At 71.9% G+C, this 57,671-nt stretch carries 38 protein-coding genes (1 of these 38 running past the window's edge); 21 read left to right on the top strand and 17 right to left on the bottom strand.

The window, feature by feature from the left end; genetic code table 11:
* The 5 genes from AB0C46_RS35615 to AB0C46_RS35595 form a co-directional block, all read left to right on the top strand.
* On the top strand, positions 1 to 1,359 hold the end of the coding sequence (locus tag AB0C46_RS35615) for an FtsK/SpoIIIE domain-containing protein (protein WP_362833102.1). The gene continues 2,076 nt to the left of window position 1, outside the view; 1,359 of the gene's 3,435 nt are visible here — the last part of the coding sequence; its start codon lies off the left edge, out of view; its stop codon occupies positions 1,357 to 1,359.
* 691 nt (positions 1,360 to 2,050) lie between these two features.
* Positions 2,051 to 3,418, top strand: coding sequence for an ABC transporter substrate-binding protein (locus AB0C46_RS35610; RefSeq protein WP_362833094.1), 1,368 nt, complete (start codon positions 2,051 to 2,053; stop codon positions 3,416 to 3,418).
* 36 nt (positions 3,419 to 3,454) lie between these two features.
* The gene (locus AB0C46_RS35605) at positions 3,455 to 4,846 is read left to right on the top strand and encodes a sugar ABC transporter permease (RefSeq protein WP_362833093.1); all 1,392 of its coding nucleotides are present in this window, start codon (positions 3,455 to 3,457) and stop codon (positions 4,844 to 4,846) included.
* Positions 4,843 to 5,766, top strand: a complete 924-nt coding sequence (locus AB0C46_RS35600; RefSeq protein ID WP_362833092.1) for a carbohydrate ABC transporter permease — start codon at positions 4,843 to 4,845, stop codon at positions 5,764 to 5,766. The genes AB0C46_RS35605 and AB0C46_RS35600 overlap by 4 nt, the downstream gene beginning before the upstream one ends.
* Positions 5,767 to 6,269: 503 nt before the next feature.
* Positions 6,270 to 7,226, top strand: coding sequence for a class I SAM-dependent methyltransferase (locus tag AB0C46_RS35595; RefSeq protein WP_362833090.1), 957 nt, complete (start codon positions 6,270 to 6,272; stop codon positions 7,224 to 7,226).
* 88 nt (positions 7,227 to 7,314) lie between these two features.
* Here the strand turns inward: AB0C46_RS35595 and AB0C46_RS35590 are convergent, their stop codons facing one another.
* Complete coding sequence (locus AB0C46_RS35590) at positions 7,315 to 8,001, bottom strand: class I SAM-dependent methyltransferase (protein ID WP_362833089.1); 687 nt, start codon at positions 7,999 to 8,001, stop codon at positions 7,315 to 7,317.
* A 250-nt stretch (positions 8,002 to 8,251) separates the two neighbouring features.
* Here AB0C46_RS35590 and AB0C46_RS35585 point away from each other — a divergent pair, with 250 nt between their 5' ends.
* The 3 genes from AB0C46_RS35585 to galE all read left to right on the top strand — a co-directional run bounded on the left by AB0C46_RS35585 (position 8,252) and on the right by galE (position 14,828).
* The gene (locus AB0C46_RS35585) at positions 8,252 to 11,878 is read left to right on the top strand and encodes a bifunctional glycosyltransferase family 2 protein/CDP-glycerol:glycerophosphate glycerophosphotransferase (protein WP_362833088.1); all 3,627 of its coding nucleotides are present in this window, start codon (positions 8,252 to 8,254) and stop codon (positions 11,876 to 11,878) included.
* A gap of 265 nt (positions 11,879 to 12,143) precedes the next feature.
* Positions 12,144 to 13,796 carry a glycosyltransferase family 2 protein gene (locus tag AB0C46_RS35580; RefSeq protein WP_362833087.1) on the top strand — a complete coding sequence of 551 codons (1,653 nt, stop codon included), beginning with the start codon at positions 12,144 to 12,146 and terminating at the stop codon, positions 13,794 to 13,796.
* A gap of 54 nt (positions 13,797 to 13,850) precedes the next feature.
* Positions 13,851 to 14,828 carry a UDP-glucose 4-epimerase GalE gene (gene galE / locus AB0C46_RS35575; protein WP_362833086.1) on the top strand — a complete coding sequence of 326 codons (978 nt, stop codon included), beginning with the start codon at positions 13,851 to 13,853 and terminating at the stop codon, positions 14,826 to 14,828.
* Positions 14,829 to 14,992: 164 nt separating this feature from the next.
* Here galE and AB0C46_RS35570 read toward each other — a convergent pair whose 3' ends face one another.
* The 3 genes from AB0C46_RS35570 to AB0C46_RS35560 all read right to left on the bottom strand — a co-directional run bounded on the left by AB0C46_RS35570 (position 14,993) and on the right by AB0C46_RS35560 (position 17,912).
* On the bottom strand, positions 14,993 to 15,265 hold the full coding sequence (locus AB0C46_RS35570) for a DUF1876 domain-containing protein (protein WP_362833085.1): 273 nt from the start codon (positions 15,263 to 15,265) through the stop codon (positions 14,993 to 14,995).
* A gap of 123 nt (positions 15,266 to 15,388) precedes the next feature.
* Complete coding sequence (locus AB0C46_RS35565) at positions 15,389 to 15,769, bottom strand: hypothetical protein (RefSeq protein WP_362833084.1); 381 nt, start codon at positions 15,767 to 15,769, stop codon at positions 15,389 to 15,391.
* 187 nt (positions 15,770 to 15,956) lie between these two features.
* The gene (locus AB0C46_RS35560; protein ID WP_362833082.1) at positions 15,957 to 17,912 is read right to left on the bottom strand and encodes a glycosyltransferase; all 1,956 of its coding nucleotides are present in this window, start codon (positions 17,910 to 17,912) and stop codon (positions 15,957 to 15,959) included.
* Positions 17,913 to 18,027: 115 nt separating this feature from the next.
* Here AB0C46_RS35560 and AB0C46_RS35555 point away from each other — a divergent pair, with 115 nt between their 5' ends.
* On the top strand, positions 18,028 to 20,637 hold the full coding sequence (locus AB0C46_RS35555; RefSeq protein WP_362833081.1) for a YfhO family protein: 2,610 nt from the start codon (positions 18,028 to 18,030) through the stop codon (positions 20,635 to 20,637).
* A 78-nt stretch (positions 20,638 to 20,715) separates the two neighbouring features.
* Positions 20,716 to 21,714: a glycosyltransferase family 2 protein gene (locus tag AB0C46_RS35550; protein WP_362833079.1), complete on the top strand. Its 999-nt coding sequence runs from the start codon at positions 20,716 to 20,718 to the stop codon at positions 21,712 to 21,714.
* Between the two features lie 106 nt (positions 21,715 to 21,820).
* Here AB0C46_RS35550 and AB0C46_RS35545 read toward each other — a convergent pair whose 3' ends face one another.
* On the bottom strand, positions 21,821 to 24,025 hold the full coding sequence (locus AB0C46_RS35545; RefSeq protein WP_362833078.1) for a PIG-L family deacetylase: 2,205 nt from the start codon (positions 24,023 to 24,025) through the stop codon (positions 21,821 to 21,823).
* Positions 24,026 to 24,227: 202 nt separating this feature from the next.
* Between AB0C46_RS35545 and AB0C46_RS35540 the strand changes: the two genes are divergently transcribed.
* Positions 24,228 to 26,639, top strand: a complete 2,412-nt coding sequence (locus tag AB0C46_RS35540; RefSeq protein ID WP_362833077.1) for a CDP-glycerol glycerophosphotransferase family protein — start codon at positions 24,228 to 24,230, stop codon at positions 26,637 to 26,639.
* 293 nt (positions 26,640 to 26,932) lie between these two features.
* On the opposite strand, the gene AB0C46_RS35535 is transcribed toward AB0C46_RS35540, so the two are convergent.
* Complete coding sequence (locus tag AB0C46_RS35535; RefSeq protein WP_362833076.1) at positions 26,933 to 27,568, bottom strand: TetR/AcrR family transcriptional regulator; 636 nt, start codon at positions 27,566 to 27,568, stop codon at positions 26,933 to 26,935.
* A 136-nt stretch (positions 27,569 to 27,704) separates the two neighbouring features.
* Between AB0C46_RS35535 and AB0C46_RS35530 the strand changes: the two genes are divergently transcribed.
* Entirely contained in the window at positions 27,705 to 28,640 is a 936-nt protein-coding gene (locus AB0C46_RS35530) for an ABC transporter permease (protein ID WP_362833075.1), read from the top strand.
* The gene (locus tag AB0C46_RS35525; RefSeq protein WP_362833074.1) at positions 28,633 to 29,433 is read left to right on the top strand and encodes an ABC transporter ATP-binding protein; all 801 of its coding nucleotides are present in this window, start codon (positions 28,633 to 28,635) and stop codon (positions 29,431 to 29,433) included. Before AB0C46_RS35530 ends, AB0C46_RS35525 begins: the two co-directional genes overlap by 8 nt.
* A 90-nt stretch (positions 29,434 to 29,523) precedes the next feature.
* On the opposite strand, the gene AB0C46_RS35520 is transcribed toward AB0C46_RS35525, so the two are convergent.
* From AB0C46_RS35520 to AB0C46_RS35510, 3 genes are all read right to left on the bottom strand, one after another.
* Positions 29,524 to 34,485, bottom strand: coding sequence for an NAD-glutamate dehydrogenase (locus AB0C46_RS35520; RefSeq protein WP_362833073.1), 4,962 nt, complete (start codon positions 34,483 to 34,485; stop codon positions 29,524 to 29,526).
* A 465-nt stretch (positions 34,486 to 34,950) separates the two neighbouring features.
* Positions 34,951 to 35,613: an HAD family hydrolase gene (locus tag AB0C46_RS35515; protein ID WP_362833101.1), complete on the bottom strand. Its 663-nt coding sequence runs from the start codon at positions 35,611 to 35,613 to the stop codon at positions 34,951 to 34,953.
* A 94-nt stretch (positions 35,614 to 35,707) separates the two neighbouring features.
* Complete coding sequence (locus tag AB0C46_RS35510) at positions 35,708 to 36,214, bottom strand: hypothetical protein (protein ID WP_362833071.1); 507 nt, start codon at positions 36,212 to 36,214, stop codon at positions 35,708 to 35,710.
* 297 nt (positions 36,215 to 36,511) lie between these two features.
* Between AB0C46_RS35510 and AB0C46_RS35505 the strand changes: the two genes are divergently transcribed.
* Positions 36,512 to 37,354, top strand: coding sequence for an Rv3235 family protein (locus tag AB0C46_RS35505; protein WP_362833069.1), 843 nt, complete (start codon positions 36,512 to 36,514; stop codon positions 37,352 to 37,354).
* A gap of 95 nt (positions 37,355 to 37,449) precedes the next feature.
* On the opposite strand, the gene secA is transcribed toward AB0C46_RS35505, so the two are convergent.
* Positions 37,450 to 40,281 (bottom strand): preprotein translocase subunit SecA, encoded by a 2,832-nt coding sequence (gene secA, locus AB0C46_RS35500; RefSeq protein ID WP_362833067.1) that lies wholly within the window; start codon positions 40,279 to 40,281, stop codon positions 37,450 to 37,452.
* 251 nt (positions 40,282 to 40,532) lie between these two features.
* Between secA and AB0C46_RS35495 the strand changes: the two genes are divergently transcribed.
* The gene (locus AB0C46_RS35495) at positions 40,533 to 41,156 is read left to right on the top strand and encodes a GNAT family N-acetyltransferase (protein WP_362833066.1); all 624 of its coding nucleotides are present in this window, start codon (positions 40,533 to 40,535) and stop codon (positions 41,154 to 41,156) included.
* A gap of 130 nt (positions 41,157 to 41,286) precedes the next feature.
* Positions 41,287 to 42,513: a crosslink repair DNA glycosylase YcaQ family protein gene (locus AB0C46_RS35490; RefSeq protein ID WP_362833065.1), complete on the top strand. Its 1,227-nt coding sequence runs from the start codon at positions 41,287 to 41,289 to the stop codon at positions 42,511 to 42,513.
* A gap of 101 nt (positions 42,514 to 42,614) precedes the next feature.
* Here the strand turns inward: AB0C46_RS35490 and AB0C46_RS35485 are convergent, their stop codons facing one another.
* From AB0C46_RS35485 to mtnA, 7 genes are all read right to left on the bottom strand, one after another.
* A complete protein-coding gene (locus AB0C46_RS35485) occupies positions 42,615 to 43,376 on the bottom strand; it encodes a response regulator transcription factor (RefSeq protein WP_362833064.1) in 762 nt (253 codons plus the stop codon).
* A gap of 233 nt (positions 43,377 to 43,609) precedes the next feature.
* The gene (gene raiA, locus AB0C46_RS35480; protein ID WP_109890130.1) at positions 43,610 to 44,296 is read right to left on the bottom strand and encodes a ribosome-associated translation inhibitor RaiA; all 687 of its coding nucleotides are present in this window, start codon (positions 44,294 to 44,296) and stop codon (positions 43,610 to 43,612) included.
* A 294-nt stretch (positions 44,297 to 44,590) separates the two neighbouring features.
* A complete protein-coding gene (locus AB0C46_RS35475; RefSeq protein WP_362833062.1) occupies positions 44,591 to 45,322 on the bottom strand; it encodes a phosphoribosyltransferase family protein in 732 nt (243 codons plus the stop codon).
* Between the two features lie 170 nt (positions 45,323 to 45,492).
* Positions 45,493 to 47,373: an LpqB family beta-propeller domain-containing protein gene (locus tag AB0C46_RS35470; protein ID WP_362833061.1), complete on the bottom strand. Its 1,881-nt coding sequence runs from the start codon at positions 47,371 to 47,373 to the stop codon at positions 45,493 to 45,495.
* Positions 47,363 to 49,405 carry an MtrAB system histidine kinase MtrB gene (gene mtrB / locus AB0C46_RS35465; protein WP_362833060.1) on the bottom strand — a complete coding sequence of 681 codons (2,043 nt, stop codon included), beginning with the start codon at positions 49,403 to 49,405 and terminating at the stop codon, positions 47,363 to 47,365. Before mtrB ends, AB0C46_RS35470 begins: the two co-directional genes overlap by 11 nt.
* 64 nt (positions 49,406 to 49,469) lie before the next feature.
* Positions 49,470 to 50,147 (bottom strand): two-component system response regulator MtrA, encoded by a 678-nt coding sequence (gene mtrA / locus AB0C46_RS35460; RefSeq protein WP_006605255.1) that lies wholly within the window; start codon positions 50,145 to 50,147, stop codon positions 49,470 to 49,472.
* Positions 50,144 to 51,313: an S-methyl-5-thioribose-1-phosphate isomerase gene (gene mtnA / locus AB0C46_RS35455; RefSeq protein ID WP_362833059.1), complete on the bottom strand. Its 1,170-nt coding sequence runs from the start codon at positions 51,311 to 51,313 to the stop codon at positions 50,144 to 50,146. The genes mtrA and mtnA overlap by 4 nt, the downstream gene beginning before the upstream one ends.
* Before the next feature lie 152 nt (positions 51,314 to 51,465).
* Between mtnA and AB0C46_RS35450 the strand changes: the two genes are divergently transcribed.
* The 5 genes from AB0C46_RS35450 to AB0C46_RS35430 are packed head-to-tail and all read left to right on the top strand — an operon-like array spanning position 51,466 to position 57,244.
* Positions 51,466 to 53,055: a hypothetical protein gene (locus AB0C46_RS35450; RefSeq protein ID WP_362833058.1), complete on the top strand. Its 1,590-nt coding sequence runs from the start codon at positions 51,466 to 51,468 to the stop codon at positions 53,053 to 53,055.
* A gap of 4 nt (positions 53,056 to 53,059) precedes the next feature.
* A complete protein-coding gene (locus AB0C46_RS35445; protein ID WP_362833057.1) occupies positions 53,060 to 53,752 on the top strand; it encodes a DUF4129 domain-containing protein in 693 nt (230 codons plus the stop codon).
* Positions 53,749 to 54,978 (top strand): DUF4350 domain-containing protein, encoded by a 1,230-nt coding sequence (locus AB0C46_RS35440; protein WP_362833056.1) that lies wholly within the window; start codon positions 53,749 to 53,751, stop codon positions 54,976 to 54,978. The genes AB0C46_RS35445 and AB0C46_RS35440 overlap by 4 nt, the downstream gene beginning before the upstream one ends.
* Positions 54,959 to 55,924 carry a MoxR family ATPase gene (locus AB0C46_RS35435; RefSeq protein WP_362833055.1) on the top strand — a complete coding sequence of 322 codons (966 nt, stop codon included), beginning with the start codon at positions 54,959 to 54,961 and terminating at the stop codon, positions 55,922 to 55,924. Before AB0C46_RS35440 ends, AB0C46_RS35435 begins: the two co-directional genes overlap by 20 nt.
* A 9-nt stretch (positions 55,925 to 55,933) precedes the next feature.
* Complete coding sequence (locus AB0C46_RS35430) at positions 55,934 to 57,244, top strand: DUF58 domain-containing protein (protein WP_362833053.1); 1,311 nt, start codon at positions 55,934 to 55,936, stop codon at positions 57,242 to 57,244.
* The last annotated feature ends 427 nt before the right edge of the window (positions 57,245 to 57,671 follow it).

The raw sequence follows: 57,671 nt of genomic DNA, 5'->3' as shown, positions 1-57,671 counted from the left end.
GCCACGGCACTGCGCGTCGTCCAGCCGGGCTCGGGGCCCAACGGCACGGTCGCGACGGTGGACGCGGTCTCCGGCGCCTGGGCCGAGCGGTTCGCCCGGGCGCTCGCGCCGCTGCGCGAGACCGATGCGACGGCCACGGCCGGCGGTGGCGCGGCGATGCGGACGGCCGTCCCGCTGCCCGATGCGGCGCGGCTGCTGGACGAGTTGGGGCTGGCCCGCGCCACCCCGGCGTCCCTGATGGCCCGTTGGGCCGCCGCCCTGGACACCGACCGGCCCGGCGCCGCCGCGGTGCTCGGCGCCGGACCGCACGGCCCGCTGTGCGCCGACCTCGCCGCCGACGGCTCGCATCTCCTCCTGGAGGGCGCCGCGGCCACCGGCAAGACCGAGCTGCTGCGTTCGCTGGCCGCCTCGCTGGCCGCCGCCGACCGCCCGGATCTGCTGTCGCTGGTGCTGGTGGACGGCGGTGGCAGCGAGCGCGGCGAGGGGCTGCGGGTGTGTACGGACCTGCCGCATGTCACGACGTATCTCGGCGCCTCGGACCCGGTCCGGATGCGGGAGTTCGCCCAGGCGCTGTCCTCGGAACTGAAGCGCCGGGCGGAGATACTCGCCGGCACCCCGTTCGCCGAATGGCGCAGCAAGCATCTGCCGGCGCCGCGGATAGCCGCACCGCGGCGTTCGGCCGAGGGCGGTGACGGAGAGCAGGAACCAATCACTCTCCGTAATCGTTGCCGGAACAAGGAGGAGGGAGGCGGCACTCCGGCAGACCCGTCAACGACCGGCACCCTCCGCCTCCGCGCCCGCAGCGGGGCACCCGCCGAGGACACCGCACAGCAGCCCGCGGTGCCGATGCCGCGGCTGTTCGTGCTGGTCGACGACTTCGACGCGCTGGTGGCGCCGGCACTGGGCAGCACGGGCCGGCCGTCCGCCGGGTCCGTGGTGCGCGCCCTGGAGGCGGTGGCCCGGGACGGGGTGGCGCTCGGCGTGCACCTGATAGCCGCGACCGGCCATCCGGACCGTACGGCGGAGACCGCGACCAGCGAACGGGCCGGTCTGCGCGTCCAGTTGGGCGCGGCCACCGATGCGTCCGAGCCGGTACCCACGGGCCGCGGGCGGCTGCACCGCGCCGCGGACGGCTCGTCGACACCGTTCCAGGCGGGCCGGGTCACGGGCCGGATACCCCGTACATCCACCCTCCGGCCGACCGTCGTCCCGCTGGAGTGGCAGCGGATGGGCGACCCGCCGGCCCGGCGCCCGCTGCGCGAGCTGGGCAACGGCCCGACGGATCTGGCCCTGCTCGCCAGCGCGCTGCAGCGGGCCGCGCAGTCCTCGGGTGCGGCGGCCGCCCCACCCCTGCTGTGAGCCGCATCCGGCGCCCATAACAGCCCTGTCACGCCCATAACAGCCCCGTCACGAAAGGCCGGTTGACGGGGAAGGCGGTATTGCGGACCCCGTGGGCAGGGCGTAGGACTGTCGCACACGGCACCATTGCGTCGCCGCACCACTGCGCCACCGCACCGCCGCACCACTGCGTCGCCGCACCACTGCGTCGCCGCACCATTGCGCCACTGCAGGGCGCAGGACGCCGCACCGCTCACGGAACACCGCACTGCGATGCGCCGCAGCGCATCGAACGCCACACCGCGAAGCGCCGCACCCGCGACGCACTCGCGCCGCGCACCGCAGCGCACCACGCGGCGGCAGCACCACTCGGCACGAGGCAGCACGCAGCGGCACCGCCCCTCGGCACGCCGCAGCGCGCAGCGCGCGGCGGCACCACGGCTCAGCACCACGGCTCAGCACCACCGCTCAGCACCACCGCTCAGCACCACCGCCCAGCACCACGGCTCAGCACCACCGCCCAGCAGCACCGCCCAGCACCACCGCCCAGCACCACGGCTCAGCACCACCGCCCAGCAGCACCGCCCAGCACCACCGCCCAGCAGGGCACGAACGGCACGGCACGAACGGCACGGCAGGGACGCCGCGGTACGACGTGAGACGGCTTCCTTCGCACCCGGCACGGCAGGCGCAGCGATAAGGGGCTACGGGGATGCGCAGACGACTCGACCGTACGGCTGGACGCGCCACGACCGCGGTGGCGGCGACCGCGGCACTCGCCCTGGCGCTGGCCGCCTGCGGCGGCGGCACGAAGGACGAGGGAGGCGGCGGGGGCACGGGCGGCAGCACCGCCCCCACGGTGCAACTCCCCTCGCTCAAGGGCCAGAAGCTGCAGGTCACCGCCGTGTGGACGGGGCCTGAGCGGGAGAACTTCGTGAAGGTGCTGGATGAGTTCGAGAAGCGCACCGGCGCCACCGTCGACTTCGTGCCCAGTGGCGACGACATGGCCGGCTTCATCGGCTCCAAGATCGCCGGTGGCGGCCCGCCGGACATCGCGATGCTCCAACAGGTCGGCGTGCTCAACGAGTTCGCCCAGAAGGGCTGGCTCAAGCCGCTCGGTGCGAGCGCCAAGGCGCAGCTCACCAAGAACTACGCGAAGGGCTGGCGGGATCTCGGCGCCCACAAGGGCACCCCGTACGGCGTGTACTTCAAGGCCAGCAACAAGTCGTTGGTCTGGTACAACGCCCGGGCGTTCGACAACGCCGGTGCCAAGGAGCCGAAGACCTGGCCGGACTTCGTCAAGGCGGCGGAGATCATCGCCGAGTCGGGTGTCGAGCCGGTCTCGGTGGGCGGTGCGGACGGCTGGACGCTGACCGACTGGTTCGAGAACATCTATCTCTCGCAGGCGGGCCCGGAGAAGTACGACCAGCTGGCGCAGCACAAGATCAAGTGGACCGACCCGACGGTCAAGCAGGCGCTCAACACACTCGGGCAGCTCTTCGGCCGAAAGGATCTGCTCGCGGGCGGCAACTCCGGTGCGCTGCAGACGGACTTCCCGGCGTCGGTGACCCAGACCTTCAGCGGCGGTGACACCCCCAAGGCCGCGATGGTCTCCTCGGCCGACTTCGCCGCCGCCACCATCGCCCAGACCAAGGCGAAGGTCGGCACGGACGCCAAGGTCTTCCCGTTCCCGGCGGTGGGCGCGCGGTCCCCGGTGGTGACGGGCGGCGATGTGGCGGTGGCCCTCAAGGACACCAAGGCCGCGCAGGCGCTGCTGACGTTCCTGGCGTCGACGGACGCCGCCAAGATCTGGGCGCAGGCCGGCGGGTTCATCTCGCCCAACAAGGAGCTCGACCGGGCGGCGTACGCCGACGGGGTGATGCGCGAGATCGCCGGGGCGCTGGTCGCGGCGGGCGACGGCTTCCGCTTCGACATGTCCGACCAGGCGCCCGCCTCCTTCGGCGGCAAGCCGGGCCAGGGCGAGTGGAAGGACCTGCAGGACTTTCTGAAGAACCCCAAGGACATCGCGGGTACGCAGGCGCAGCTGGAGAAGGACGCGGCCGCGTCGCTCGGGCGCTGACGCCGACCGCCTCGACCGGGACCGGGGGCCGTCACCATGAGCGACGTACAGGTCAGCAGGGCCGGCGCGGGGCGCCGCGGGAGGACCGGAGGCGGCGGCGCGGGCCGAGGGAGGACCGGAGGCGGCGGCGCGGGCCGCGGGCGTGTTCTGGGGACCCGTTCCTGGCTCGCCGCGGTGTTCCTGCTGCCGGCGCTGCTGCTGCTCGGTGCGCTGGTCGTCTACCCGATCGTCTTCTCCGTGTACCGCAGTCTGTTCGACGCGTCCGGCGACGGCTTCGTGGGGCTGGACAACTACGGTGCGCTGTTCTCGGACGACGGTATCCGCACGGCGCTGCGGAACAACGTCATCTGGGTCGTGGTGGCGCCGGCGGTCTCGACCGCGCTGGGGCTGATCTTTGCGGTGCTGACCGAGCGGATCCGCTGGGGCACCGCCTTCAAGCTGATCGTGTTCATGCCGATGGCGATCTCGATGCTGGCGGCCGGGATCATCTTCCGGCTGGTCTACGACCAAGCCCCGGAGCGCGGGGTCGCCAACGCGGTGTGGGTGGGCGTCCATGACACCTTCGCCGATCCGGCACCGTTCCCCGGCGCCAAGCCGCGGCCGCGCGGCGCCCTGAAGCCGTCCGGGGGCGGCGCCTTCACCACCGGGTCGGCCGTCCGGGCGGGGTCGCCCGTGCTGCTGCCGCTGGTCGCCGTCCAGCCGGGCGATCTGCGCGGGGCGCGGCCGGCCGCCGCGGCCCGGCCGCAGCCGGGCAGGGTCACCGGCACCGTATGGCTGGACTTCACCCGGGGCGGCGGGGGCCGGCCCCACGTCATCGACGGCAACGAGAAGGCGCTGGCCGGTCTGCGGATCGAGGCGGTCAGGGGCGGCAGCGTGGTCGCCTCGGCCACGACGGCGGCCGACGGCAGCTTTGCGCTGCCCGCGGGCCGGGCCGACGGTGCCCGGCTGCGGCTGCCCGCGGCGAATTTCGCCGAGGCCTACCGCGGCGTCGACTGGCTCGGCCCGGCGCTGGTCACCCCGGCCATCATCGGCTCCTACGTCTGGATGTGGGCCGGTTTCGCGATGGTGCTGATCGCGGCGGGTCTGGCGGGGGTTCCGCGGGAGCTGCTGGAGGCCGCGCGGGTGGACGGCGCGGGCGAGTGGCAGGTCTTCCGCCGGATCACGGTGCCGCTGCTGGCGCCGGTGCTGGTTGTCGTGCTGGTGACCCTCATGATCAATGTGCTGAAGATCTTCGATCTGGTCTACATCATCGCGCCGGGCTCCAGCATCCGGTCCGCGAATGTGCTGGCGCTCCAGCTCTTCCAGTCGTCGTTCGGCACGGATGTCGACGAGGGCCTGGGCAGCGCGATCGCCGTGTTCCTGCTGCTGCTCGTGCTGCCGGTGATGTACGTCAATCTCCGGCGCCTACGGAAGGAGCGTCGCCGATGACGACCGTGGAGCGTGTCGTACCGGCGGGGCGCCCGGGTGCCGCCGGTGCCGCCGGTGGCGTACGGGCCCGGCGGCCGCTCGCCGCGCGGATCGCGGCGCGGACCGGTGGCGGCGCGATGCGGGTCTTCCTGGTCCTCGTCGCGCTGTTCTGGCTGATGCCCTCGGTGGGGCTGTTGCTGTCCTCGCTGCGCAGCCCGCAGCAGATCGCCGGGTCCGGCTGGTGGCAGGTCTTCAGTGAGCCGGCCCAGATCACCTGGGACAACTACAGCCGGCTGCTGTCGAACGACAAGGTGCTGGGCTCGCTGCTGACCACGGCGGCGATCACGGTGCCGGCGACGGTACTGGTCGTCGTCGTGGGTTCGCTGGCCGGCTATGCGTTCGCCTGGATGGACTTCCCCGGCCGGGACGGGTGGTTCCTGGGCGTCGTCGGGCTGCTGGTGGTGCCCGTGCAGGTGGCGCTGATCCCGGTGGCCAAGCTGTTCGGGGCGGTGGGGCTCTTCGAGACGACGGCCGGGGTGGTCCTTTTCCATACGGCGTTCGGGCTGCCGTTCGCGGTGTTCCTGCTGCGGAACTTCTTCGCCGAGATCCCACGCGAGCTGCTGGAGGCGGCGCGGCTGGACGGGGCGGGCGAGCTGCGGCTGTTCACCCGGGTCGTGCTGCCGCTGGGCGGTCCGGCGATCGCCTCACTGGGGATCTTCCAATTCCTGTGGGTGTGGAACGACATGCTGATCGCGCTGATCTTCGCGGACAGCGGCAATCCGCCGGTCACCGTCGCCCTGCAGCAGGAGGTGCGCCAATTCGGCAACAACATCGATGTGCTGGCGCCCGGCGCCTTTCTGTCGATGGTGGTGCCATTGATCGTCTTCTTCGCCTTCCAGCGCCAGTTCGTCTCCGGTGTGATGGCCGGTGCGGTGAAGTGATCTCCCCGCGGCCCGGTGCCGCCGGGCTCCACGCCATCTCCCGTTCACTTTCCTCCGCCTACGATGCCGTCACTGCCGTGCCGCGCATGGTGCGACCGGGCTTCGCCATGGCGACTGCCTGAGCGGCGCCCGCACGTCTCGTGGACCGGGGCGTGGTGCCCCGGCCCCTGCCGGGCCGCCCCTGCGTCGCGGTCGTGGCGCCGGGCGCGCCCATAACTGCACAGATGCACAACAGCAGACAGTGGACAGCAGACATTTCCACGGAATCGACGGACTAAAGGGATTCGGCGGACTCCACGGAATCGACGGACTCCAGGGAATCGTCGGAATCCAGGGAGCCCGTGGATTCCACAGGCTCCGTGGAATCCGTGGAATCCGTGGAATCCACGGAAACCCTGCACCCCCGTACATCCACGGCAGACAGCGCCGGCACATACCGCACCTCCCCCACGCACGTGTCGTCTTACGCCCTACGTTCCCGACCGTCTGGAGACGGACCGCACATGACTGCCCCCATCGCAGACCAGAGTGCCGAACAACTCCCGCGCCCCACCCGGCTGTCCGAGGTCAAAGGCTGGTTCTTCACCGCTGATCAGCTGCTCTTCGACTGGTTCCTGAAGCGCCAGCAGGACCGTGCGGAGCCTGGTGATCTGCTCGAACTGGGTGCGTACATGGGCAAGAGCGCCATCTTCCTCGGGGCGCGGCGGCGCGCCGGTGAGCGCTTCACGGTCTGCGATCTCTTCGACTCGCCCGCCGAGGACGCCTCCAACTCCCAGGAGATGAAGAAGTCGTACGCGACGCTGACGCGCCGTGCCTTCGAGGCGAACTACCTGGCGTTCCATGAGGAGTTGCCGACCATCGTCCAGGGCCTCAGTTCGATCGTCGGCGACCATGTCGACGAGGACTCGGTGCGCTTCGCCCATATCGACGCCTCGCATCTGTACGAGCATGTGCACGGCGACATCCTGGCGGTGCGCAAGCTGCTCACCGACGACGGCGTCGTGGTGATGGACGACTACCGCGCCGAGCACTGTCCGGGGGTGGCCGCCGCCACCTGGCAGGCCGTCGCGAACGAGGGGCTGCGCCCCATCTGCATCACCGGCACCAAGTTCTACGGGACCTGGGGCGATCCCGAGCCGCTCCAGAAGGCGCTGGTGGAATGGATCACGGCGCGCGGCGACATCTGGCACGAGGTGCAGTTCGTCAACGACGCCCCGCTGGTCCGGCTGAGCGCCAAGGGCGCCAAGGAGCCCGCCCAGCCGGTCTCGCGGTACGTGTCCTCGGGTGCCCGCGGTGCGCAGCGGCCGGCGACTCAGGCGCCGAAGGCCTCCGCGGCCCGTCCGGGGCCGCGCCCGTCGGCCCCGGCCCGCAGCACTCTGCGCCGGGTCGCCCTGGACGTGCTGCCGCCGGTCGTCACCCGGGCGATCGTGAACGCCCGTCGGCGGCCCCGTACCCACTGACCGCACCGCGCGGGGCCGGGCGGCCCGGGTCCGCCGCGGTCCCGCGCACCGGCAGGCCGGCCGGCACCTGCCCCGGGCACCGGCAGGCCTATCGCGGCACCTGCCCCAGCAGGACGAACACATTGGCGCGCAGCAGCATGCCGGCCGGGCGCGGCAGCGGGTGGGAGTACGTCCGCCGTACCGCCAGTCCCGCGTATTCGGCGAAGGCGCGCAGCAGCGGGAAGTCGGTGAAGCGCACCGGGGCGGGGCCGGCCCGGTGTCCGGCCTCCTGCGCGGTGATCAGCAGCACGCCGCCGCCCGGCCGTACGTACGGCACATACGCCCGCAGCAGACCTTCGACCTGCTCGTCGTCCAGGTGCTCCAGGACGTGTGCGGTCAGCAGCGCGTCGAAGGTGCCGGGCCGGGCGTGCGGGCTCGCGAGGAAGGTGTCGGCCGTGTAGGCGGTCAGTCCGCGCTGGCGGCAGTGGGCCACGGACTGCGGATCGTGGTCCACGCCGACGCTGCCGGGCGCACAGTCGGCGAGGGTGTCGCCGGTGCCGCAGCCGATCTCCAGCACCCGGCCGCTGCCGATCCGCCGCAGCTGGCTGCGGAACGGGGACCGGGTGGGCAGCAGCCGTGCCGGTCCGCCGCGCCGGTGTTCGGCCGGCAGCCGCGCGGTGGAGGCGGACGGGGCGGTGCCCGCGGGGGACGCGGGCCGGGCGGTCCGGACGTCGCTGCCGGGCGGCCCGGCGTCGGGGCTGTCGGTGGCGGCGGAGCTGTCGGTTCGGCCGGGCATCGGGACGCGGTCACCTTCCCTGGGGGAACACGGCGCGCGGGGCGCCGAAAAGCTGTGCAACGGGTCTACGGCATCGGACGCGGCCCGGCGCTACGGCGCGCCGATTTCGCACACTGAGCGTAATCGTGTGAATGCAAACTGTCGATGATGGGTCTCACCCTTTCAGCGCAGATCCGGTGACCGTGCCGCCGCGGGCGAGTTGAACGGACCGGTCTTGTGCATCGCCAGTCCGGAAAGGCTTGGTCCGCGTATGAAGCCACGGCTCACCGTCGTCGTCCCGGTCCATCGCATCGAGGGGTCCGAGCGGAATGTGGAGGAGTGCCTGGAGTCGGTCGCGGCCCAGACGCTGACCGATCTGGATGTGGTGATGGTGGACGGTCCACCCGCGGCGGGGCGCGATGACGCCACCGCCGCGGAGTCCGCCCCCGCCGCGCTCGCCCGGCGTTTCGCCGCCCGTGATCCGCGGTTCCGGATCGTCCACCATCCCGGGGACGGTCCGGTCCCCGGCTGTGGTGCGGTCCGCAACACCGGCGCCCGGCATGCCTATCCGCACACCGACTATCTGGCTTTCCTCGACGCCGATGAGGATGTGCTGCTGCCGCGTGCGTACGAGGATCTCGTCGGCCTGCTGGACAGGTCCGGGTCGGACCTCGCGACCGGCAATGTCTACCGGCTCGGCGCGGCGGGCCGCAGTCAGTCCGCGCACCATCCGGCGGGCCGCGAGACGGCGCTGCGCACCCGCCTCGGCGACGACCTCTCGCTGCTGTCCGACCATGTCGCCCGCAACAAGGTCTTCCGCCGTTCCTTCTGGGACCGGCACGCCTTCGCCTTCCCCGAGGGCGAGTGGTGCCATGACGCGGCGGTGACGCTGCCCGCGTTCTTTCTCGCCGAGGCGGTCGATGTGCTGCACGAGCACGTCTGTTACCGGCGGCTGCCGGAGGGGCCCGGCCGTCACCGGCGGCTGGATGCCCGGGGCGTACGGGACCGGTTCGCGGCGGTGGCCGGTATCCGGCGCTTCCTCGCCGACCCGGCGCGTGACCGGCTGAGCGGGCACCGGCGCGACTACGACCATGCGCAGCTCACCGAGGGGCTGCTCGACCTGGTGGAGGCGCTGCCGGGGGCCTCGCCGGAGTGCCGGACCGCGTTCCTGGACTGCGCCCGCGGCTTCCTGTCCGGGGTGGATCCGCGGCTGTTCCCCACGCTCCCCGTGGAGCTGCGGATGCGCTGGTATCTGATCCGTGCCGGGCGGCTGGCCGATCTGCTGGCGCTGCTCACCCACGAGGCCCGCAATCCGGCGGGGTTCACCGTCGCCGGGCCGCCGCTGCGCAAGCGTGCGGTGCTGCCGCTGACCCCGCCGCTGGAGCTGCCGCCGGGCGTGACGCGGCTGGACCGTGCCGACTTCCCCGTCGTGGCCCGGGTCAGGGAAGCGGTGTGGCGGGGCGGTGTGCTGGTGCTGCGCGGCCATGCCTATCTCCGCAATCTGGACGCCGCGGCGCGGCACCGCTACCTCAGGACGGCCGTGCTGTCGTGCGGGCGGCGGCGCATCCTGCTGCCGCTGCGTCCGGTGGCGATGCCGGAGGCGACCGCGGAGTCCGGCCAGGAGCTGCACTGTTACGACTGGTCGGGTTTCGAGCTGCGGCTCGATCCGGCCCGGCTGCGCAAGGGCGGGCGCTGGGAGGAGGGCGACTGGACCGTCGGGGTGCTGCTGGCGTCGGCGGGTGTGGTGCGGGCCGGGGCGCTGTACGCACCGGACAGCGGCTCGGGCGCCGCGCCGCGCACCCACGAAGTGGCCGCCGGGGACGACGGGCTACGGATCACGCCCTGGTACGCGGGCGGGCAGCTGCGGCTGTCGGTGCACCGCCGCACCCGGCGGCTGGCCGGCCATCGGGCCGCGGCCGCCGGTGATCTGGAGCTGACCGTCACCACGCCCGGCCCGCCGCCCGCCGCGCTGCGGCTGACCCATCAGGGGACCGGCACGGTGGTGTCGTTCCCGGTGGAGACGGGGCTGCCCGAGGAGACGGGCCCGGGGGAAGCGGGCGAGGTGTCCGGCGGTGCGTACGGCGTCCTGCCGTCGCCGCACTCCTTCCGCGTCCGTCTCGACGCGCTCGCCGCGGCACGCCCCACCCGGGACGGCGCGCCGCGGGCCATCCCGCCCGCGCACACCGAGAGCTGGGCGGCGGAGCTGGTGCTGCCCGGCGGCGGTAGCGACCCGATCGCCTGCGCGCCCGGGCTCACGCCCGTCCCGTATCCGCTCCCGCACGGCCGCGAGCTGGTCGTGGCCGCCACTCCGGCCGGGCATCTCGTGCTGCACGACCGCATCCCGCAGCCGTATCTGGACCGCCTGATGTGGCGCGCGGACGGCACGCTGCTCCTGTCGGGCGGGCTGCCGGCCGCTGCGCCGCACGCCACCGAGCTGGTCCTCAAGCACGTGGCGCACGCCACCGAGCTGGCGTTCGCCACCACGCACGACGAGGGCCGGTTCCACGGCACGCTGCCGCTGGGCGCGCTGCCCTCGCTGGCCGGGACGCTGCCGCTGCGGGAGGGCCGCTGGACGCTGCATCTGCGGGAACGGGGCGCGGTGGGCTCCCCGCTGGACGCCCCGGTGCGCTGTGCGCCGTCCGCTCTCGACGGGCTGCCGGCCTCCCGTACGGTCCGCGGCAAGCCGCTCACCCTCGACCGGCACCGGCACGACGAGGCGCTCGTGGTGGCGGGGCCGGCGCTGCCGGCCACCGACCGCGGCCCCTACCGCCGCCGGATGCTGCGCGAACAGCACTACTCGCTGCACCGTTCCCGCCCGCTGCGCGACACCGTCCTCTACAGCAGCTTTGGTGGTCGCGCGTACGGGGATTCACCGCGCGCGGTGCACGAGGAGCTGGTCCGCCGGGGCATGGAGGTGGAGCATCTGTGGGCGGTGCGCGATGCGCAGACCGCGGTGCCGGAGACGGCCCGTGCGGTGCTGGTGGGCAGCGCCGAGTGGCACGGCGCGCTGGCGCACAGCCGCTGGGTGGTCACCAACACGCATCTGCCCCGGTGGTTCACCCGCCGGGGCGGCCAGCGGATCATCCAGACCTGGCACGGCACCCCGCTCAAGCGGATCGGCGCCGACCTGGCCGGCACGCTGTGCGCGGGTCTGGCCCACCTGGCGCCGCGGCCGCGGGTGAGCCGGCAGTGGAGTGTGCTGCTGTCGCCCAACGCGCACAGCACGCCGGTGCTGCGGTCCGCGCTGGGGTACTCCGGCCGGCTGCTGGAGACCGGACTGCCGCGCACCGACGCCCTGTTCGCGCCCGACCGTGAGCTGACGGCGGCCGCGGTGCGCGAGCGCCTGGGCATCGAGCCCGGCAGGAAGGTCGTGCTGTACGCGCCGACACCGCGCGACGATCTGGCCTACGACGCGGGCCACCAGCGGCTGCATCTGCCGCTCGATCTGGAGCTGGCGCGGCGGGAGCTGGGCGATGACCATGTGCTGCTGGTCCGCAGCCATCCGCTGGTGGCCGACCGGCTGCCGGCCCACCATGCGCCGTTCGCGCGCGATGTGTCCGCCCACCCGGACGCGACCGAGCTGCTGCTGGCGGCGGATGTGCTGGTCACCGACTACTCGTCGCTGGCCGCCGACTTCGCCAACACCGGCCGCCCGATGCTCTTCCTGACCCCTGATCTGCCGCACTACCGCGACACCCTGCGGGGCTTCACCCTCGACTTCGAGGCCCGGGTGCCGGGGCCGCTGCTCAGCTCGACCGGTGAACTGATCGATGCGCTGGGGGACTTGACGGCGATCGCCGCGGCGGGGGCAGATGCGTACGCGGATTTCCGGGAGACGTTCTGTCACCGGGACGACGGCGGTGCGGCGGGCCGGGTCGCGGATCTGATGGAGCGGTGAACGGAGCCGGTCCGCCGCAAGATGGTGGTGTGTGGATCGGCATCCTGCGGCGCTCGCGTCGTTACAGCATGTGCAGGCGTCCTTACGGGCCCGGCACACCCCAAGCCCGGCTCCCGCCCGGTAAGAAGACGGCAAGAGGGCGGAAAAGCGGAGCGGCGGGTGCAACCGCGCGACGGATTTCACCCTCTGAATCATCGGAAATGGGTTCGGAATTCTCGCTCGCGCCAAGAGATGCTGTCGACACGAAATGTAGATTTCAGTGACTGTGAAAGAAGCCCCTGAGCCACCGGCGGGGCCCACCATCACGCCATCCGCGCAGGTCAGCATCGTCGTCATCGCTTTCAACGATGCCGGTCATGTCGGCGATGCGGTGCGCTCCGCACTCGCGCAGGGCACCCCCGGCGAAACGGTCACCGAAGTGATCGCGGTGAACGACGCCTCCACCGACGGCACCGGTGCCGCCCTGGACGCCCTCGCCCACGCCGAGCCGCGGCTCCGGGTGATCCACCGCGACACGAACAGCGGCGGCTGCGGCACCCCGCGCAACGACGGGCTGCGCGCCGCCACCGGGCGGTTCGTGATGTTCCTCGACAGCGACGATGTGCTGCCCGCTGGCGCGGCCGGGGCGCTGCTGGCGGCCGCGCTGGAGCATGACGCCCCGGTCGTGGCCGGGGCCTGTGTCCGCCGTGAGCTGCCCGCGCACCGCGACGTGCCCTGGCAGCCCGGCCTCTACCGCGAGCCGGCGGTGTACAGCTCCCCCGAGGCCGGCCCGCAGCTGGTCCGGGACACCCTGTGCGTCAACAAGCTCTACGAGCGGGCGTTCCTCGACAAGCACGCCATCACTTTCCCCGAGGGCCGCTTCACCTATGAGGACTTCGTCTTCACCGCGCGGGTGCTGGCCGCCGCCCCGCGGATCGCCACGATCCCCGAGCATGTCTATGTGTGGCATGTGCGCCGTTCGGCCGCCCGGCAGTCGATCTCGCTGGACCGCAACGACGTCGCCAACTGGCAGGCGCGGATCGCGGCGCACCGGGCCAGTGTGCAGATCTTCCAGGAGGCCGGGCACAAGGCGCTGGCGCACGCCGCGGGCACCAAGTTCCTCGACCACGATCTGCGGATGTACGTCCGCGAGCTGCACACCCGCGGCGCCGACTACCGCGGCGAATGGTGGCGGCTGACCCGGGACTATCTGGCCGGTTTCGACGAGGCCGATCTGCGCGCGGCCCGGGCCCCGGCCCGCTGGCTGGCCCGGGTGGTGCTGGCCTCGCCGGTTCCGCGGGACCTGGGGCGGCTGACCCAGCTGGCGGCCCGGCCCGGCCGGCTGCTGCCGCCGTACGCGGAGGCCGGCGGTCACGCGGTGTGGTCGCAGGACCTGCCCGAGGTGGAGCTGGACGCGCTCGGCACCAAGCCGATGCACCGGCTGCCGGTGACCATAGACGCCGAGCCGGCCGTCAGCAGCCCCGGTGTGCTGCGGCTGCGGGTGCACGATCTGTACGGGCGGCTGGCCGCGGCCGGGCCGGAGAGCATCGACATCGAGCTGCGGCGCCGCCGGGACGACCGGCGCGGCCCGGTCCATACCGCTGCCCTGACCCCGGCCCCGGCCGGCGGCGGTTCGGGGGCCTGCTGGACCGCGGAGATCGTGCTGGATCTCGGCGCGCTGGTCGAACGGGGCGGCCGGCACCGTGCCGATCCCGAGCCATGGGACCTGATGGCGCAGGTCAGCTGCGCGGACGGGGCCGGTTTCCGGGCCGCGCTGCGGGCCATCGGGCCGGGGCTGCGCCGCCGGGTGCTGCCCAGCCGGCGCCATGTCCTGCTGCTGGTGCAGCCGTATGCGACGACCGGCGGCGCCCTGTCACTGCGGGTCGCCTCGGGTCTGCGCAGCGTATGGCGGATCGCCGCCCGGCGGCTGCGCCGCTGACCGCCACGGACCTTTTTTCCCGCACTCTGTGTTCCCGAGCCTAGGATTGGCGCTATGTCTTACTTGATCACGGGTGGTGCCGGCTACATCGGCGCCCATGTCGTACGGGCCCTGCGCCAGGCGGGCGAGACGGTCGTGGTGCTGGACGACCTGACGACGGGCGTGGCCGCCCGGCTTCCCGAGGACGTCCCGCTGGTGGTCGGCTCCACGCTGAACCGTGAGCTGCTCGACACCACCCTCGCCGAGCACGGCATCACCGAGGTCATCCACCTGGCCGCCAAGAAGCAGGTCGGCGAGTCCGTCGAGATGCCGCTGCACTACTACCGCGAGAACGTGCACGGTCTCCAGACGCTGCTGGAGGCGATGGCCGCGGGCGGGGTGGGCCGGCTGGTCTTCTCCTCCTCGGCGGCCGTCTACGGCATGCCGGATGTGGACCTGGTCACCGAGGACACCCCCTGCACCCCGATCAACCCGTACGGCGAGACGAAGCTCGTCGGCGAGTGGATGGTCCGGGCGGCCGGGCGGGCCCACGGCATCAGCACCGCCTGTCTGCGCTACTTCAACGTCGCCGGGGCGGCCGCTCCCGAGCTGGCCGACACCGGTGTCTTCAACATCGTCCCGATGGTCTTCGAACGGCTCACCGCGGGCGCCGCACCGCGCATCTTCGGCGATGACTACGACACTCCAGACGGCACCTGCATCCGCGACTACATCCATGTCGCCGACCTCGCCGAGGCCCATGTGTCGGCCGCCCGCAAGCTCGCCGAGCCGGGTCCGGTGCGTGATCTGACGCTGAACATCGGGCGCGGCGAGGGGGTGTCGGTGCGGGAGATGGTCGATCTGATCGCCGGGATCACCGGGCATCAGGGCGTCACCGCCGAGGTCACCCCGCGCCGGGCGGGCGACCCGGCCCGGGTGGTCGCGGCCGCCGACCGGATCACCGGCGAGCTGGGCTGGAAGGCCCGTCACGATGTCCGCGACATGATCACTTCGGCCTGGGCGGGCTGGCAGCACCACCACCCGCAGGCCTGACCGCGGGCGCGCACCACGCGCATGGCCGCCGGCGCCGTCGATCGGGGGTGTGCGGCGGCCGCGGCCCGTGCGACGTCGGCGAACCCGGCGGGCACGGCCCGGTCCCGCGGCGTGGGCCGCGGGTGCCTCGCGGCAGCGCTCGGCAGCGTCGCCGGGGACGCCGGTCAGGTCAGCGGGTGCGATGTCCGGCCGGACGCCTCGTCGATCTCGTCGTGTGCCTTGGTCAGCAACTTCATCGCCAGTTCGTTGAGCGCTCTGGCTCCCGCCACCTCTTCGCCGACCCGGGGCTGGTTGGAGTCGACGGGGTGGCGGCTGGCGTATCCGTGGGACCGCACCTCGGTCCCGTCGGAGAGCCGTACCAGGGCGGCGGCGCGAGTGCGGTGGTTGTCCTCCTCGAATTCCAGCTCGACATGCCATCCGACAGCGGTCTGCAACATGACGATCACCTCCGGAGCCGCTGCTACCAGCGTGCGCCCGCTTGCTCTCCGCCGCACGGTGTGCCGGGGCCGGACCTCCCGGAAGGAGGCCCGGCCCCGGCGCTCTCAGCGGTGCCGCAACGCCTACCGCTGGAGGGTGATCGAGTTGATCGGCGTCATGTCCTTGTCGAGGTAGTTGTTGGCCGGCAGGTAGCCCTGGCAGCCGGTGCCGTTGTCACCGGTGCAGGTCCGCATGGTCGCGCCCCCGGACTGGTTGTTGTAGATGCGGTGCACCCCGACCATGTTGCTGAGGTTGTGCGCCCCGTAGCTGTAGTAGAAGTGCGACGGGTGGCCGCCGTTCCAGCCGGCGTTCTGCGGGTAGATGCAGACCGCGCCGTAAGGGCATCCCTGGGTGGTGGCGGCCTTCGCCGCGGCGGGTCCGGCGGTCCCGACGACCGCGCCTGCCGGGACGACCAGTGCCGCGACGGCCATGGCCGTCATGCCCACTCGCTTCCGTACGGACATATGTGTTCCCCCTGTCCTTCGGCCCCGCGGGGTCAGCTCCCGCGGGTGCACCGCTGCCGGTGCCTGACAGTGGGTCAGCCTGGGTCAGCGGGGGAGGGTCGGGCAACGGCATTCGGCTCCTGCCGAAAGGGGCTCGCCGGGCCGGGTGCCGCGGGCCCCGGGCGGACCCGGGGGCGTGCGGACGGGGTCAGCGGCGCGCCCGGCGCAGCAGGCCCGCCGCGGAGCCGCCCGGCACGGTGAGGGTGAGCGGAGTCGTCCCGTCGGCGCCGCGGCCGGCCGTCCGGACCGGCAGTTCGCGGCGGAGCGGGCCCGCGGTCACCCGCAGGGCCACCCGCCAGGTGCCCGGGGGGCCGCTGCGCAGCAGGGAGCGCACGGTGTAGTGGTCGCCGGCGGTCCGCTCGGCCGTGGTGCGCAGCGCCACCGTGCGGGTCGCGTCGTGGAGGATCAGCCGCAGTTCGGCGTCCGCGGGGCAGCCGGGGAGGGTGAGCCGCGCGGTGAGGGTGGCCCGCCCGGAGCGGGTGCAGTGCGCCGTGCCGCGCAGGTCGCCGCCGAGTGGCCGGCGGGTCCCGTCGCGGTCCAGGTCGAGGTGGAGATGGCCGTGCGGCCGGGAGCGGAAGAGCGCGGCGACGGCGGGGCCGGCCGGGCCCCGGCCGGCGATCCGTGGCGCGAAGGTGGTGTCGTCCTCGTCCGCCCTGTCGTCCTCCGGGACCAGCCAGGCCTCGCGGCGGACGGCGGGCCCCGTGGCGCCGCCGGTGCCGTGCGCGGTGACCGCGATCTTGAGGCCCCAGACGCCGTCGGCCAGTGGCCCGCCGTCCGCCGCGGTCGCCGGGTCGACTGCGGCCCGCCAGCCGCCGTCCGCGAAGCGGGCCGGGATCCGGTGGGTGGCGCCGCCGCGGCGCAGCAGGATCTCGACGGTGTCGCCGCCGAGCCAGGGGAGGGCGGCGGTGCCCCGCAGGTGGAGGACGCCGCCCACCCAGCGCTGCCGGATCAGCCGCTGGCGCAGCACCACGCGGTCGGTGAGGTCGTAGCAGGTGTCGGGGAGGGCGCGGCGCGGGTCGCGGAAGTACGGGTAGCCGGCGTAGACCCGGCCGTCGCCGGCGAGGTGCGGCGGGTCCGGGTGGGTCTCGGTGTCGGCGCGGACGACGGCGGTCAGCTCGTCGTCGAGCCCGGCGCGCACACAGTGGGCGCGCAGCCGGAGCCGGGGCGGCAGGGCGGCCAGCACCCGGTCGGTGAGGTAGCGCTCGACGAGCGGGCGGGCGGCGAGTGCCATCGCGGTGCGGCCGGCCGGGTCGCGGGCGAGGAAGGGGGCCCCGAAGGGCATGAGTATCTCGCCGTGGAAGTGCCGGACCATCAGTTTGTCGCGGTTCTCGCCGGGCGGGACCTCGGCCGCGACCCTGTCGAGGACGGTGCCGATGTAGCCGAGGTACTCGCACCAGTCGGTGTCCTGGCGGCTGGCGTTGCTGTTGTCGTCGCGTCCGTGCAGGTAGTAGCAGGTGCGTTCGGCGAAGACGGAGACGACCTCGGCGCGCAGCAGGGCGGCGATGCCGAACGGCAGGTCCTCGGCCAGCAGCCGGCCCTCGACGAAGCGCAGCCGGTGGTGTTCGAGGAAGGAGCGGCGGAAGAGTTTGTAGGCGGCCAGGGTCCAGTAGACCGGGGAGTCGAAGACCGAGACGTGTGCGCGGGTGGTGCGCAGGTCGACGGGGGCCGCGCGGCCGTCGGCGCCGGCGATCCGGCCGTGGACGATGTCCGAGCCGTGCCGCTGGGCCGTCCGGGTGAGCCAGAACAGCGCCTCGGTGTCGAGGCGGTCGTCGGAGTCGAGGAAGAAGACGTAGTCGCCGGTGGCGCGGGCCAGCCCGGCGTTGCGCGGTTTGCCCGCGCCGCCCGAGGCCTCCTGGCGCAGCACCGTCAGATGGGGGTGGCGGCGGGCCTGTCCGGCCAGCCACTCGGCGCTGCCGTCGGTCGAGCCGTCGTCGACCGCGATGACTTCGATGTGGCGCCGGTCCAGTGTCTGGGCGAAGACCGAGCCGAGGCTGCGGTCGAGGTAGCGCCGGGTGTTGTGCACCGGCACGATCACGGAGACGGTCGGCTTCGGGGCGTCCGGTCGGGTGGGAGCCGCGGCCGTGAGGTCGTCAGGGACGGGCACCGTGCCCTCCGTTCTTTCGGCAATCCCCCGAAATACCCGGCGTCCCACCGGGGCAAAAGGGACTATCAAGACATATAACGTGGGGTGAACGTTCGCCGATCCTGGAGGACTGCCGGTGGCTCCGACGCCCGCCACCCCACAAGAGGCGGTCCGGCCCCTGGAGGTTGCCCGGCCCCTTCCCGGGAGCGGCCGCCCGCGTGGGGACCCCGGGCGGCTTGCGGCTCCCTGGCTCGCCGCGGCCCTGTCCATGGGGGCGTACTGCCTCGCACTCGCGGCGTACGGCAGCTACCCCTTCGGCCCGCGCTCCCGTGCCGTCAACGACCTGGGCAATCAGTTCGTCCCGTTCCACGCCCATCTGTGGGACCTGATGCACGGCACCACCAGCGGCGATCTGTTCTTCAACTGGAGCAGCGGCTACGGCGTTCCGTTCCTCGCGGACTTCTTCAGCTATCTGATGAACCCGTTCTCCTGGCTCGTCGGGCTCTTCCCCCGCGCGCTGGCCGACCTCCCGGTCTTTCTGGTCACCCTGCTCAGCATCGGGCTGGGCGCCGCCGTGATGACCGTCTTCCTCGGCCGGCTGCAGCCGGGCTCCGGGCCGCTGCGGGCGCTGCTGTCGGTGGGGTACGGGCTGTGCGGCTGGGTGCTGAACGACGGTTTCGCCGACCCGATGTGGATGTGGGGCCTGGTCGCGCTGCCGATGGCCGGGATCGCCGCGGACTGGTGTCTGCGCCGCATCCGCTGGGTGGCCGCCACCCTGCTGGTCGCCCTCGCCTGGGCGGGCAACTTCTACACGGCGGCGATGGCGACCCTGGCGATGGCGCTGGTGCTGGGGCTGCGGCTGCTGACGGCCGCCGGGATGCCGTGGCGCGACCGGCTGCGGGTGCTGGCCCGCGCCGGTTCGGCGGCGCTGACCGGCATCCTGCTCGCCGCGCCCGTCCTGACCGTCACCTTCCGGGCCGGCCGGGCCGCCCAGCCGGCCCCCGCGGTGTCCTACGACGGCCCGCCGCCGGAGCTGTACCAGGTGGCGCAGCTGCTGCCGGGCGGCCACGGAGAGGTCGCGGCGCCCCACCTCTCCATCGGGGTCCCCGGTCTGCTGCTGGTGGCCGCCTTCCCGTTCGTGCGCGCCCTGCCGCTGCGGGTGCGGGTCGGCTGGTACGGCCTGGCGGCAGTGGTCGCCGCATCGTTCGTCCGGGAGCCGACGATCCTGTTGTGGCACGGCTTCGCGCTGCCCAACGGCAGTCCGTACCGCGCCGCCTTCGTCCTGAGCGGGATCCTGGTGATGATCTCCTGGCTCGCGCTGGCGCACCGCCCGCCGCCCGGCGCACTGGCCGCGGGCGCGGCGCTGGTCGCCCTGCTCGCCTGGCTCTGCCGGGACCAGGCCGCGGCCGGTCCCGCCACCTGGCTCCTGGTGGGCGCCGGCGGCGCGGTGACGCTCCTGGTGCCGGCCGCGCTGACCACGCTGCGCACCGCCCGTGCCCGGACCGCCGTCACCGCCGCGCTGACCGGCACGGTCGTGCTCGGCTCGGCGTACACGGCGTACTCGGTGACCGCGGCCCGGGACAGGATCGCCTGGTTCCGCCCCAAGATCACGCTGACCGGGTCCTCGCTGGCGGCCCGGGACGGGCTGGCCGCCCGCGCCGACTGGCCGCGCTCGCGCACCGACCCCGGCCCGCACGAGTTCGCCGACAACGACCCCCTGCTGATCGGCGGCGAGGGCGGCGCGTACTACAGCAGCTATGTGCCCGCGGCCACCGCCCGTACGCTGCGGGGCCTGGGCGCCGGGTGGTACATGAGGGGCCGTCACACGCTCAGCTTCGAGGACCCGGCGGGCCGGGCGGTCATGGGCGTCAGCAGCGCGCTGTCCCCGGTGCCGCACGACCGCAACCGGTTCACCCCGCAACGGGCCCGGTCCGCCCCGCTGCTGACCGTACGGAGCCGCCTGCCGCGGCCGGCCGGCGCCGGGGAGACCGTCTTCGCCCGCCAGGAGCGGGTGCTGGGCGCCGCCGTCTACCAGGTGCCGGCCCTGACCCCCACCGCGGGCGCGGTCCCGGTGCGCGAGCGTGCCGGCTGGCTGCTGCCCGCCGCGCGGCGGCCGGTGGCGGGCCCGGACGGCGCGGGGACCACCTTCACGGCGCAGTGCACCCCGGGCAGCACCGTCGTCTGGGCGGCGCCCTGGTTCTCCGGGCAGGTCAGCGGTCAGGGCCGGCGCACCGAGGGGCTCGGCCGCCGCGACGTCACCGCCAATCCGGTGCGGGAACTGGGCCGGGTGCCCGCGGACGGCACGGTGTCGGTGCACTTCGCCGGCGACGGCCCGCAGCATGTCCCCGAGCACGCCCTCGGCTGTCTGTCCCGGCGCCGGCTGGCGGCGGCGGTGCGCGCGCTGCGTGCCCGCGGCCCCCTGGAACTTGCCGCCGGCGGCCACCGGCTGACGGCCCGGCTGCGTCCGGGCAGCACGGGCAGTGCGGTGGCGGCGCTGCCGGCCGTCCCGGGGTGGGGCTGTTCGGTGGACGGCGGACCGCGCCGCACACCGCACTCGTTCGGCGGTCTGCTGGCCGTGCCGCTGGGCCGGGGGGCCACCCGGCTGTCGTGTTCCTACGTCCCGCCGGGCCTGGCCGCGGGGCTGGTGGCGAGCGGCGCGGCGGTGCTGGTGGTCGCCGCGGTGGCCGGGTTCCGGGCCGTACGTGACCGCCGGCGCCTGCCCACCACCACGCCCCTCACCTCATGACCTCCCCGCAGATTGTGGAATCACCTTCCGCAGGACGGTGGCTGAGCCGCCCTCCGACCCCGGCGAAAAGGCTCGCTCATGAAGCTCTCCATCGTCGTCCCCTGCTACAACGAAGAGGCGGTCCTCAGCCGCTTCGACGCGACGATCCGGGCGGCGCTCGCCGGGATCGCCGTCGAGTACGAGCTGTGTTACGTCGACGACGGCAGCGCCGACGGCACCCTGGCCCGGCTGCGCAGCCTCGCCCAGCAGCACCGCGGCACCACCCGCTATCTGTCCTTCAGCCGTAACTTCGGCAAGGAGCCCGCCATACTGGCCGGCCTCCGGGCGGCCACCGGCGACGCGGTGATCATCATGGACGCCGATCTGCAGCATCCGCCCGAGCTCATCGAGAAGATGCTCGACCTCTACCAGCTGGGCCACGACCAGGTCGTCGCCAAGCGCTGCCGGCAGGGCGACCGGCGGCTGCGGACCGCACTGAGCAGGCTCTACTACCGCGCCGTCAACACCTGGGTCGATGTCGAACTCACCGACGGTGCGGGCGACTTCCGGCTGCTGTCCCGCAAGGCCGTGGACGCACTGCTCTCGCTGCCGGAGTACAACCGCTTCTCCAAGGGCCTGTTCGCCTGGATCGGCTTCGACACCGTCACCTTCGACTACCGCAATGCCGCCCGGGAGGCCGGCGAGACGAAGTGGCGCTTCGGCTCGCTGGTCAACTACGGCATCGACGGCATGCTCTCCTTCAACTGCCGCCCGCTGCGGCTGGCCATCTACACCGGGCTCGGCCTGGCCGCGCTCGCCACCGTCTACACCCTGTGGATCACCGGCGCGGCCCTCGTCGGCGGGATCACCGCCCCGGGCTATGTGACGCTGGTGGCCATCATCGTGGGCCTGGGCGGGCTGCAGATGGTGATGCTCGGGCTGATCGGCGAGTACATCGGACGGATCTATTACGAGGCCAAGCGGCGCCCGCACTTCCTGGTCAAGGAGAGCCATACCGCCGCCCCCGCCGCGGCCCCTGCCCCTGCCCCTGCCCCCGGTCATGCGGACGCCGCCACCGCCGGCTACCGGGCCGGCTGATGCACACCGCGGTGGCGCCGCTGGTGGGGGCGCTGTGCGCGATCCCGTTCACCTATCCGGTCTCCCGGCGCATCCTGCGCCCGGCCGCCCGGGCGGGACCGTCAGCTCAGGCCGCCCCGCCCCCGGTCCGCTCCGGCGCACCCTCCTGAGCCCGCCAGCCGCCGAACAGCGCGGTCTGCCCGGCCGACGTCTGACGAGCCGTGTAGAGCCGGCCGTCGGTGCCCAGCGCGACCACCACGGCGCGCCCGGTCGCGTCCTGGGCGACGCCGGCCGCCGCCGAATGCGGCACCCTGCCCCGCTGCCAGGGCCGGGGGCCGTCCTGGGCCGGCGCCATCCGTACGTCACCGGCGCCGTCGCGCGCCGCGAGCACCATCCGGTCGCCGCTGCCGATCCGTGCCGCCGCCACCCGCCCGTAGCCGCCGACCGCCTCGCACCGCGCCGCCACCCGCCAGCCGCCGATCGTCCGCTGCCGCTCGGCGATCAGCACCTGGGCGGTGACCGGCCGGCGGAAGACGGCCCGCACCGCGCCGTCGGCCAGCGGGACGATGCTGACCGGGCCGGCCGGCTGCGGCAGCCCGGTGACCGCGGCCGGCCGGGGGACCGCTCCGGCCTCCCTGGACACCCAGTGCTGCACGGTGCCGGTGCCCGGCGCGACCAGATGGATCAGCCCGTCGGAGTCCACACAGGCGTCCAGTCCGTCGACGATCCGCGGGGACGCCACCGGTGTGCCGACCGGGCCCTCCAGCCGCTCCCACGGCGACCAGTGCCGGCCGTGCGGCCCGCTGCGGTGGGCGATATTGCCGTCCCAGGTCCGTACAAAGACATGCACCGTGCCGTCCGGGGCGGCCACCGCCGCCGGGAACCCGATCTCCAGCGATCTGACCGGGTCCGCGTCCGGTGAGCCCAGCGCCTCCCAGTGCGCGAAGGCGGGCACCCCGTCCGGGCCGGTGCCGGTCTGCGGTGCGGTCAGCAGCTCACGGCGGTGGACGGTGTGCCGGTCCGGCAGCACGGTGCGGGACGCGAACAGCTGCAGCGCACCGTCGGGGCGGCGCACCACATGGATCTGACCCTGCAGCAGCGCACCGCCGACCGGCACCGGCGCCCCGAACCTCCCGCTGCCGGGGCGGGTCTCCGCCCAGCAGTACGCCGTACCGCCCAGGACCGCGAAGGCGGCGAGCCGGCCGTGCCGGTCCGGGCGGATCCAGGCGTTGGAGCCGGGTGCGCGCAGCCGGGTGCTGCGGGTCCAGTTGCGGGACAGGCCGCTGAACGCGGAGCCGCCCACCTTGCGGTCGCCGCAGCCCGCCGGGTCGCCGCAGGCGCGGTGGTCGGCCCAGCCGTAGAGCGACAGCAGCTCGGCCTTGCGGCGGGCGGTGGTGAGGTCGACGTCATGGGGCAGCACGCCGTCCTCGTAGCCGAGGTAGTGCTCCACGATCGCGGGCCGGCCGCGGTCGCGGTAGGCGGCCAGCGCGGCCTGCGCGAAGTAGGCGGAGGCGGTGTGGTCCTGATGGTCGTAGTAGCGCAGCCCCGCCAGCCGGGGGTCGCGGTCCGGGGTGGCCGGCGGCCGCCTGCGGGAGTGCACCGCGTTGGGGTCCAGGGTCCGTACGACCGTGGGCCGGGCCCGGTCGAGCACCGCCACCAGGGTCTGGGTGACCTGGTCGCGGGTGTAGTGGAACTGCCGCTCCACGGGGGTGTGGGCGGGGCGCAGCGTGGGGAGGGTGCCGGTGGCGCCGAGCCACAGGCCGCGCAGGCTGATCGTGCGGGCCTGCCAGACGGCTCTGGCCTCCACCAGCTCCAGGAAGATCAGCTGATGCTGCGGGGCGTCGCGCAGCGTCTGGATCTCCACCTGGAAGCCGGGGATCAGGGAGAGCGCCGCGACGTCCCAGCGGGCGGCCGGATCGCCGGTGGCCATCGCGGCGCAGGCGGCGCGCAGCCCGTTGGCCCGTGCCCGGGAGAACGCGGCCCGGTCCTTCGGGATGCGCTCGGGGGCGGGTGCGTGCCGGCTGACGTTGTGTCCGTCGGCCTCGCCGCCCGTGAGACAGACCGTGACCGAGCGCGCCCCGCTGCGCAGGGACTGCTCCAGGTCGGGGTTCATGAAGTACAGCGCGTCGTCGGCGTGCGCGATGACCTGCACGAAGGACTGGTCCGCCGGGTCGGCCACGGACCGTCCGGGGCCTGCCGGCCGGGCCGACCGGGGGAGCTCGTCCGACAGCCGGGCCCATACGCCCGCACCGGCCGTCGCGGCGAGCACGGCGCCGCCGGTGGCCTGGAGCAGCCGTCGGCGGGAGACACGGGGCGGGTGCGGAGCTGACACACCCTCAGTATCGGCGGCGCGGATCAGGCCCGCCATCCGAAAAGTCGCCATTTAACAAGATCTGTGATGAGCAGCACAGAACTTTCTGATGACGAACAACAACCTTTTCGGGTGAACAGTGGTCAGAAAGCTGACACCGCAAGAGACCCCTTTGAGCTCTTTTTGTGTTCTGTACTCAGCTCGCCACGAGGAGTAGCACCGCATGTCCGAGACTGGCCTCGACGCCGGACCCCGCTTCAGCGTCATCGTGCCCGCGTTCAGAGTGCAGGGTTTCCTGCGCGAGTGCATGGACTCGGTGCTGACGCAGGAGTTCACCGACTTCGAGCTCATCGCCATCGACGACTGCTCGCCCGACCGCAGCGGCGCCATCCTGGACGAGTACGCCGCGCACGACGACCGCGTCCAGGTCCTGCACCTCCCGGAGAACGCCGGCCTGGGCCCCGCCCGCAACGCCGGCCTGGCGCAGGCCCGCGGCGACTACCTCCTCTTCCTCGACAGCGACGACACCCTCGCGCCCGGCGCACTCGGCGCCCTCGCCCAACGGCTGACCACCACCGGCGACCCCGAGATCCTGATCTACGACTACGCCCGGACCTACTGGGACGGCTCCACCCGGCGCAATGCCCTCTTTGCACTGCTCGACGAGTCCGGCGCGCCCTCCTTCCCGCTCGACGAGCGGCCCCAGCTCCTCGATCTGCTGCAGATCGTCTGGAACAAGGCCTACCGCCGCGACTTCGTCGCGGAGCACGGCTTCACGTTCCCGGTGGGCTATTACGAGGACGCCCCCTGGACGTTCTGCACGCTGATCACCGCGCAGCGGATCGCGGTCCTCGACCGGGTCTGTCTGCACTACCGCCAGCGCCGGCAGGGCGGCAACATCCTGCGCACCACCAGCCGCAAGCACTTCGACGTCTTCGACCAGTACGCCCGGGTCTTCGCCTACCTGGACGCGCACCCCGAACTCTCGCGCTGGCGCCCGCACATGTTCCGCAAGATGGTCGACCACTATCTGACCGTCCTGGACAAGCCCGGCCGGCTGCCGCACCACGACCGGGCCGAGTTCTTCCACCGCGCCGCCCGCGACTACCGCCTGCGGCTGCCGGCCGGCTTCGTCCGCCCCTCCGGCATCACCGGCGGCAAGTACGCGCTGCTCGCCAAGGACGCCTACCCGGCGCTGGCCGGTCTGAAGGTCGCCGGCAAGGTGCGGCGCACGGTGCGCAAGCACGCCGGCAAGCGGGTCAGGCAGGCCAAGCGCAAGGCCATGGACCTGCGCTACCAGGCGCTGCTGCGGCAGCCGCTGGACGAGAATCTCGCGGTCTACTCCGCGTACTGGAACCGGCTGCCGTCCTGCAACCCGCTGGCGGTCTACGAGAAGGCCAAGGAGCTGGCACCGGACGTCCACGGCGTCTGGGTCGTCAAGAAGCATCTCGCCGACTCGGTCCCGGCCGGCATCGACCACGTCGTGCTGAACTCCCCGCGCTACTGGGAGGTGGTGGCCCGCGCCAAGTACCTCGTCAACAACGTCAACTTCGCCGACAACGTGGTCAAGCGCGAGGGCCAGATCCACCTCCAGACCCACCACGGCACCCCGCTGAAGTCGATGGGCACCGACCAGAAGCGCTACCCGGCCGCCGCCAAGGGCATGAGCTTCCGCAAGCTGCTGGCCCGCGCCGACCGCTGGGACTTCTCGCTCTCCGCCAACCAGCACACCACCGAGCAGTGGGAGCGTGTCTACCCCTGCGACTTCGCGTCGGTGGACGCCGGTTACCCCCGTAACGACGTCTACTACCGGGCCACCGCCCAGGACGTCCTCGGCATCCGCGAGCGCCTGGGCATCGCCCCCGGCCGGACGGCCGTCCTGTACGCGCCGACGATGCGCGACTACCAGGTCGGCTATGTCCCGCGGCTCGACCTGGCGAAGCTCTCCCGCGAACTGGGCGAGAACTTCGTCCTGCTGGTGCGCACCCACTACTTCTACGACCGGGACCCCGGCCTCCAGAAGCTCCAGGAGCGCGGTGCGCTGATCGATGTGTCCGGCCACCCGGTCGTCGAGGAGCTGTGTCTGGCCGCCGACGCGCTGGTCACCGACTATTCGTCGATCATGTTCGACTACGCCAACCTCGACCGGCCGATCATCAACTACGCCGACGACTGGGACACCTACGTCCGCTCCCGCGGTGTCACCTTCGACCTGCTCTCGGGCCTGCCGGGCGACACCCCGGGCGTGATCGCCACCACCGAGGACGAGCTGATCGAGGCGTTCCGCAGCGGCCGCTGGGACGACGAGCGGGCCACCGGGCTGCGCGCCGCGTTCCGTGCGCGGTTCTGCCAGTGGGACGACGGGCACGCCGCCGAGCGCGTGGTCCGCCGGGTCTTCCTCGGCCAGGAGACGACTCCGGAGCCGCTGCCCCAGGACGAGCGCACCGTCGCCCCGTCCCCGCGCACCGCCGCCGCGTCAGCCGGTCTGGTCAAGCTGCCGTCACCACGGGCCGCCGCACACGACGATGTGACCACGCCGGGGGGCGCCTCGGGCACCCTGGGGGTCTCGGGCACCCCGGGGGTCTCGGGCACTCCGGGAAACTCGGGGATCTCGGGTATCGAACTGGCGGGCTGACGCCTGGCCGCCCGGCCGCCCGGCCCGTTCACGCAGCGCATACCGCACACCGCTGCCTCCGGCCGGATCCTGGCCGGGGCAGCGGTGTGCGGTATGCGGGGCGGGTGTAGCTGCCACGTGACGGACCTGCCGCGCAGGGTAGCTACCGCGCGGGCGGAGTTGCCACATGGCGGAGCTGCCCAGTCGGGAAGCCCCCCGCGGGAATACCCGCCCCACTCCTCCTCGTTGTGGCCTCGCAGGGGGCTCCCGCACCCCCTACGGGATGCGTTCGCCCCTGCCCTAGGTGGCTGGTCTCACTCCGGCCCGAGCGCCGCCCCGAGCGCCGCCACCACCGAGCCCGACAGCGCGTCGAGGTACCCCTTGGGCAGTTCGTCGCGGACGACCAGCAGCCGCCAGTACAGCGGCCCGGTCAGCAGATCCAGCGCGAGACGGGCATCCACGTCCTGCGGCAGCTCGCCGCGCTCCACCGCCCGCGCCACCACCGCGGCCGCGACACCCTCCTGGCTGTCGTGCAGCGCCGCCTTCAGCGCCTGCGCCAGTTCGGGGCTGCGGGCCGCCTCCGCCAGCAGGTCCGGGATGATCTGCGAGGCCATCGGGTGCCGCAGGGCACGGGCCGCGACCTCCAGCAGCATGCGTACGTCGCCGGACAGCGACCCGGTGTCCGGCGTGGGCATACCCGCCACGGCCACCGCGGAGACCACGTCCAGGACGAGGTGCAGCTTGGAGCGCCACCGCCGGTAGACGGCGGTCTTGCCGACGCCCGCCCGCCGCGCGATGCCCTCGATCGACATCCGGGCGAAGCCCGCCGCGGCCAGCTCCTCGAAGACCGCGGCACGGATCGCCTCGGTCTTGTCCTCGCGCAGTACGGCGGCGCCTGCCGGGGCCCGGCGCGCCGCCGCGGGTTCGCTCCTGCTGCCGTCTTGTGCCATGGCACGACCCTATCGTCACGACGCTACGGTTGCGTTTCGACGCGAGCTCCCTTTAGTGTCAGCGTCGCGACGATACGGCCCCGTCCCGTCGTCGCACCCCGTTCCGCCGCCCCCGTCCACAAGCGAAAGCGGCCCCATGCCCCAGACCCTCGCTCCCCCGGCCGCGGCGCCCACCCCGGCGTCCGCCCCCGGCACCTCCCCCGATCCCGAGCTGCGCGCGCTGGCCGAGCGTCATGGCCTCACGGTGAGCGGCGCCCGCCCCTCGCTGCCCGAGTACGTCCGTCAGCTGTGGCAACGGCGGAGCTTCATCGCGTCCTTCGCCGGCGCCAAGCTCACCGCGCAGTACAGCCAGGCGAAACTGGGCCAGCTGTGGCAGGTGGTGACCCCGCTGCTCAATGCGCTGGTCTACTACTTGATCTTCGGCCTGCTGATCGGCACCAACCGCCACGTGGACGACTACATCCCGTTCCTGGTCACCGGCGTGTTCATCTTCACCTTCACGCAGAGCTCGGTGCTGGCCGGTACGCGGGCGATCTCCGGCAATCTCGGTCTGGTGCGGGCGCTGCACTTCCCGCGGGCCTGTCTGCCGGTCTCGTTCTGCCTGATGCAGCTGCAGCAGCTGCTGATGTCCATGGGCGTACTCATCGCCATCCTGCTGGCCTCCGGACAGCTGCCGGGCTGGTCCTGGCTGCTGGTCGTCCCGGCGCTGGCGCTGCAGTTCGTGTTCAACACGGGGCTGGCGATGGTGATGGCGCGGCTGGGCTCCAAGACCCCGGACCTGGCGCAGCTGATGCCGTTCATCATGCGGACGTGGATGTATGCCTCCGGCGTCATGTACAGCATGAGCGCCGTCACCGCGGGCAAGAACGTGCCCGCCGCCGTCCAGTTCCTCCTGGACATCAACCCGGCCGCCGTCTACATCGACCTGCTGCGCTTCGCGCTGATCGACAGCTTCACGCACGACATGCTGCCGCACCATGTGTGGGCGCTCGCCGGGGGCTGGGCACTGCTGATGGGCGTCGTGGGCTTTGTGTACTTCTGGAAGGCTGAGGAGCGGTACGGACGTGGCTGAGCAGAACAACGGCGTCCAGCCGACCGAGGCGGCCCAGGAACGGATCCCGACGGTGATCGCGGACGATCTGCACATCGTCTACCGGGTCTACGGCACGGGTGCGGGCAAGGGCGGCGCCACCGCGGCCCTGAACCGCATCGTGCGCCGCAAGCCCTCCTCGGGGGTGCGTGAGGTGCACGCGGTCAAGGGCGTGTCCTTCACCGCCTACCGGGGCGAGTCGATCGGGCTGATCGGTTCCAACGGCTCGGGCAAGTCGACGCTGCTCAAGGCGGTCGCCGGCCTGCTGCCCGCGGAGCGCGGCAAGGTCTACACGCACGGGCAGCCCTCGCTGCTGGGTGTCAACGCGGCCCTGATGAACGATCTGACGGGCGAGAAGAACGTCGTCCTCGGCGGTCTGGCGATGGGCATGAGCCGTGAGCAGGTCCGTGAGCGCTACGAGGGCATCGTCGACTTCTCCGGCATCAACGAGAAGGGCGACTTCATCTCGCTGCCGATGCGCACCTACTCCTCCGGTATGGCGGCCCGGCTGCGGTTCTCCATCGCCGCGGCCAAGGACCACGATGTGCTGATGATCGACGAGGCGCTGGCCACCGGTGACCGCAGCTTCCAGAAGCGCTCCGAGGCCCGCATCCGCGAACTGCGCAAGGAAGCCGGCACGGTCTTCCTGGTCAGCCACAACAACAAGTCCATCCGCGACACCTGCGACCGCGTCCTGTGGCTGGAGCGCGGCGAGCTGCTGATGGACGGCCCGACGGACGAGGTCATCAAGGCGTACGAGGCGCACCACCGCTGACGCTGCGCCGGAAACGACGGAGGGGCGCACCCGCGATGGGTGCGCCCCTCTGCCGTACCGGAACCCGGGCCGCTCAGGGGCCCGGCTCCGTCAGTTACGCGTGCGCAGCAGCGTACGCATCGTCCGCATGGCCACGGACAGGTTCGCCAGATCGAACCCCTCCGACCCGTGGATCTCGTCCAGCGTCGCGCGGGCGCGGCTGAGGATCGCCGCGTTGGCCTGCTCCCAGGCCTTGAACCGCTGCTCCGGCGTCGAGGAGCCATTGCCCACCGACAGCACGTCCGCGGTCAGCGCCGCATGGGCCGCGAAGAGGTCCTCGCGGATCGAGGCGCGGGCCATCGACTGCCAGCGGTCGTTGCGCGGCAGCTCCAGGATGCGGTCGAGGAGCTGGTTGATCCGCAGCCGGTCGCCCAGGTCGTAGTAGGCCTCGGCGACATCCAGCGGCTCCTTGTCCAGCCGGTCCGCGACGGCGACGATGTCCAGCGCCGGGAAGACCGAGGAGAAGCCGGACACCTGGACGGCCAGCTGCTCGGGCACCCCCGCGTCGGTCAGCTCCTCCAGGATCGCCTGGAACCATTCCAGGTCGCCGCCCTGCAGCAGCTTGGGCAGCTCCGACCACACCTGGGCGACCCGGTCCGCGAAGAAGCCGATGGTCTCCGACAGTTCCAGCGGCTGCGGGCGGTTGTTGAGCAGCCAGCGGGTGCCGCGCTCGACCAGTCGGCGCGAGTGCAGCCGGATCCGGGTCTGGACATCGGCCGCGACGACATTGTCGAGCGCCTCGACGTCGTCCCAGACCTGGTTGAGCCGGAAGATCGCGCGGGCCGCGGTGTGCGCCCGGACGACCTCTTCGAGGGAGGCGCCGGTCTCCTCCCGCATGCGGTGCAGGAAGCTCGTACCGCCGGTGTTGACGGTGTCGTTGACCATCACCGTCGTGACGATCTCGCGGCGCAGCGCATGCCCGTCGACCTGCTCGGGGAAACGGTCGTGCAGCGCCGAGGGGAAGTAGGCGTGCAGCAGCCGCTGGAGGTACGGGTCGTCCGGCAGCCCGGTCTGGATCAGCGCCTCGGAGACCGTGATCTTGGTGTACGCCAGGAGCACCGCGGTCTCGGGCTGGGTCAGCCCGCGCCCGGCGTTCAGCCGCTCACGGATCTGCCGGTCGGTGGGCAGGAACTCCAGCGCCCGGTCGAGATCTCCGTCGCGCACCAGACGGCGCATGAAGCGCTGCTGGGCGTTGAGCATGCTGGAGGACTGGGCGAGGGCCAGTGCCAGCGCGGTGTTCTGCGCGTAGTTGTTGCGCAGTACCAGCGCGCCGACCTCGTCGGTCATCTCGGCCAGCAGCTTGTTGCGCTGCTTGACCGTCATATCGCCGTCCGCGACCACCGCGTTGAGCAGGATCTTGATGTTCACCTCGTGGTCGGAGGTGTCCACACCGGCGCTGTTGTCGATCGCATCGGTGTTGATCTTCCCGCCGGCCATGGCGAACTCGATCCGGCCCAGCTGGGTCAGGCCCAGGTTGCCGCCCTCGCCGACGACCTTGACCCGCAGGTCCTCGCCGTTGACCCGGATGGCGTCGTTGGACTTGTCGCCCACATCGGCGTGGGACTCCGCCGAGGACTTCACATACGTCCCGATGCCGCCGTTCCACAGCAGGTCGACCGGCGCCTTGAAGATGGCCTGCATCAGATCGGCGGGCGTCATCTTCTTCACCCCGGCCTCGATGCCGAGGGCGGCCCGCACCTGCGCGTTGATCTGGATGGACTTGGCCGAGCGCGGGTAGACGCCGCCGCCCTGCGAGAGCAGCTCGGTGTTGTAGTCCGCCCAGGACGAACGGGGCAGCTCGAAGAGCCGTCGGCGCTCGGCGTACGAGATCGCCGCGTCCGGGTTCGGGTCGATGAAGATGTGCCGGTGGTCGAAGGCGGCGACCAGCCGGATGTGCTCGCTGAGCAGCATGCCGTTGCCGAAGACGTCACCGGACATGTCGCCGACGCCGACGACGGTGAAGTCCTCGGACTGGGTGTCCACGCCCAGCTCACGGAAGTGCCGCTTGACCGACTCCCAGGCGCCGCGGGCGGTGATGCCCATGCCCTTGTGGTCGTAACCGGCGCTGCCGCCGGAGGCGAAGGCGTCGCCCAGCCAGAAGCCGTACGACTCGGCCACCTCGTTGGCGATGTCGGAGAAGGTCGCGGTGCCCTTGTCGGCCGCGACGACGAGGTAGGTGTCGTCCTCGTCGTGCCGTACGACGTCCTTGGGGTGCTCGACCTCGCCGCCGACCAGGTTGTCGGTGATGTCCAGCAGACCGGAGATGAAGGTCTTGTAGCAGGCGATGCCCTCGGCCAGCCAGGCGTCCCGGTCCTGCGACGGGTCCGGCAGCTGCTTGCCGACGAAGCCGCCCTTCGCGCCGACCGGCACGATGACGGTGTTCTTGACCATCTGCGCCTTGACCAGGCCGAGGATCTCCGTACGGAAGTCCTCCCGGCGGTCCGACCAGCGCAGACCACCGCGCGCGACCTTGCCGAACCGCAGATGGACGCCCTCGACCCTCGGGGAGTACACCCAGATCTCGTACGCCGGGCGGGGCGCCGGCAGGTCGGGGATGGCCTGCGGGTCCAGCTTCATGGACAGGTAGCTGTGCGGCCTGCCCTCGCTGTTCTTCTGGTAGTGGTTGGTGCGCAGCGTCGCCTTGATGACCGTGAGGAAGGACCGCAGGATCCGGTCCTCGTCGAGGGAGGCGACCTGGTCGAGCGCGCCGTCCAGCTCCTCCAGCAGCCCGTCCGTCAGCTCCGTGCCGGCCCGCTGCCGGTCGGGGGACATCCGTGCCTCGAAGAGGGAGACCAGGAGCCGGGTGGTGTGGACGTTGTTGGAGAGGGTGTCCTCCATGTACGTCTGGCTGAAGGTCGAACCGGCCTGCCGCAGGTACTTGGCGTAGGCCCGCAGCACCATCGCCTGGCGCCAGTTGAGGCCGGCCCGCAGCACCAGCGTGTTGAAGCCGTCGCTCTCGGCCGCGCCGGTCCACACCGCGGTGAACGCGTCCTGGAAGCGCTCACGGGCGTCGTCGCCCTTGATGTGCTCGGGCATCCGCAGCCCGAAGTCGTAGACCCAGGCGATGGTGGAGTCGGCGCAGCGCAGCTCGTGCGGGCGCTCGTCGATGACCTCGACGCCCAGGCGGTTCAGGCCGGGCAGCACCCGGGACAGCGAGACCGGCTCGCCCCTGCGGTAGATCTTGAAGCGGCGTTCGCCGGGGCCCGCGTCGACCGGCTCGTAGAGGCTGACCGAGAAGTCGCGGCCCGGCTCACCGGTGAGCTTCTCCAGATGCTGGACGTCGGCGACGGCGCTGCGCGGGCTGTTGTCGGCCTTGTACCCCTCGGGGAAGGCATGGCCGTAACGGCGCAGCAGCTCGGCGGCGCGCTCCTCGCCGACCTCGGCGTTCAGCGCTTCGGCGAAGCCGTCGGCCCAGGAGCGGGCGGCCTCCACCAGCCGGCTTTCGAGGCGGTCCGCATCGGCGTCGGTGAGCTCCGGCAGGCTGGCGCCGGGCTCGACCCGGATGACGAAGTGCAGCCGGGAGAGGATCGACTCGGTGTTCCAGGCGGTGAAGTCGACGCTGGTGCCGCCCAGTTCCTCCTTGAGGATGTCGATCAGGCGCAGCCGCACACCGGTGGTGTAACGGTCACGCGGGAGGTAGACCAGCGCGGAGTAGTAGCGGCCGTACTCGTCCTGACGGAGGTAGAGCCGCAGCCGGCGGCGCTCTTGCAGGTAGAGGACGCTGGTGGCGATGGACCGCAGCTCGTCGACCGGCGTCTGGAACAGCTCGTCGCGCGGGTACGTCTCCAGGATCTGCAGCAGATCGCGGCCGTCATGGCTGTCGGGGCTGAAGCCCGCGCCCTCCAGGACCTCGGCGACCTTGCGGCGGATGACCGGTACCCGGCGCACGGACTCGGTGTACGCGGCCGAGGAGAACAGGCCCAGGAAGCGCCGCTCACCGACGACATTGCCCTCGGCGTCGAACTTCTTGACGCCGACGTAGTCGAGGTAGGAGGGGCGGTGGACGGTGGCGCGGCTGTTGGCCTTGGTCAGGATGAGCAGCTTGTGCTCACGGGCCTTGGCGCGGGCGTCGGCGGGCAGCCGGTTGAAGGACGGCGAGACGGGGTGGCCGTCGGCGGTCTCGCGGTGCGTCGGGTCGGCGCGCAGGATGCCCAGGCCGGTGCCGGGCACGGCGGTCAGCACATCCTCGTCGACGCCGCCCTCACCGGGCGCGGTGGTCAGCTCGTACTCGCGGTAGCCGAGGAAGGTGAAGTGGTCCGCGGACAGCCACCGCAGCAGCTCCTGGGCCTCCTCGATCTCCTGGTCGCCCAGGTCGTCGGCGACCGGCTCGGAGGGCAGCTCGTCGGCGATGCGGCCGGCGGCGGCCCGCATCTTCTCCCAGTCCTCGACGGCCTCGCGGACGTCGGACAGCACCCGCCGCAGATCCGTGGTGATCTGCTGGAGGTCCTCGCGGTCGGTCTCGCGGTCCATCTCGACATGGATCCAGGACTCGGTCACCGCGTCGTGCGGCAGCTTCGTGGCCTTGCCCTTGCCGGTCCTGCCGTGCGCGTCGCAGTTGGAGTCGAAGACCTCGATGAGCTTGCCGGCGACATCACGGCGGACGATCACCTGCGGGTGGATCACGACATGGATGCCGCGCCCCTGCCGGGAGAGCTCATTGGTGACCGAGTCGACCAGGAACGGCATGTCGTCGGTGACGACCTCGACGACGGAGTGGCTGCAGGTCCAGCCGTTCTCCTCGACGGTCGGGGTGTGCACCCGTACGTTCGCGGTGCCCTGAGGACGCATCTCCGCGAGGCGGTAGTGCGAGAGCGCGGCGCCGACGACATCGACCGGGTCACGATCGGCGAGGTCCTCGGGGGCGGTGTGCAGGTAGTAGCGCTGGAGGTATCCCGAAAGGGTGTCCGGGTCGAGGCCGCGTACCGGGTGCTTGCCCCCGGCCGGGCTGCTTTCAACGACCCGGGCGGCCCTGGCGAGCAGCTCGGTTTTGGCTTCGTCCAGCTTGGTCTGCATGTCCTCTGGCTCCTGTCGCGCGCCGTTGCGTGACGTTGTGGAAGAACGTGATGGAAGCCGCACAACGCCGCGACGCGGGGTGTCCTGTCGCTGTCGACGCTATGCCGCGATGAGAGAAGGCCGTGCCGTTATCGACAATCTTTGACAATGTCGACATGGGAGGGTGGCCGCAAAGACCAGCGGCCGCCCGGTCACGGTGGTGCCCCGGGCGCACGGCAGGGGCCTCGATGCCCCCGCGGGTTATCGCGCTGATCACGGTGCAAGGCTATCGCTCCCCACATGGGTGCCGTCATGGGCCGTGGGGGAACAAATCCTCGGCCCGAACTTAGACCTTCTGGACAACGAAACGCCGGGGTGGAGTGTGCGTGCCGCCACGGCGCCCGGATGCCCGGCGGACCGGCGGAAGAGCGGCGTGTGGGGATGCGGTGCCCAGGAGGCACGGAACGGCTCCGGGGCGCGTCCGCCCTAGAGGGCGATTTCCCCCGCCAGCCCGACCGCCTCGGCGAGCGTGTCCACCACCGGCACCCCGGCGGTCTCCAGGCTCCCGCGGCTGTGCGATCCGCCCGTGTAAAGCACCGCATACGCACCCGCGTCCTGCGCCGCCACCGCATCGTCCACGGCGTCACCGATCACGACCGTACGTGCCGGATCCACGCTCTCCATGGCCGCCAGATGCCGCACCATGTGCGCGCTCTTGGTGCCCCCGGACGGCCCGGTCCTGCCGTCCACCCGCACGAACCGCGACTCGATCCCGAAGTCGCGCACGATCGGTATCAGCTCGTCGTGCCCGTACATGCTCAGGATCGACTGACTGCGCCCGGCCGACTGCCACCCCTCCAGCAGCGCATGCACACCCTCGGCGAGCTCACAGCCCAGGCGGTGCGTGCTGTAGTGGCGGTGGAACGCCTCGTCCATCACCAGCCACTCCGGCTCCGTCGGCAGCCGCCCCATCAGCCGCTCGTAGAACCGCGGCACGGGCACGCAGTACAGCTCCCGGTACGTCTCCAGGGTGATCGGCTCCAGGCCGATCTCGGCGAAGGCCGAGTTCGTCGCGCCGATGACGGCGTCGATGTCGTGGAACAGCGTGCCGTTCCAGTCCCAGACGATGTGTGTCGCGTGCTTTCCCATGCGGTCCCCCAGATCGGTGCCGGTGCGCTTCCCCATGAAGAAAAAGTACCCGCACCCACCGACAACGCGGCCGGACCGGCGGTCGCCCCGCCGCTCAGCCGATCAGCTGCGGGATCTCCTGCACCCCGAACCACATCAGATCGTGGTCCTCCGCACCGTCCACCGTGAACTGTGCGTCGTCATCGCCCTGGTCCGCAGCGCCCAGCGCAGCCGCGGCCGCCGCGATGTCCGCCTCCGCGTCCGCGGCGTCCACATGGACCGCTGCGGCCTTCGACAACGGCACCGGCCCGGCGACCCGCACCTCGCCCAGCGCCGAGGGGTCGAGCCCGCGGTCCGGATCGGCCACCGCGGCGCCGTCGGCCACGTCCACGGCCACCACCACCCGGCGCCGCGCGGCCCCGGGGTGCCCGGCGAGCAGCCGCAGCGACGCCTGGGCGGCGCGGCCGAGCGCCGCGTACTCCAGCTCCTCGATGTCGTCCGAGACGTACCACTCACGCAGCGCCGGCGTGACGGCGTAGGCATCGTGGGGGCCGGGGCCCAGGTCACCGTTCTTGTGCGCCTCTGCGAGACCGGAAAGGGTCAGGGGGACATAGACGCGCATGGCAGCCGCTTCCGCTCGATTCGCTCGACTCGACGATTGTCCCGCCAGCATACGGGCGTGCGTCCCCCATCGTGCCGCCCCCGCGTCCCCCGCGCCGCCCGTCCGGGCCTCCTCCGCCACCCCGCTCCCAGGGCCTCGTCCCGGGCCCGCGACACGGACGGGTGAACTCTTCGCACCCCCGGTTCCGGCCCGTCCGCGCCTTGCTGCGGTCCCGATCCCGCCGATAGAAGATCCCCACCACAAAAAAGCTACCGCCCAGTAATTCACGGGCCCGGCACCACGGGGGCGATCACCGGCATGACCGGCACCGACAACAGCACGGCACACACCACACCCACCGCCCACGGACGCACCACACGACCCGCCACACCCACAGCGCCCGATGGCACCGGGGCCGGCCACGGCCCGCGCACCCGCCCCGCCGACGCCCCGGGCACGGCCCCGTCCGTTCCCCGGCCGCGACGCGCCCCCGCCGACCGCCGCCCGCTCGGCCCGGCCGGCAGCGGCCCCGGGGCGTCCGGCCGGAGCGGCTCGGGCGGCCGCGGTCCCGGCTCGGCCGGCCGTGGCGGTTCGGCCGGCAGCGGTCCCGGCTCGGCCGGCCGTAGCACCGGCTCAGGCGACCGTGCCACCGACTCCGCCCGCACCGCTTCACGCCTCGCCCGCCCCGCCGCGGCGGCCGCCGCCGAGAGCCGCCGGGCCCGCACCCGTGCCCCTGCCACCCCCATCAACGCGGCCGGTGCCCCCTTGCCGACCGTCGGGGCGCAGCGCCGGGCCCACGAGAGCCGGCCGCATCACTGGTTCGCACAGCAGCTGGTGCTCGCACTCAGCGGGCAGCGCCCCGTACACGCCCTGCTGGGGCATGCGCTGCCCGCCGCCTACGACCGGCTGGCGGAACTCGCCCCGCAGACGCCGCTGCGGCCTGCCACGGGCCCCGGGCGGCGCGGCCCGGCCCCCACCGTGCGCGACTGCGGGCTGTGCCGGCCGCGCCGCGGTGTCATCGAGGCCTTCGCCAGGATCTCGGCGGGAGAACGGCTGCGGGCCCTGGCCTTCCGGCTGGAGCTGGGCGCCGACTCCCGCTGGCGCTGCGCCGCCCTCGACATCGGTCCGGCGGCCCCGGCCCTCGGGTGCCCGGCCTCATGACCGGCACACACAAGGGCGCCCCGGCCGCTGTCCGGCCGGGGCGCCCTCCGCGCCACGGCCCCGGCACCCCGTGCCCGAGCCGCGTCAGCGCTCACTCACTTCTTGCGGCGGCGCCCGGCGCTCTTCTGGGCCTTGCGCCGCTCGGCGCGGGTCAGCCCGTCCGACTCGGAACGGGCCGGGCCGGCCTCGTCGTCGCTGATGAAGTCGCCCTCGATGACACTGCCGTCGCCGTCCACCTTGGGGGCGGTGAAGTGCAGCCGGTCCGGACGCTGCGGCGCCTCCAGGCCCTTGGCGTGGATCTCCGGGCGTCCCGCGGCGGCGGGCACGGCCTCGTGCACGCCCTTGTCCAGCGAGGCCGGCTCCACCGCTTCCTGCACCGGGACCTCCTCGACCTGCTGCTCGACCTGGACCTCCAGGTTGAACAGGTAGCCGACGGACTCCTCCTTGATGCCCTCCATCATCGCGGTGAACATGTCGAAGCCCTCGCGCTGGTACTCGACCAGGGGGTCCTTCTGGGCCATCGCCCGCAGGCCGATGCCCTCCTGGAGGTAGTCCATCTCGTAGAGGTGCTCACGCCACTTGCGGTCCAGGACGGACAGCACGACCCGGCGCTCCAGCTCACGCATCACATCCGAGCTGAGCTGCTCCTCACGGGCGGCGTACTGCTCGTGGATGTCGTCCTTGGCGGCCTCGGCGATGAACTCGGCGGTGATGCCCGCACGGTCGCCGGCCTCGTCCTCCAGCTCCTCGATGGTCACCTTGACCGGGTAGAGCTGCTTGAACGCACCCCACAGGCGGTCCAGGTCCCACTCCTCGGCGAAGCCCTCGACGGTCTCCGCGTGGATGTAGGCGTCGATCGTGTCGTCCATGAAGTGCTTGATCTGGTCCTGCAGATCCTCGCCCTTCAGGACGCGGCGGCGCTCGCCGTAGATGACCTCGCGCTGGCGGTTGAGCACCTCGTCGTACTTCAGGACGTTCTTACGCGTCTCGAAGTTCTGCTGCTCGACCTGCGACTGGGCGGAGGCGATCGCCCGGGTCACCATCTTGTTCTCGATCGGGACGTCGTCGGGGACATTGGCCATCGCCATGACCCGCTCGACCATCTGCGCCTTGAACAGCCGCATCAGGTCGTCACCGAGGGACAGGTAGAACCGCGACTCGCCGGGGTCACCCTGACGGCCGGAGCGGCCGCGCAGCTGGTTGTCGATCCGCCGCGACTCATGCCGCTCGGTGCCCAGGACATAGAGCCCGCCGAGCTCCTTGACCTCCTCGAACTCCGCCTTGACCGCGGCCTCGGCGCGCTCCAGGGCGGCGGGCAGCGCGGCCGCCCACTCCTCGACGTGCTCGACCGGGTCCATACCGCGCTGGCGCAGCTCGGCCTCGGCGAGGTCGTCGGGGTTGCCGCCGAGCTTGATGTCCGTACCACGGCCGGCCATGTTCGTGGCGACCGTCACCGCGCCCTTACGGCCGGCCTGCGCGATGATCGGCGCCTCCCGGTCGTGCTGCTTGGCGTTGAGCACCTCATGGGCGACGCCGCGCTTGTTGAGCTGCTGGGAGAGGTACTCGGACTTCTCCACGGAGGTCGTGCCGACCAGGATCGGCTGGCCCTTCCCGTGCTTCTCGACGATGTCCTCGACGACCGCGTCGAACTTCGCGGTCTCGGTGCGGTAGATCAGGTCCGCCTGGTCCATACGGACCATCGGGCGGTTCGTCGGGATCGGGACGACACCGAGCTTGTAGATCTGATGGAACTCGGCGGCCTCGGTCATGGCCGTACCGGTCATGCCGGAGAGCTTGTCGTAGAGGCGGAAGAAGTTCTGCAGGGTGATCGTGGCGAGCGTCTGGTTCTCGTCCTTGATCTCCACCCCTTCCTTCGCCTCGATGGCCTGGTGCATGCCCTCGTTGTAGCGGCGGCCGGCGAGGATACGGCCGGTGTGCTCGTCAACGATCATGACTTCGCCGTCGATGACGACATAGTCCTTGTCGTTCTTGAAGAGCTCCTTGGCCTTGATCGCGTTGTTGAGGTAACCGACGAGCGGGGTGTTCACCGACTCGTACAGGTTGTCGATGCCCAGCCAGTCCTCGACCTTGCTGACACCGGACTCATGGATGCCGACGGTGCGCTTCTTCTCGTCGACGTCGTAGTCGCCGGTCTCCTCGATGCCGCGCTGCGGATTGGCGGCCTCGCCCCTCTTCAGACGCTGCACCAACTTGGCGAAGTCGCCGTACCACTTGGTGGCCGAGTCCGCCGGGCCGGAGATGATCAGCGGCGTACGGGCCTCGTCGACGAGGATCGAGTCGACCTCGTCGACCACCGCGAAGTTGTGGCCCCGCTGGACGAGTTCGTCCTGCGACCAGGCCATGTTGTCGCGCAGGTAGTCGAAGCCGAACTCGTTGTTCGTGCCGTAGGTGATGTCGCAGTTGTACTGCTCGCGGCGCTGGGCCGGCGTCATGTCGGCGAGGATGCAACCGACGGTCAGGCCCAGGAACTTGTGGACCCGGCCCATCATCTCGGAGTCGCGCTCGGCCAGGTAGTCGTTGACCGTGATCAGGTGGACGCCCTTGCCGGACAGCGCGTTCAGATACGTCGGGAGGGTACCGACCAGGGTCTTGCCCTCACCGGTCTTCATCTCGGCGACGTAGCCCATGTGAAGGGCCGCGCCACCCATCAGCTGGACGTCGTAGTGCCGCTGGCCGAGCACGCGCTTGGCGGCCTCACGGACCGTGGCGAATGCCTCGGGCAGCAGGTCGTCGAGGCTCTCACCGTCGGCGTAGCGCTGCTTGTACTCGTCGGTGAGCGCCCGCAGCTCAGCGTCGGAGAGGGCCGCGAAATCCTCCTCGATGGAGTTGACCTGGCCCGCGATGCGGTGCAGTTTGCGCAGGATTTTTCCTTCGCCTGCACGCATGATCTTCGTCAAGACGGACACTTGGGCTGGTCTCCTTGCCGGTCGGGCCTGCACGGTCGAGTGCGCGGGCGCGGCATTTTTCCAAGGGGGCAGGCCCCGCCGCAACGGCCATCGTAAAGGAGGACGCTGCCGGGCCGGGAGGTACGCCGCAGCGAACCCCGCTGTCCCCTCCTCACGTGAACGCACGACGCCGCGAGAAGGTGCCGGGCAGGGCACCGGAATCGCGCCGAAAACCCTTCGCCACGGATTTCACCAGCTTGCAGACTCACGTCATGAAGCCCGTCATCCTCACCACCGAGCACCTCGTGCTGCGCCCTTTCGAACCCTCTGACGCGCCCGCGGTGCACGCCGCGTGCCAGGAGCCCGACATCCCGCGCTGGACGGGCGTCCCCTCACCCTACGGGGTAGCGGACGCGGAGCAGTTCGTCGGCACGGTCGTCCCCGACGGCTGGCGCGACGACACCGCCTACCACTTCGCCGTCGTCACCCGGGCGGACGGCACCCTGGTCGGCGCGATGGGTCTGGTACGCCTGGCCCGGCTGCACACCCCCGAGCGGCAGGCCGAGCTGGGCTATTGGACCGCCAAGGAGCACCGCGGCCGGGGGTACACCGCCGAGGCGGCCCGCGCGGCGCTGCGCTGGGCCTTCCGCGATCTGGGTGTGGAGCGCATGGAGTGGCAGGCGGAGGCCGGCAACCAGGGCTCCCGGGCCGTGGCCCGCAAGGTCGGCTTCCGGATGGAGGGGACCCTGCGCGCCAAGCGGGTGCGCGAGGGCACCCGCCGGGACGTCTGGATCGGCTCCCTGCTCCCGTCCGACCTGGCCGCGGAGCCCGGCCCGTCCGGCTCCGGCGGCCCGGCCGTCCCGGACGCGACGCCCTATCTGCCGTACCCCGGCTGAGCACCGCCGCACGGGCCGCGCCCACCACACCCCGCCGCTCCCGCTCGGTGACCGGGCCCGGCCACCGTCACCACCTGCGGTCCTTCCGGGCCCGGGGCCGTTGTCAGTGCCCGCCCCTACCCTTTCCCGCATGACCGCCGTGACGCAGCCAGCAGCTCTGCCACCACCCGTGACCGGCCTGTCCCGCGACGATGCCCGGCGTATCGCGCTGCGGGCCCAGGGCCTGCTCGGCGCCCCCGACCGCCGGGCGGGGGTGCGCGGGGTGCTGCGGCATCTGGGCGCGGTGCAGCTCGACACGATCTCGGTGCTGGCCCGCTCCCATGAGCTGGTGCCGTATGCCCGGCTCGGCGCCGTGGGCCGCCCCGCCGTCGAGGCCGCCTACTGGGCCACGGCCCCTTCCGGCGCGCCCGCGGCCCGGCCGCACAGCTTCGAGTACTGGTCGCACGCCGCCTGCATCCTGCCCATCGAGGAGTGGCCGCACTTCGCCTTCCGCCGCCGTGCCCGGCGGGCCAAGGGCCACCGCTGGCACGTGATGGAGGACTCCGAGCGCTCCTGCGCCGCCGTCCTGGACCGCCTGACGGCCGATGGCCCGCTGACCACCTCCGAACTGGGCGGCGGGCGGAACGGAGGGGAGTGGTGGGACTGGTCCGAGACCAAGATCGCGGTGGAGTGGCTGCTCGACACCGGCCAGGTGGTCTGTACCCAACGCCGCGCCTGGAAGCGCGTCTACGACCTCGCCGAGCGCGCCGTCCCGGATTCCCTGCTCCATGACGACCTGGCCGACGCCGAGTGCCTCCGCCGCCTGGTCGCCCAGGCCGGGGCCGCCATGGGCGTCGCCACCCGCGCCGACCTGGCGGACTACCACCGCCTCAAGGCCGAGCAGGTCGATGCCGTGGTCGCGGACTCCGGTCTGGTCCCGGTCGAGGTCGAGGGCTGGGGAAAGCCCGCCTGGGCCGACCCCGCCGCGCTGGCCGCCCCGCCCCGCGGCCGGCACCGCACGACCCTGCTCTCGCCCTTCGACTCCCTGATCTGGGACCGGCCGCGCACGGAACGGATCTTCGGATTCACCCACCGGCTGGAGGCATACGTCCCGCGCCCCAAGCGGATACACGGCTATTTCGCGATGCCCCTGCTGGCGGGCGGCCGGCTGGTGGGCAGGGTGGACCCGGCGCGCGAGGACACCACCCTCGTCGCCCGCCAGGTCTCGATGCAGGGCCCCAAGGCCGTCGCCCCGATGGCCTCGGCCCTCCGGGAAGCCGCGACCTGGGTCGGCTGCGACTCCGTACGCGTCGACCGCTGCGACGACCGGAAACTGGCCGACGCCCTGCGCTCAGAACTCACCCACATGAGTGAGTAGATCCGTCGGCCGACGGCTCCGGGGGCGCACACCGCCCCCGGCCACCCGGCACACCGGACGGCCGGCCACCGGTGCCGGATCGCTCACCCCTGCCGGCCCGCTCACCGGATCTCGAGGATCTTCTCCCGCATCGCGTACACCACCGCCTCCATCCGGGAGTGCAGCTGCAGCTTCTCCAGGATGTTGCGGACGTGGTTCTTCACCGTGTTCTCGGAGATGAAGAGTTCCTTGGCGATATCGCGGTTGTTCATGCCCGTGGCGACCAGCTTGAGGACCTCCAGCTCACGATCGGTGAGCCGGGGCGCGGGCACCAGCCTGCGCTCGTCCGAACGCTGGATCATCGACTTGAACTCCGTCAGGAGCTTGGACGCCATCGACGGGCTGATCTGCGACTGGCCGTCCGCCACCGCGCGGATCGCGGTCGCCACCTCGTCGGTGGAGATCTCCTTGAGGAGGTAACCGGTGGCGCCGGCCTTGATCGCGTCGTAGAGATCGGCCTCTTCGTCACTGATCGTGAGCATGATGATCTTTGCGCTGGGGGCCACCTCCTTGATGGAGGTGCACGCCTCGATTCCACCGCGCTTGGGCATCCGTACATCCATCAGCACGATGTCGGGCAGCAGATCCGCGGCCTTGTCGACCGCCTCCGCGCCGTCCCCCGCTTCGCCGATGACCTGGATGTCCTCCTCCTGGGCCAGGACGATCTCCAGGCCGCGCCGGAAGAGCGCGTGATCATCCACGACCAGGACCCGGATCGGCTCCTTGCGCGGCACGCTTACGGCCCGGCCGGCCCCGTCATCGCTGCCGGCACCGCTGTGGTCATCATCCGCGTCGTCGCGCACGGGCCCGAAACTGTCCCCCATTGATCCTCCCCGTCAACTACTCGGCCGAGAGGCCGGAGCTTGGAAATAAGGCTGGTTGACAACAGCCCCCTGCGGCCGGCCCGATCAATGCCATACGACCGTCTCCCCGGCTCGTCGCCGTTTCGTGTCCACATACTCCCTGGTCGGCACAAACACTATACGGCTTCAACTCCTGTTTTCTCCGGGCACGATGGTGCCCCCGGCGTGCGCCGGGGGCACCGAGCGGGTGGGGTTCAGCCGCCCAGCGCGCCGCCTGCGCCGCCGGGCTCCTCCTCCCCGAACAAGTCGGGGTTCAAGTGGATGACTCCGTAGTCGTATGCGTGCCGCCGGTAGACGACACTCGGAAGCTTGGTGTCGGCGTCGACGAAGAGATAGAAGTCGTGTCCGACCAATTCCATCTCGTTGAGCGCCTGGTCGAGCAGCATCGGCGCGGCCGAGTGGGTCTTCTCGCGGACGATCAGGGGTCCTTCACCCTGGACATCGATCGACCCCATCCTGGTGGTCGGCACCTTCTGGTCGGCCTCGGCGGCGAGTTCGCCGTTGGTGTTCAGGCTTGCGGCGTCGGGCACGGTGACAGCGACTTCACTCGCCGGAATGCGGCCGTTGCCGCGACGCGAGTAGCGCTTGTCGTGCTGCTTCCGCAGACGCGCTTCGAGCTTGGCGGTGGCCAGATCCAGCGCGGCGTACGGGTCGGCTGCGGCCGCCTCGGCCCGGACCACCGGGCCGCGGGAGCGGAGGGTGATCTCCACTCGGTCGGAACGGTCGGCCTGCCGCGGGTTGGGCTCCTTGGACACCTCGACGTCCAGGCTGATCACCTTGGCGTCGAGCTTCTGGACTTTGTCCAGCTTCAGCTTCTCGGCCACGTGCTTGCGGAACCGCTCGGGCACCTCGGTCTTGCGGCCCTTGACGACGATGTCCACGCAGAACTCCGTTCCCGGATCGCTCCGCTCATCAAGCGGAGCAATTCCTTCTTGCACCAGGCTCCGGTGGTTGCCGAAGCCTCGGACTTGGCGACTTTCACCTCCTCCTCCCCCGACGACAAGCTCTCCACTCCCCCCGTTTTCAGGGTCGCTGCAAACGCCCCTGAACGCATTCATCGCGACATTCGAGGCAAAACACCCGCCAAGTCCTCACAACCGAACATAGCTCTCCCGGACGGATGTCGGCACCCCCTCGGAGCCGTCGGCTCCATTTGGGTGACTTTTCCTCCTCCCCTACTTGCGACGTGGTAATGCCTCGGTTCGCGCCCCATCGACCTCGAAAGCACGGCCCGGCGCTGCCGCCACCACCGCGGCTCCGGCCACCCGTCCGCCGGCCTCCGTGACCGCCCGGGCCGCCTCGGCGAGCGTGGCCCCCGTCGTCACCAAGTCGTCCACCAGCACCGCTGACCGGCCCGCCAGCAGCCTCCCGGCCCCGGCCCGCACCTCCAGTGCACCGGTGACATTCGCCAGCCGCTGCCGGGCGCTCAGCCCCGCCTGGTCGGCCACCGCACGACGCTGCCGCAGCACCGCGAGCACCCGGGCGCCCGGCCCGGCCCGCCGCAGCTCCCCGGCCGCCGCCAGCGCGATCCTGCGTACCGGATCATGCCCGCGCCCCGCCACCGATCTTCGTGCCGACGGCACGGGCACCAGCAGCAGCGGCCCGCCGCCGGCCCGCAGTCCCCGCACGGCCCCGGCCAGCACCGCCCCCAGCGGCCCGGCCAGCCGCAGGGCACCCCGTTCCTTGTGGGCCAGCAGCACCGCCCGCACCTCATCGGCATACGGCGCTCCCGCCCAGACCCGGGGCAGTCCCACGGGTTGCGGCCACGGCCGCACCCGCCGCGCCCCGCGCCCGTCCCGCGCCAGCACCCGGCGGCATTCGGCACACAGCTCCGTACGCGGCCGACCACAGCCCGCACAATCGACCGGCAGCACGAGCCCGGCCAGTTCGCGCCACACCCCCTGCATGACTCCACTGTCCCGCCGTTCCCGCCCGGCCACCACCCCTGTGGATAACCGCGGTCGCGGACAGACGGATCAACCGCACGGGACCTCGCGGCAGGCCGGCCCGCCGCCTCCCCGGCCCCGGGCAGAGCGCGCACGTCATCAGCGCCGTGCCGATGCCCTCGCCATCCGCGTCACCCGGGATAGACCGGCGCCGTCCCGTCCGCCACGGTCTTCCAATTCGCGTCCAGAGGCAGCCGCACAATGCCCTCCGTGGCGTCGGCGATCAGTGGCCTGGTGTCGTCCTCCGAGGCGGCCACCGCCTTGACGCCGTTGACGCCGGGCAGCGTCTGCGCGTCCGACGCCGAACCGTCGGTCTCCATGAACTGCATCTGCTGCACCCCGCCGGACTCCCGTCCGACCACCACCAGCCGGCTGCCGCCCGCCCAGGACGCGGCCACCACGTCCTCCAACTGCGGTGCGATCGGCCGCAGTTCCTGCACCGACAGCACCGGATCCGCCGAACTGCCGCCCCGCTCGACCCGGCCGAGCTGGAGCGTCGTACGCCCCTTGTCCTCCACCAGGACCGCAATCCGGATCCCGTCCGCGGCCACCTTGATCGCCTTGATCCGCCGCCCGCCCAGGCCGGGCACTGCCACCTCTTCGGGGTCGCCCTTGCCCTCGCGCATGCGCAGCAGCCGCGAACCGTGCGCATCGCGGTCCGCGATCCACAGATCGCCCAGGCCGTCCCAGCTCGGCGCGGTCAGCCCGCTGTCGGCATCCTTGGCCGGGCCGGTGCTGGTCAGCAGCGGCTCGCCCCGTTTGATGTCGTCCTCCATACCGGCCACATACAGCGACCGGCCGTCCTTCGACACCCCCGCCGCGGTGTCCTCACCGTGCGAGATGGCGATCGAACGCAGCGCGGTGTGGCCGGTTCCGAACGGCCCACGCACCGGCGCCGGTTCGGTCGCGGAGTCCGACATGGAGACGACCTTGTCGCCGGCAGCGATGAAGTACTCCCTGGCGGCGCGCCCGGCGCCCGGGGACGGGGCGAAGTCGCGCTTGGCCTGCTCCTGGGTCAGCGCACACAGGGAGTTGTCACTGTTGTCCCGGAGCTCCACCTTGCTGACCTTCGAAGCCTTTGTCATGTCCTGGACGGTGAAGAAGAGCTGCGCCGCCATCCGCTCGCACTGGGCGCGGTCCGTACTCACCGCCTCCTTGCTGAGCTTGACGTGCAGCTCGTTGGAGTCGTCCAGGGCCAGATCACTTGCGGCGAGCTTTGTGCCGGACGGGAACGCCGAAGTCGTCACCTGGTTCAGCCAGTCGGTGGGCCCGGACAGCAGGGCCTTCACACTGGCCGTGATCGGCTTTATCCGCTGCCGCAGATAGACCGGGTCCGCGACGAGCGCGTTCCGGTTCGCCTTCGGCTCCTGCGACTCCGAGTTGTAGGACGCAAAGTAGTACTTGTTGACCGAGCGATAGATGCGCTGGAAGTCGGACAGCCCGAGCACCAGTCCGTTGGGCAGCCGGTCGATACGCCACTGTCCCCCCTCCTTGATGAGGTGGATCGACCGGCGGTACCGCTTCTCCTCCGGGGCGTAGGCGTGGCTGTCGTCCACCGTCGCCACCTGGCTGCCGGAGAGCGTGACCGTGTAGCCGTTGCCGTCCTCACGGTTGGGCTGCGCCTTCGGCTCGGGCTTCGGACGCTCCTGGAGCACATTGGTGACCTGGAACGGCCGCCAGGTCCGCTTCGCCGACTTGGCCAGATACTGGATGGCCGTACGGAAATCCGCCTCGTCGCTGGTCGTCGCGTCGAGGAAGCTGCGCACGATGTTGGTGGGCTGCGCACCGTCCTGCGGGGGCACGCCGTAGACCCGCACCTGCGACTCCCCTTCGGAGCGCGGCGACTGGTCGACCGACGTGACATCCCCGCCGTCCGGCATCGACGCACACCCCGCCAGCAGTGCCGCCGCACAGCCGAGCAGCAGAAACTTCCGCGCCGGCCGGGCTCCCCTGCGGGCACGTGGACGGGACCCGGTCCCCTCCCCGCGCTCGCCTCCGCGCTCAGTGTCCACGCAGCCCGCCTTCCCGCTCCACGCCCTGTCCGGCTTCCTGCTCGGCCCCGCCCTCGCGGACCGGCTCGTCGGTGCGCGCGCTTTCACCCCGCGCTGCCGCCTCGCTCCGTACGCCCCCGCTCTGCGGCACCACACGGGCACCACTGCCGGGCAGCGCCGTCGGATCGGCCTCCGGGCGGGCCACCTTCGGCTCCGGCACGGGGGACGCCGCGTCACCCGTCTGTGCGGCACGCGCCTGCACCGGGATAGTGGACGCCTTGCCGCCCGATCCGGCACGCGGCTGCCCCGTCTCGTCCAGTCCGCGGTGGCGCCGCGAGTCTTCCGGCTCCAGGGGTATCGGGGATCCGCGCAGCGTCTCGCCGGCCGTACGGGGCAGCGTCAGCCGGAACTGCGAGCCGCCGCCCGGCTCGCCCCAGGCCTGCAGCCAGCCGCCGTGCAGCCGGGCGTCCTCGACGGCGATGGACAGGCCGAGTCCGGTACCGCCGGTCGTACGGGCCCGGGCCGGGTCCGCGCGCCAGAAACGGTTGAAGACTCGGGTGGCCTCGCCGGGCTTGAGGCCGACGCCGTAGTCACGCACCGCGACGGCCACCGCACCGTCGCTCCGGCTGCCCGCAGACGCCAGCCGCACGACCACATCGCGGCCCTCGCCGTGCTCGACGGCGTTGACGACGAGATTGCGCAGCACCCGCTCCACCCGGCGCGGGTCGGCCTCGGCGATCACGGGCTGCTCGGCGCCGCGCACCACGATGCGGGTGCCCTTGCGCTCGGCGAGCGGCTCGGCCCCCTCGATGACGCGGTGCACCACGTCGCGCAGATCGACCGGCTCGGCCTCCAGCGCGGCCGCGCCGGCGTCGAACCGGCTGATCTCCAGCAACTCCGCGAGCAGTGATTCAAAGCGGTCGAGCTGGCCGCGCAGCAGCTCGGCGGAGCGCGCGGTGGCGGGGTCGAACTCGTCCCGCACCTCATGGATGACGTCGGCCGCCATCCGTACGGTCGTCAGCGGCGTACGCAGCTCGTGCGAGACGTCGGAGACGAAGCGGCGCTGCATCCGGGACAGCTCCTCCAGCTGCTGGATCTTGGCCTGGAGGTTCTGCGCCATCTTGTTGAAGGACTCACCGAGCCGGGCGATGTCGTCCTCACCGGTGACCTTCATCCGCTCCTGGAGCAGGCCGGCAGCCAGCCGCTCGGAGATCCCCGCGGCCATCCGTACGGGTGTGACGACCTGCCGCACCACCAGCCAGGCGATCGCGCCGAGCAAGATCACGACGAACACCCCGGCCGTCGCCAGCGTCCCCGTCACCAGCTTGAGCGACTCCTCCTCCTGGCTGGACGGGAAGAGGTAGTAGAGCTGGTACTGGTTGCTGTTCACATCGTTGAGCCGCTTGCCGATGATCAACGCCGGTACGCCGTCGTCCGACCCGATGCGCTTGATCTCGGTGTACTGGCTGAACGTCCCGGATTTGGTCTCCAGCTTCCGCCGCAGCTCAGGGGGCACGCTCCGCTCGGGATCGACATCGCCGGAGGCGCGCGGCCCGCGGGTACCGGGGCTGGAGTCACCGAACGGTTCGTCGGAATCGGAGCTGAGTGCCACGACCGAGAAGACACCCTGCCCACCACTGGCGAGCTGTTCGACCAGGCCGGTCAGCCAGGTCGCGGAGTCCTGGGTGCCGCGGCTCCCGATGCGGACGCCTCCGTCGGGCCGCGTGTCGTCGGCCATCTTCTGGGCGACGCTGAAGCCGCCCACGGCCTGACTCTGCGCGGCCTGCTCCTTGGCCGTGAGCAGGCCGGCACGGACCTGCCCGACGACCACGACACCGAGCAGCAGCACCACGGCGAGCGACATCAGCAGCGTGGTCGCCACCACGCGCAGCTGGATATTGCGCCGCCACAGCCGCAGGGCGGGCAGCAGCGGCCGCCGCACCCAGCGGCTGAAGAGCCGCAGCAGGGGGTGGACCGGCCCGCTCACCGCGCCGTCGGGCAGCAACTGCCCACCGCGCAGCAACCAGGCAGACAGCCTGGCCGAAAAGGACATATCACCCGCCGGGTCGACGGTGCGCCCCCGCTTTCCCTCCGGGGCCGAACCGTCCCGGGTCATCTCAGCTGGGCCCGGCCTTGTAGCCGACCCCGCGCACGGTCACCACGATCTCCGGCCGCTCCGGGTCCCTCTCGACCTTGGAGCGCAGCCGCTGCACATGGACATTGACCAGCCGGGTGTCGGCGGCGTGCCGATAGCCCCAGACCTGCTCGAGCAGCACCTCACGCGTGAACACCTGCCACGGCTTACGCGCCAGCGCCACCAGCAGATCGAACTCCAGCGGGGTCAGTGCGATCGACTGCCCGTCCCGCTTCACCGAGTGGCCCGCCACATCGATGACCAGGTCACCGATCGCCAGCTGCTCGGGCGTGGGCTCTTCCGAACGCCGCAGCCGCGCCCGGATCCGGGCCACCAGCTCCTTGGGCTTGAACGGCTTGACGATGTAGTCGTCCGCGCCCGATTCGAGCCCGACCACCACATCCACCGTGTCGCTCTTGGCGGTCAGCATGACGATCGGCACCCCGGACTCGGCCCGGATCAGCCGGCAGACCTCGATACCGTCCCGTCCGGGGAGCATCAGGTCGAGCAGCACAAGATCGGGCTTCGTCTCGCGGAAGGCCGCAAGGGCCTTGTCACCGTCCGACACGAACGACGGTTCAAAACCTTCGCCACGCAGCACGATGCCGAGCATCTCTGCCAGTGCGGTGTCGTCGTCGACGACCAGGACGCGTCCCTTCATTCGGCCATCATCCCATTACCTGATCGTGACTTACTCCATCGTGACGTGGAACACACCTCTGCCAGCCCGTCCCGGGTCACCGGAGACACCACTCCGGCCTCCGTGACGATCGCCGTCACCAGCTCCGGTGGAGTGACGTCGAAGGCCGGGTTATAGGCCTGTGCGCCCAGCGGCGCTACCGGTATGCCGGTGCCGGCCTCCGCCCCGGGCCCCTGCACAAACGGCAACGAGAACTCCGTCACTTCCCGGCCCGAACGCTGCTCCACTTCGATATCCGCCCCCTCCTCGGTCTCCAGATCCACCGTGCTGGTCGGTGCTACCACCACGAACGGAACGTGGTGGTAGCGCGCCAGCACCGCCAGCGGATAGCTGCCGACCTTGTTGGCCACCGAACCGTCCGCCGCGATCCGGTCCGCGCCGATCAGCACCGCGTCCACCTCACCCCCGGCGAACAGCGAGCCTGCCGCCCCGTCCGAGAGCACCGTGTACGCCATACCCGCCCGCGCCGCCTCGTAGGCGGTCAGCCGCGCCCCCTGCAACAGCGGCCGTGTCTCGTCCACCCACAGCCGGCGCAGCTCACCGGCCCGGTGCGCCGCGAGCGCCACCGCCAGGGCGGTGCCCTCGCCCCCGGACACCAGGGCACCCGTATTGCAGTGCGTGAGAATCCGGTGGCCGCCGCCCGGCAGCAGCTCGCCCAGCAGCGCCAGCCCGTGCTCCGCCATCCGTGCGCTGGCCTCGGCGTCCTCGGCGTGCACGGCCCGCGCCTCGGCCAGCGCCGCGGCCGCGGCAGCCTGAGCATCGTCCTCGCCGAACGCCGCTCGATAGGCGGCAGCCGCCCGCCGCACGCCGTACCCCAGATTGACCGCGGTGGGCCGCGCCTGCGCCAGCGTCTCCACCGCCTCCTCCACGTCAAAGCCGCGTGCCGCGGCCAGCGCAACTCCATACGCACCAGCGATGCCCAGCAGCGGCGCCCCGCGCACGGCCAGCGTCCGGATCGCCTGCACCAGCGCCGGAACGTCCGTGCAGACCAGCTCGACCTCCTCCGCCGGCAGCCGCGTCTGATCAAGGAGGACCACAACGGGCCCCTCGGGCGGCTCCTCCCAACGCAACGACGGAATCGTGAGCGCCCCGGCGCCCGCCTCGGATACCTCGTACTGATCGCCCATTCATTCAGTCTGCCGCCGACCGCCCCTCGAACATAAGGTCCCCTCGTCCTCCAGGCTCCGGTACACAACGCCGGTGGCCATGACACGATGACTGCCACCGCGGACCCCGGACCCCGGCCGCCCCGGCGGACGGGCAGCAAGAAGGAGCGACGATGAACAACTCTCCGGGCTGGGCCTCGCCCGGATCCACTCCCTCCGACGAGCCGGCCCGCGGCGCACAGGAGCAGCCCACCCGGGAAGACCGGACCGGCCCCGCCGGGCAGTCGTCCCCACCGAACTGGTCCAAGGAACAGCCACCCGCCGGCCAGTGGTCGGCCCCCGCCGGTATCCCCTCTCAGAGCGGCCCGCACGGACGGCCTGACCCGAGCGCTTCCGGCGACCGCGCCCGTGCCGCGTCGCCCGGCTACGGCGGGCCCGGCTGGGTCAGCCCTCCTGGCCCCGGCAATCAGCCCCCCTGGGGCAGCGCCTGGGCCCCGACGCCACAGGCCGCCAAGCCCGGCGTCATCCCGCTGCGCCCGCTCGCCGTCGGCGAGATACTCGACGGCGCGGTCGCCACCATGCGCGCCCACTGGCGCACCGTCCTCGGCATCTCGCTGATCGTCGCGGTGGTCTCGCAGACCGCCGTCACCGTGGTCACCGGCCTGTGGTTCCAGGACGCCGGCCGCGAGCCCTCGCTGACGACCGAAAACATCCCGCCGCTCCGCGAAACCATGCGTGACCTGGGCAATTCGCTCGCCGCCACCGGCATCACCTCGGGGATCGGGCTGCTCGCCACCATCATCGCCACGGGGCTGCTCACCATGGTCGTGAGCCGGGCCGTCCTGGGCCGCTCGGTGACCGCCGGGGAAGCCTGGCGCGACGCGCGTCCCCAGCTCCCGCGCCTGCTCGGCCTGCTCGTACTGCTCCCCCTGCTCATCACGGCCATCGTCGCGGTCGGTGTGGCGCCCGGCCTCCTCCTCGTGGCCACGGGCACGCCGGAGGCAGGCCTGCTCCTCACCCTGTTCGGCGGACTGGCCGCCACCCTCGTGACCATCTGGCTCTGGGTCCGCTACAGCCTCGCCTCTCCCGCGCTGATGCTGGAGAAGCAGGGCGTCATCGCCGCGATGCGCCGCTCCGCGAAGCTCGTACGGGGCGCTTGGTGGCGAGTGCTGGGCGCACAGCTCCTCACCTACCTCCTGATCGGCATCGTCGAGTTCATCATCCAGATCCCGGCCACCCTCGCCGCCTTCCTCATCGGTGGCGAGAACCTCATGGACTGGGCAAACGGCACCAGCAGCTCCACCGGCTGGTCGTTCCTGACCGTGCTGGGTGTCGGAGCCGTCATCAGCTCCACCATCACCTTCCCGATCAGCGCCAGCGTCACCGCGCTGCTGTACATGGACCAGCGCATCCGCCGCGAGGCACTCGACCTCGAACTCGCCCGCGCCGCAGGCCTCCCCGGCTACGGCGCCGACGCCCCCACCGCGCACCCGTCGAGCCCCGCTCCCGCAGCCACGGGCCCGGCCGAGGGCCACGCACCACCAGCGGCCGCACCGACCGCCGCTGCCACACCGGCAGATGGGACGCCGGCCGGCAACTCCGCCACGGACCGCACCGGGGCAGACGGCTCCGCGACCGGCGGCACCAGCGCGGACACCACAGAGACGGGCACCGCGCCCACGGCCGCCACGGATGCCCCGGCCAAGGCCACCCCCGCCGACGGCACCGGGCACGACCCGGACAACGCCGCACCGGGAAGCTGATGCGGTGACCACAGGGGGGAACGGGGCCGCGCTCCGACGACTCATGGCGCGCCCCGACGACGACATACCGGTGCGGACTCCACGCGTCCCCGCCCGGGAGGCGGCCGAGCGCGAGCTGTCCGATCCTCGGTACCACCAGCACGACCCCAACCCGATCCAGCGTGCCCTGGATTGGCTCTGGGAGCGCGTCAACGAACTCTTCAACGCGGCCGCCCACGCCACACCGGGTGGCTGGATCGGGCTTCTCGCCGTCGCCGTATTCGTCCTGCTGCTCGTGGGCGCCCTCCGGCTGCGGCTCGGGGCGGTGCGCCGCACTCCGACCACGAGCGGCGCGCTCTTCGCCGACACCCCCCGCACCGCTGCCGAACACCGTGCAGCCGCCGACCGGCACGCCGCCGAGGGCCACTGGAACCAGGCGATCCAGGACCGCATGCGCGCCATCGTCCTCGCCCTCGAAGAACGGACGCTCCTCACCCCCGGTCCGGGCCGCACCGCCGACGAGGCGGCCACCGAAGCGGGTTGGGCACTCCCCGCGTACGCCGACCGGCTGCGTGCCGCGGCACGCACCTTCGACGACGTCACATATGGCGGCCGACCCGGCACGGAACAGGCGTACGCCCTCCTGACCGTCCTCGACACCGACCTGCAACACGCCAAGCCCGACCTGGCCACGACCCCGACCAGGAGCCGCGGATGACCACGGCCGCCCCGGACATCTCCGCGCTCTCTCCCACCATTCGCAGCCTGTGGACCCGCTCCCGCGGACCGCTGCTCGCCCTGCTTCTGCTCGTCATCAGCGGTGTGGTGATCGCGACCCTGCAGTCGGGCGAACAGCACGGGCGGCTCGACCCCCGATCCGCCGACCGGACCGGAAGCCGGGCCATCGCCCAACTCCTGGCCTCTCACAACGTCTCCACCCAGGTCGTGACCACCTCCGAGGAAGCCGCCGCCGCGGCCGGCCCCCACACCACACTTCTCGTCACCAACCCCGACGTGCTGACACAAGATCAGCTGTCGGGCCTGCACACCGCGACCGCCCACATGCCCGGCCGCACCGTCCTCCTCGCCCCCGACGCCTCGTCCCTCGAAACCTTCGCCCCGGGCGTCCGGATCGCTTCCCCGTCCGGCATCTCGGCTCGCGAACCCGCCTGTTCCCTGCCAGAGGCCCGACGTGCGGGTAGCGCCCTTCTGGGTGGCCGCAGTTACACCACTGCCGTCGGCGCCACCGACCGCTGCTACCTCAGCGGCGAACGGCCCACCCTCCTGCGTCTGCCGGCCCCCCGCACCGGCCGCGACACCGTCCTCCTCGGCTCCCCCGATTTCCTCTACAACCACCACCTCGCCGAGCACGGCAACGCCTCGCTGGCCCTTCAACTCCTTGGTACGCACAAACATCTGGTCTGGTACCTCCCCTCCTTGAGCGACCCGTCCTCCGCTCAGGACAACCAGCGCGGCTTTCTCGATCTCATCCCTTCCGGCTGGTACTGGGCCCTGCTCCAACTCACCTTTGCCGCCGCCGTCGCGGCCCTGTGGCGCGCCCGTCGCCTCGGCCCGCTGGTGCCGGAAAAGCTCCCTGTCACCGTCCCGGCCGCCGAAACCACCGAGGGCCACGCCCGCCTCTACGAGCAGGCCAACGCCCGGGACCGGGCTTCGGCCGTACTGCGCTCAGCGACCCGCATACGACTCGCCCCCCTCATCGGCGTGTCCCCGACACACGCCCACACACCCGACATCCTTCTCCCGGCCATTCACACCCACTTGACCACCGCCCCCGGCGTCGACACAGCCCTCCATGTCCTGCTCTTCGGCCCGGCCCCCGCGGACGACAAGGCCTTGGTCCACCTGGCCGACCAACTCGACGCACTCGAATCCTCGATCGTTTCCCAAGAGAGGCACGCCCCCCGTGAGCACCCCGACCGCTGACAGCGCCCGAGCCTCCCTGGAGGACCTGCGCACCGAGATAGCCAAGGCCGTTGTAGGCCAGGACCCCGCCGTCACCGGCTTGGTCGTCGCACTCCTCTGCCGCGGTCACGTGCTCCTCGAAGGCGCCCCCGGCGTCGCCAAAACCCTGCTCGTTCGCGCCCTGTCGGCCGCTCTCGAACTCGACACCAAGCGCGTCCAGTTCACCCCCGACCTGATGCCGAGCGATGTCACCGGCTCCCTGGTCTACGACGCCCGCAGCGCCGAGTTCTCTTTCCAGCCGGGTCCCGTCTTCACCAACCTCCTGCTCGCCGACGAGATCAACCGCACGCCTCCCAAAACCCAGGCGTCCCTGCTCGAAGCGATGGAAGAGCGCCAGGTGACCGTCGACGGCACAGCCCGTCCCCTCCCCGAGCCATTCCTGGTAGCCGCCACACAGAACCCCGTGGAATTCGAGGGCACTTACCCGCTCCCCGAGGCCCAGCTCGACCGGTTCCTGCTGAAGCTGACGGTGCCGCTCCCCGCCCGCCACGACGAGATAGACATCCTCACCCGGCACGCGGCCGGCTTCAGCCCCCGCGACCTCGGCGCCGCAGGGCTGCGCCCTGTCGCCTCCACCGCTGACCTCGACGCTGCGCGAGCCGCGGTCGCGAAGACTGCCGTCTCCCCCGAAGTCACCGGCTATATCGTCGATATCTGCCGTGCCACCCGCGAATCCCCCTCGCTCTCTCTCGGCGTCTCCCCCCGAGGCGCCACCGCCCTGCTCTCCACGTCACGAGCCTGGGCCTGGCTCACCGGCCGCGACTATGTCACCCCCGACGACGTCAAGGCCCTTGCTCTTCCGACGCTCCGACATCGCGTCCAGCTCCGCCCCGAAGCGGAGATGGAGGGAGTCACCGCAGACTCCGTGATCAACGCCGTACTCGCTCATCTCCCCGTCCCCCGCTGAGACGACACCGTGGCCCTCACCGGACGCACCGCCCTCATCTCCGCATGCGGAGCCCTCTTCGTGGGCTTCGTGCTGCCCAGCTGGCTCGGCATCCTCACCGTCCAACTCGCCCTGCTGATAGCAATTTTGTGCGATCTCGCGCTCGCCGCGCCAGTGCGAAAGCTCCATTTCACCCGAACCGGTGAAACAACCGTTCGACTAGCAAGCGAAGCCCACACGCACCTCACCCTCACCAATCCGAGCCGCCGCACCCTGCGCGCCCAGATCCGTGACGCCTGGCCCCCGAGCTCCTTCCAGCCCGGCGCGGACATCCCCGCGTCCCGCCACACCGTGCGCATCCCCGCCGCCGAACGCCGCCGCCTCACCACCACGCTCCACCCCACCCGCCGCGGTGACCACCACGCGGTCCGCGTCACCGTCCGTTCCTTCGGCCCGCTGGGCCTGGCGGCCCGCCAAGGAAGCCATCACGTCCCATGGACGCTTCGCGTCCTTCCGCCCTTCACCAGCCGCAAACACCTCCCCGCCAAGCTCGCCCGGCTCCGCGAACTCGACGGCCGCACCAGCATCCTGACCCGCGGCGAGGGAACGGAGTTCGACAGCCTCCGCGACTACACGCCCGGTGACGACACCCGCTCCGTCGACTGGCGCGCCACCGCCCGCCGGCAGGGCCTCGCAGTCCGCACCTGGCGCCCTGAACGCGACCGCCGCATCCTGCTCGTCCTGGAGACCGGCCGTACCTCGGCGGGCCGCGTCGGCGACATTCCCCGCCTCGACACCTCCATGGACGCCGCTCTGCTGCTCGGAGCCCTTGCCGCCCGCGCCGGAGACCGTGTGGATCTGCTCGCCTACGACCGCCGCGTACGCGCTTCAGTCCAAGGCCGCACGGCTCGCGATCTCCTCCCGGCCTTGACCGACGCCCTGGCTCCCCTCGAATCCGAACTGGTCGAGGCGGACGCCCGCGGCCTGGCCGCCACAATCCACCGCCGTACCCCACGCCGGTCCCTGATCGTGCTCTTCACCGGCCTGGACACGGCCCCCGTGGAAGAAGCTCTCCTACCCGTCCTCCCCAGCCTCACCCAACGCAACGAACTCATCGTCGCGGCCGTGGCCGACCCCCGCATCGAGGAACTGGCCGCCGGCCGCCATACGCCCCAGGCCGTCTACGCAGCCGCCGCCGCGGAACAGACCCGCGCCGCCCGCCTCCGCACCGCAGACCGCCTCCGCCACCACGGCATCACCGTCATCGACTCCACCCCGGCCCATCTGGCCCCCGACCTGGCCGACGCCTACCTCACCCTGAAGTCCACCGGTCGCCTGTAAGACCGCCCTTTCCTCACCCCTCCCCCCTTGCCCCTCGCCCAGACGGGCGTCCGCAGCCCCTCCGCCAGACACGTCACTGCAAGGGGAGGCCGAGGCCGTCACACGCTTGGGGCGACGACGCTGCTGGGCAACCAACTCCTCAAGACCCAGTGCAGGCACTGGGAAGAATTCGGTGCAGGGAGACCAGGCCGCCGGGAACGGCCGTACGCAAGGCTCGCTCCCGGCATCCGGCATCCGGCATCCGGCATCCGGCATCCGGCATCCGGCAGGGCATACCAACAATCAACATCCCACCGGGCAAGCGCTTCTTGATTGCCATTCGTCCGGGAACGCAAAAAAGCTCCGGTCCCTGAACCAAAGGTTCAGGGACCGGAGCTGAAAAATTGTTCGGCGGCGTCCTACTCTCCCACAGGGTCCCCCCTGCAGT

This window comes from Streptomyces sp. NPDC048637, assembly GCF_040650675.1.
In the GTDB taxonomy this organism is placed as follows: domain Bacteria; phylum Actinomycetota; class Actinomycetes; order Streptomycetales; family Streptomycetaceae; genus Streptomyces.
The sequence above is the reverse complement of the archived record's forward strand: the minus strand, read 5'-3'. Positions and strand labels throughout refer to the sequence as shown.

Excerpts from the sequence above, each read along its gene's own strand:
- AB0C46_RS35610 (WP_362833094.1), top strand. The coding sequence starts at position 2,051 with ATGCGCAGACGACTCGACCGTACGGCTGGACGCGCCACGACCGCGGTG.
- AB0C46_RS35605 (WP_362833093.1), top strand. The coding sequence starts at position 3,455 with ATGAGCGACGTACAGGTCAGCAGGGCCGGCGCGGGGCGCCGCGGGAGG.
- AB0C46_RS35600 (WP_362833092.1), top strand. The coding sequence starts at position 4,843 with ATGACGACCGTGGAGCGTGTCGTACCGGCGGGGCGCCCGGGTGCCGCC.
- AB0C46_RS35595 (WP_362833090.1), top strand. The coding sequence starts at position 6,270 with ATGACTGCCCCCATCGCAGACCAGAGTGCCGAACAACTCCCGCGCCCC.
- AB0C46_RS35590 (WP_362833089.1), bottom strand. The coding sequence starts at position 8,001 with ATGCCCGGCCGAACCGACAGCTCCGCCGCCACCGACAGCCCCGACGCC.
- AB0C46_RS35585 (WP_362833088.1), top strand. The coding sequence starts at position 8,252 with ATGAAGCCACGGCTCACCGTCGTCGTCCCGGTCCATCGCATCGAGGGG.
- galE (WP_362833086.1), top strand. The coding sequence starts at position 13,851 with ATGTCTTACTTGATCACGGGTGGTGCCGGCTACATCGGCGCCCATGTC.
- AB0C46_RS35570 (WP_362833085.1), bottom strand. The coding sequence starts at position 15,265 with ATGTTGCAGACCGCTGTCGGATGGCATGTCGAGCTGGAATTCGAGGAG.
- AB0C46_RS35565 (WP_362833084.1), bottom strand. The coding sequence starts at position 15,769 with ATGTCCGTACGGAAGCGAGTGGGCATGACGGCCATGGCCGTCGCGGCA.
- AB0C46_RS35550 (WP_362833079.1), top strand. The coding sequence starts at position 20,716 with ATGAAGCTCTCCATCGTCGTCCCCTGCTACAACGAAGAGGCGGTCCTC.
- AB0C46_RS35540 (WP_362833077.1), top strand. The coding sequence starts at position 24,228 with ATGTCCGAGACTGGCCTCGACGCCGGACCCCGCTTCAGCGTCATCGTG.
- AB0C46_RS35535 (WP_362833076.1), bottom strand. The coding sequence starts at position 27,568 with ATGGCACAAGACGGCAGCAGGAGCGAACCCGCGGCGGCGCGCCGGGCC.
- AB0C46_RS35530 (WP_362833075.1), top strand. The coding sequence starts at position 27,705 with ATGCCCCAGACCCTCGCTCCCCCGGCCGCGGCGCCCACCCCGGCGTCC.
- AB0C46_RS35520 (WP_362833073.1), bottom strand. The coding sequence starts at position 34,485 with ATGCAGACCAAGCTGGACGAAGCCAAAACCGAGCTGCTCGCCAGGGCC.
- AB0C46_RS35515 (WP_362833101.1), bottom strand. The coding sequence starts at position 35,613 with ATGGGAAAGCACGCGACACACATCGTCTGGGACTGGAACGGCACGCTG.
- AB0C46_RS35510 (WP_362833071.1), bottom strand. The coding sequence starts at position 36,214 with ATGCGCGTCTATGTCCCCCTGACCCTTTCCGGTCTCGCAGAGGCGCAC.
- AB0C46_RS35505 (WP_362833069.1), top strand. The coding sequence starts at position 36,512 with ATGACCGGCACCGACAACAGCACGGCACACACCACACCCACCGCCCAC.
- AB0C46_RS35495 (WP_362833066.1), top strand. The coding sequence starts at position 40,533 with ATGAAGCCCGTCATCCTCACCACCGAGCACCTCGTGCTGCGCCCTTTC.
- AB0C46_RS35490 (WP_362833065.1), top strand. The coding sequence starts at position 41,287 with ATGACCGCCGTGACGCAGCCAGCAGCTCTGCCACCACCCGTGACCGGC.
- AB0C46_RS35485 (WP_362833064.1), bottom strand. The coding sequence starts at position 43,376 with ATGGGGGACAGTTTCGGGCCCGTGCGCGACGACGCGGATGATGACCAC.
- AB0C46_RS35475 (WP_362833062.1), bottom strand. The coding sequence starts at position 45,322 with ATGCAGGGGGTGTGGCGCGAACTGGCCGGGCTCGTGCTGCCGGTCGAT.
- mtrB (WP_362833060.1), bottom strand. The coding sequence starts at position 49,405 with ATGTCCTTTTCGGCCAGGCTGTCTGCCTGGTTGCTGCGCGGTGGGCAG.
- mtrA (WP_006605255.1), bottom strand. The coding sequence starts at position 50,147 with ATGAAGGGACGCGTCCTGGTCGTCGACGACGACACCGCACTGGCAGAG.
- mtnA (WP_362833059.1), bottom strand. The coding sequence starts at position 51,313 with ATGGGCGATCAGTACGAGGTATCCGAGGCGGGCGCCGGGGCGCTCACG.
- AB0C46_RS35450 (WP_362833058.1), top strand. The coding sequence starts at position 51,466 with ATGAACAACTCTCCGGGCTGGGCCTCGCCCGGATCCACTCCCTCCGAC.
- AB0C46_RS35440 (WP_362833056.1), top strand. The coding sequence starts at position 53,749 with ATGACCACGGCCGCCCCGGACATCTCCGCGCTCTCTCCCACCATTCGC.